57 protein-coding genes (2 of these 57 running past the window's edge) are annotated in these 57,342 nt (G+C 43.6%); 16 read left to right on the top strand and 41 right to left on the bottom strand.

The window, feature by feature from the left end; all coding sequences use genetic code 11:
- Nucleotides 1-212, top strand: partial view of a DUF4238 domain-containing protein gene (locus HUW51_RS00555; protein ID WP_185269836.1) — the end only. The gene continues 1,078 nt to the left of window position 1, outside the view; only the last 212 of its 1,290 coding nucleotides appear in the window; its start codon lies off the left edge, out of view; it ends in the stop codon at nucleotides 210-212.
- A 12-nt stretch (nucleotides 213-224) separates the two neighbouring features.
- On the opposite strand, the gene HUW51_RS00550 is transcribed toward HUW51_RS00555, so the two are convergent.
- From HUW51_RS00550 to HUW51_RS00510, 9 genes are all read right to left on the bottom strand, one after another.
- The gene (locus HUW51_RS00550; protein WP_185269835.1) at nucleotides 225-827 is read right to left on the bottom strand and encodes a helix-turn-helix domain-containing protein; all 603 of its coding nucleotides are present in this window, start codon (nucleotides 825-827) and stop codon (nucleotides 225-227) included.
- A gap of 25 nt (nucleotides 828-852) precedes the next feature.
- Nucleotides 853-1,542, bottom strand: a complete 690-nt coding sequence (locus HUW51_RS00545; protein WP_185269834.1) for a hypothetical protein — start codon at nucleotides 1,540-1,542, stop codon at nucleotides 853-855.
- A 35-nt stretch (nucleotides 1,543-1,577) separates the two neighbouring features.
- Nucleotides 1,578-2,654, bottom strand: coding sequence for a YncE family protein (locus HUW51_RS00540; RefSeq protein ID WP_185269833.1), 1,077 nt, complete (start codon nucleotides 2,652-2,654; stop codon nucleotides 1,578-1,580).
- A gap of 149 nt (nucleotides 2,655-2,803) precedes the next feature.
- On the bottom strand, nucleotides 2,804-4,024 hold the full coding sequence (locus HUW51_RS00535) for an efflux RND transporter periplasmic adaptor subunit (RefSeq protein ID WP_185269832.1): 1,221 nt from the start codon (nucleotides 4,022-4,024) through the stop codon (nucleotides 2,804-2,806).
- Nucleotides 4,021-5,373, bottom strand: a complete 1,353-nt coding sequence (locus HUW51_RS00530) for an efflux RND transporter periplasmic adaptor subunit (protein ID WP_185269831.1) — start codon at nucleotides 5,371-5,373, stop codon at nucleotides 4,021-4,023. The genes HUW51_RS00535 and HUW51_RS00530 overlap by 4 nt, the downstream gene beginning before the upstream one ends.
- Nucleotides 5,351-6,598, bottom strand: a complete 1,248-nt coding sequence (locus tag HUW51_RS00525) for a TolC family protein (protein ID WP_185269830.1) — start codon at nucleotides 6,596-6,598, stop codon at nucleotides 5,351-5,353. Before HUW51_RS00525 ends, HUW51_RS00530 begins: the two co-directional genes overlap by 23 nt.
- A complete protein-coding gene (locus tag HUW51_RS24695) occupies nucleotides 6,585-8,477 on the bottom strand; it encodes an efflux RND transporter permease subunit (RefSeq protein WP_185269829.1) in 1,893 nt (630 codons plus the stop codon). Before HUW51_RS24695 ends, HUW51_RS00525 begins: the two co-directional genes overlap by 14 nt.
- Nucleotides 8,470-9,747, bottom strand: coding sequence for an efflux RND transporter permease subunit (locus tag HUW51_RS24690; protein ID WP_185269828.1), 1,278 nt, complete (start codon nucleotides 9,745-9,747; stop codon nucleotides 8,470-8,472). Before HUW51_RS24690 ends, HUW51_RS24695 begins: the two co-directional genes overlap by 8 nt.
- Nucleotides 9,748-9,802: 55 nt before the next feature.
- Entirely contained in the window at nucleotides 9,803-10,051 is a 249-nt protein-coding gene (locus HUW51_RS00510; RefSeq protein WP_185269827.1) for a heavy metal-binding domain-containing protein, read from the bottom strand.
- A gap of 1,061 nt (nucleotides 10,052-11,112) precedes the next feature.
- Here HUW51_RS00510 and HUW51_RS00505 point away from each other — a divergent pair.
- The 7 genes from HUW51_RS00505 (at nucleotide 11,113) to HUW51_RS00475 (ending at nucleotide 21,002) form a co-directional block, all read left to right on the top strand.
- Nucleotides 11,113-11,427 carry a DUF6660 family protein gene (locus tag HUW51_RS00505; protein ID WP_185269826.1) on the top strand — a complete coding sequence of 105 codons (315 nt, stop codon included), beginning with the start codon at nucleotides 11,113-11,115 and terminating at the stop codon, nucleotides 11,425-11,427.
- 148 nt (nucleotides 11,428-11,575) lie between these two features.
- Nucleotides 11,576-15,970 carry a CusA/CzcA family heavy metal efflux RND transporter gene (locus tag HUW51_RS00500; protein ID WP_185269825.1) on the top strand — a complete coding sequence of 1,465 codons (4,395 nt, stop codon included), beginning with the start codon at nucleotides 11,576-11,578 and terminating at the stop codon, nucleotides 15,968-15,970.
- A gap of 25 nt (nucleotides 15,971-15,995) precedes the next feature.
- Complete coding sequence (locus HUW51_RS00495) at nucleotides 15,996-17,204, top strand: efflux RND transporter periplasmic adaptor subunit (protein WP_185269824.1); 1,209 nt, start codon at nucleotides 15,996-15,998, stop codon at nucleotides 17,202-17,204.
- A gap of 12 nt (nucleotides 17,205-17,216) precedes the next feature.
- Nucleotides 17,217-17,636, top strand: a complete 420-nt coding sequence (locus HUW51_RS00490; protein ID WP_185269823.1) for a Fur family transcriptional regulator — start codon at nucleotides 17,217-17,219, stop codon at nucleotides 17,634-17,636.
- Between the two features lie 78 nt (nucleotides 17,637-17,714).
- Complete coding sequence (locus HUW51_RS00485; RefSeq protein WP_317175597.1) at nucleotides 17,715-18,080, top strand: DUF3703 domain-containing protein; 366 nt, start codon at nucleotides 17,715-17,717, stop codon at nucleotides 18,078-18,080.
- Nucleotides 18,077-20,089, top strand: a complete 2,013-nt coding sequence (locus tag HUW51_RS00480) for a heavy metal translocating P-type ATPase (RefSeq protein ID WP_228466554.1) — start codon at nucleotides 18,077-18,079, stop codon at nucleotides 20,087-20,089. Before HUW51_RS00485 ends, HUW51_RS00480 begins: the two co-directional genes overlap by 4 nt.
- A 79-nt stretch (nucleotides 20,090-20,168) precedes the next feature.
- Entirely contained in the window at nucleotides 20,169-21,002 is an 834-nt protein-coding gene (locus HUW51_RS00475) for a phosphatase PAP2 family protein (protein ID WP_185269821.1), read from the top strand.
- Between the two features lie 83 nt (nucleotides 21,003-21,085).
- Here HUW51_RS00475 and HUW51_RS00470 read toward each other — a convergent pair whose 3' ends face one another.
- From HUW51_RS00470 to HUW51_RS00410, 14 genes are all read right to left on the bottom strand, one after another.
- Entirely contained in the window at nucleotides 21,086-21,415 is a 330-nt protein-coding gene (locus HUW51_RS00470; RefSeq protein ID WP_185269820.1) for a YnfA family protein, read from the bottom strand.
- Nucleotides 21,416-21,727, bottom strand: a complete 312-nt coding sequence (locus HUW51_RS00465; protein ID WP_185269819.1) for a hypothetical protein — start codon at nucleotides 21,725-21,727, stop codon at nucleotides 21,416-21,418. It abuts the gene before it with no gap.
- Nucleotides 21,728-22,018: 291 nt separating this feature from the next.
- On the bottom strand, nucleotides 22,019-23,098 hold the full coding sequence (gene arsB / locus HUW51_RS00460; protein ID WP_185269818.1) for an ACR3 family arsenite efflux transporter: 1,080 nt from the start codon (nucleotides 23,096-23,098) through the stop codon (nucleotides 22,019-22,021).
- 30 nt (nucleotides 23,099-23,128) lie between these two features.
- Nucleotides 23,129-23,908, bottom strand: coding sequence for a metallophosphoesterase family protein (locus HUW51_RS00455; protein ID WP_185269817.1), 780 nt, complete (start codon nucleotides 23,906-23,908; stop codon nucleotides 23,129-23,131).
- A gap of 30 nt (nucleotides 23,909-23,938) precedes the next feature.
- Nucleotides 23,939-24,781: an arsenite methyltransferase gene (locus HUW51_RS00450; RefSeq protein WP_185269816.1), complete on the bottom strand. Its 843-nt coding sequence runs from the start codon at nucleotides 24,779-24,781 to the stop codon at nucleotides 23,939-23,941.
- A 54-nt stretch (nucleotides 24,782-24,835) separates the two neighbouring features.
- Nucleotides 24,836-25,291, bottom strand: coding sequence for an arsenic resistance N-acetyltransferase ArsN2 (arsN2, locus tag HUW51_RS00445; RefSeq protein ID WP_185269815.1), 456 nt, complete (start codon nucleotides 25,289-25,291; stop codon nucleotides 24,836-24,838).
- On the bottom strand, nucleotides 25,291-25,620 hold the full coding sequence (locus HUW51_RS00440) for an ArsR/SmtB family transcription factor (RefSeq protein WP_185269814.1): 330 nt from the start codon (nucleotides 25,618-25,620) through the stop codon (nucleotides 25,291-25,293). Before HUW51_RS00440 ends, arsN2 begins: the two co-directional genes overlap by 1 nt.
- Before the next feature lie 136 nt (nucleotides 25,621-25,756).
- The gene (locus tag HUW51_RS00435; protein WP_185269813.1) at nucleotides 25,757-26,446 is read right to left on the bottom strand and encodes a cytochrome c biogenesis CcdA family protein; all 690 of its coding nucleotides are present in this window, start codon (nucleotides 26,444-26,446) and stop codon (nucleotides 25,757-25,759) included.
- Nucleotides 26,446-26,838 (bottom strand): heavy-metal-associated domain-containing protein, encoded by a 393-nt coding sequence (locus HUW51_RS00430; RefSeq protein ID WP_185269812.1) that lies wholly within the window; start codon nucleotides 26,836-26,838, stop codon nucleotides 26,446-26,448. The genes HUW51_RS00435 and HUW51_RS00430 overlap by 1 nt, the downstream gene beginning before the upstream one ends.
- Nucleotides 26,839-26,858: 20 nt before the next feature.
- Complete coding sequence (locus tag HUW51_RS00425) at nucleotides 26,859-29,198, bottom strand: heavy metal translocating P-type ATPase (protein ID WP_262891275.1); 2,340 nt, start codon at nucleotides 29,196-29,198, stop codon at nucleotides 26,859-26,861.
- A gap of 122 nt (nucleotides 29,199-29,320) precedes the next feature.
- The gene (locus HUW51_RS00420) at nucleotides 29,321-29,686 is read right to left on the bottom strand and encodes a metal-sensing transcriptional repressor (protein ID WP_185269810.1); all 366 of its coding nucleotides are present in this window, start codon (nucleotides 29,684-29,686) and stop codon (nucleotides 29,321-29,323) included.
- Nucleotides 29,687-29,841: 155 nt separating this feature from the next.
- Nucleotides 29,842-30,048 carry a GDCCVxC domain-containing (seleno)protein gene (locus HUW51_RS24460; RefSeq protein WP_228466552.1) on the bottom strand — a complete coding sequence of 69 codons (207 nt, stop codon included), beginning with the start codon at nucleotides 30,046-30,048 and terminating at the stop codon, nucleotides 29,842-29,844.
- Complete coding sequence (gene merTP, locus HUW51_RS00415; protein ID WP_185269809.1) at nucleotides 30,048-30,671, bottom strand: mercuric transport protein MerTP; 624 nt, start codon at nucleotides 30,669-30,671, stop codon at nucleotides 30,048-30,050. The genes HUW51_RS24460 and merTP overlap by 1 nt, the downstream gene beginning before the upstream one ends.
- On the bottom strand, nucleotides 30,668-31,051 hold the full coding sequence (locus tag HUW51_RS00410) for an ArsR/SmtB family transcription factor (RefSeq protein ID WP_185269808.1): 384 nt from the start codon (nucleotides 31,049-31,051) through the stop codon (nucleotides 30,668-30,670). Before HUW51_RS00410 ends, merTP begins: the two co-directional genes overlap by 4 nt.
- A gap of 202 nt (nucleotides 31,052-31,253) precedes the next feature.
- On the opposite strand from HUW51_RS00410, the gene HUW51_RS00405 reads away from it, so the two are divergent.
- Nucleotides 31,254-32,327 (top strand): PDDEXK nuclease domain-containing protein, encoded by a 1,074-nt coding sequence (locus tag HUW51_RS00405; protein ID WP_185269807.1) that lies wholly within the window; start codon nucleotides 31,254-31,256, stop codon nucleotides 32,325-32,327.
- Between the two features lie 27 nt (nucleotides 32,328-32,354).
- Here HUW51_RS00405 and HUW51_RS00400 read toward each other — a convergent pair whose 3' ends face one another.
- The 3 genes from HUW51_RS00400 to HUW51_RS00390 are packed head-to-tail and all read right to left on the bottom strand — an operon-like array spanning nucleotide 32,355 to nucleotide 34,213.
- Complete coding sequence (locus HUW51_RS00400; protein WP_185269806.1) at nucleotides 32,355-32,792, bottom strand: DUF6527 family protein; 438 nt, start codon at nucleotides 32,790-32,792, stop codon at nucleotides 32,355-32,357.
- A complete protein-coding gene (locus HUW51_RS00395) occupies nucleotides 32,782-33,957 on the bottom strand; it encodes a ThiF family adenylyltransferase (protein WP_185269805.1) in 1,176 nt (391 codons plus the stop codon). Before HUW51_RS00395 ends, HUW51_RS00400 begins: the two co-directional genes overlap by 11 nt.
- The gene (locus HUW51_RS00390) at nucleotides 33,932-34,213 is read right to left on the bottom strand and encodes a multiubiquitin domain-containing protein (protein ID WP_185269804.1); all 282 of its coding nucleotides are present in this window, start codon (nucleotides 34,211-34,213) and stop codon (nucleotides 33,932-33,934) included. The genes HUW51_RS00395 and HUW51_RS00390 overlap by 26 nt, the downstream gene beginning before the upstream one ends.
- A 98-nt stretch (nucleotides 34,214-34,311) precedes the next feature.
- On the opposite strand from HUW51_RS00390, the gene HUW51_RS00385 reads away from it, so the two are divergent.
- Entirely contained in the window at nucleotides 34,312-35,331 is a 1,020-nt protein-coding gene (locus tag HUW51_RS00385; RefSeq protein ID WP_185269803.1) for a helix-turn-helix transcriptional regulator, read from the top strand.
- Nucleotides 35,332-35,591: 260 nt separating this feature from the next.
- Here the strand turns inward: HUW51_RS00385 and HUW51_RS00380 are convergent, their stop codons facing one another.
- Nucleotides 35,592-36,368, bottom strand: a complete 777-nt coding sequence (locus HUW51_RS00380) for a hypothetical protein (RefSeq protein WP_185269802.1) — start codon at nucleotides 36,366-36,368, stop codon at nucleotides 35,592-35,594.
- A gap of 236 nt (nucleotides 36,369-36,604) precedes the next feature.
- On the opposite strand from HUW51_RS00380, the gene HUW51_RS00375 reads away from it, so the two are divergent.
- Complete coding sequence (locus HUW51_RS00375) at nucleotides 36,605-37,210, top strand: UPF0158 family protein (protein WP_185269801.1); 606 nt, start codon at nucleotides 36,605-36,607, stop codon at nucleotides 37,208-37,210.
- Between the two features lie 181 nt (nucleotides 37,211-37,391).
- Nucleotides 37,392-38,408, top strand: coding sequence for a PDDEXK nuclease domain-containing protein (locus HUW51_RS00370; protein WP_185269800.1), 1,017 nt, complete (start codon nucleotides 37,392-37,394; stop codon nucleotides 38,406-38,408).
- Nucleotides 38,409-38,796: 388 nt separating this feature from the next.
- On the opposite strand, the gene HUW51_RS00365 is transcribed toward HUW51_RS00370, so the two are convergent.
- From HUW51_RS00365 to HUW51_RS00335, 8 genes are all read right to left on the bottom strand, one after another.
- Nucleotides 38,797-39,324 (bottom strand): DUF6933 domain-containing protein, encoded by a 528-nt coding sequence (locus HUW51_RS00365; protein ID WP_185269799.1) that lies wholly within the window; start codon nucleotides 39,322-39,324, stop codon nucleotides 38,797-38,799.
- Nucleotides 39,325-39,968: 644 nt separating this feature from the next.
- Entirely contained in the window at nucleotides 39,969-40,184 is a 216-nt protein-coding gene (locus tag HUW51_RS00360; RefSeq protein WP_185269798.1) for a hypothetical protein, read from the bottom strand.
- A 272-nt stretch (nucleotides 40,185-40,456) separates the two neighbouring features.
- Nucleotides 40,457-40,522 (bottom strand): hypothetical protein, encoded by a 66-nt coding sequence (locus HUW51_RS00355; RefSeq protein WP_394353931.1) that lies wholly within the window; start codon nucleotides 40,520-40,522, stop codon nucleotides 40,457-40,459.
- A 58-nt stretch (nucleotides 40,523-40,580) separates the two neighbouring features.
- Complete coding sequence (locus HUW51_RS00350) at nucleotides 40,581-40,775, bottom strand: hypothetical protein (RefSeq protein WP_185269797.1); 195 nt, start codon at nucleotides 40,773-40,775, stop codon at nucleotides 40,581-40,583.
- A gap of 169 nt (nucleotides 40,776-40,944) precedes the next feature.
- Nucleotides 40,945-41,742, bottom strand: a complete 798-nt coding sequence (locus HUW51_RS00345; RefSeq protein ID WP_185269796.1) for an SDR family NAD(P)-dependent oxidoreductase — start codon at nucleotides 41,740-41,742, stop codon at nucleotides 40,945-40,947.
- Between the two features lie 91 nt (nucleotides 41,743-41,833).
- On the bottom strand, nucleotides 41,834-42,505 hold the full coding sequence (locus HUW51_RS24455; RefSeq protein ID WP_228466550.1) for an alpha/beta hydrolase: 672 nt from the start codon (nucleotides 42,503-42,505) through the stop codon (nucleotides 41,834-41,836).
- Nucleotides 42,502-42,969 carry an alpha/beta hydrolase family protein gene (locus HUW51_RS24450; RefSeq protein ID WP_228466548.1) on the bottom strand — a complete coding sequence of 156 codons (468 nt, stop codon included), beginning with the start codon at nucleotides 42,967-42,969 and terminating at the stop codon, nucleotides 42,502-42,504. The genes HUW51_RS24455 and HUW51_RS24450 overlap by 4 nt, the downstream gene beginning before the upstream one ends.
- A 37-nt stretch (nucleotides 42,970-43,006) precedes the next feature.
- Complete coding sequence (locus HUW51_RS00335; RefSeq protein WP_185269795.1) at nucleotides 43,007-44,164, bottom strand: zinc-dependent alcohol dehydrogenase; 1,158 nt, start codon at nucleotides 44,162-44,164, stop codon at nucleotides 43,007-43,009.
- 527 nt (nucleotides 44,165-44,691) lie between these two features.
- Here HUW51_RS00335 and HUW51_RS00330 point away from each other — a divergent pair.
- Nucleotides 44,692-45,462 (top strand): alpha/beta hydrolase, encoded by a 771-nt coding sequence (locus HUW51_RS00330; protein ID WP_185269918.1) that lies wholly within the window; start codon nucleotides 44,692-44,694, stop codon nucleotides 45,460-45,462.
- 108 nt (nucleotides 45,463-45,570) lie between these two features.
- Nucleotides 45,571-46,677, top strand: coding sequence for a catalase family protein (locus tag HUW51_RS00325; protein WP_185269917.1), 1,107 nt, complete (start codon nucleotides 45,571-45,573; stop codon nucleotides 46,675-46,677).
- A gap of 93 nt (nucleotides 46,678-46,770) precedes the next feature.
- On the opposite strand, the gene HUW51_RS00320 is transcribed toward HUW51_RS00325, so the two are convergent.
- The 3 genes from HUW51_RS00320 to HUW51_RS00310 form a co-directional block, all read right to left on the bottom strand.
- Nucleotides 46,771-47,853: an NAD(P)-dependent alcohol dehydrogenase gene (locus HUW51_RS00320; RefSeq protein WP_185269916.1), complete on the bottom strand. Its 1,083-nt coding sequence runs from the start codon at nucleotides 47,851-47,853 to the stop codon at nucleotides 46,771-46,773.
- Nucleotides 47,854-48,244: 391 nt separating this feature from the next.
- On the bottom strand, nucleotides 48,245-49,594 hold the full coding sequence (locus HUW51_RS00315; RefSeq protein ID WP_185269915.1) for a tetratricopeptide repeat protein: 1,350 nt from the start codon (nucleotides 49,592-49,594) through the stop codon (nucleotides 48,245-48,247).
- A gap of 68 nt (nucleotides 49,595-49,662) precedes the next feature.
- Nucleotides 49,663-52,077 (bottom strand): DUF4331 family protein, encoded by a 2,415-nt coding sequence (locus tag HUW51_RS00310; RefSeq protein WP_394353930.1) that lies wholly within the window; start codon nucleotides 52,075-52,077, stop codon nucleotides 49,663-49,665.
- 577 nt (nucleotides 52,078-52,654) lie between these two features.
- On the opposite strand from HUW51_RS00310, the gene HUW51_RS24825 reads away from it, so the two are divergent.
- Nucleotides 52,655-53,533 carry a TonB-dependent receptor gene (locus HUW51_RS24825; RefSeq protein WP_317175599.1) on the top strand — a complete coding sequence of 293 codons (879 nt, stop codon included), beginning with the start codon at nucleotides 52,655-52,657 and terminating at the stop codon, nucleotides 53,531-53,533.
- Nucleotides 53,530-54,918 carry a TonB-dependent receptor gene (locus tag HUW51_RS24820; RefSeq protein WP_317175598.1) on the top strand — a complete coding sequence of 463 codons (1,389 nt, stop codon included), beginning with the start codon at nucleotides 53,530-53,532 and terminating at the stop codon, nucleotides 54,916-54,918. The genes HUW51_RS24825 and HUW51_RS24820 overlap by 4 nt, the downstream gene beginning before the upstream one ends.
- Before the next feature lie 430 nt (nucleotides 54,919-55,348).
- On the opposite strand, the gene HUW51_RS00300 is transcribed toward HUW51_RS24820, so the two are convergent.
- From HUW51_RS00300 to HUW51_RS00290, 3 genes are all read right to left on the bottom strand, one after another.
- Nucleotides 55,349-55,615 (bottom strand): hypothetical protein, encoded by a 267-nt coding sequence (locus tag HUW51_RS00300; RefSeq protein WP_185269913.1) that lies wholly within the window; start codon nucleotides 55,613-55,615, stop codon nucleotides 55,349-55,351.
- A gap of 24 nt (nucleotides 55,616-55,639) precedes the next feature.
- Nucleotides 55,640-55,891, bottom strand: coding sequence for a hypothetical protein (locus HUW51_RS00295; RefSeq protein ID WP_185269912.1), 252 nt, complete (start codon nucleotides 55,889-55,891; stop codon nucleotides 55,640-55,642).
- A 720-nt stretch (nucleotides 55,892-56,611) separates the two neighbouring features.
- On the bottom strand, nucleotides 56,612-57,342 hold the 3' portion of the coding sequence (locus HUW51_RS00290; RefSeq protein ID WP_185269911.1) for an alpha/beta fold hydrolase. It continues 187 nt past the right edge of the window; 731 of the gene's 918 nt are visible here — the last part of the coding sequence; its start codon lies off the right edge, out of view — the gene reads right to left on this strand; the stop codon is at nucleotides 56,612-56,614.

Here is a 57,342-nt window from a genome sequence, read left to right as displayed (position 1 = left end):
CATTATCAAAAAAGTACTTAGCATATTTTCACCACAAAAATTCCAGTGAACAAAATGCTCCGTTAAGAAAGTTGAAAAACAGGGGTGTATACAAAGTTGAAGAGGTATTGACAGAAGATGAGTATACAAGCTTAATTCAAGAGGAAATAATTAAGAATTCAGATAAATTAATTATTTTTCCAGGAGAAGTAAAATACCGGAAAGAAAAATAACTTTCTTAAATTTTAGGTATCCGCCTTCTTTAATCTATCTAACGGCAACCTATCCCGAATAGCTTGCTTTTTATACTCCGAAGGCGTATATCCAGTTATGGTTTTGAATTGCTTAGAAAGATGACTTAAACTACTGTAATGCAAGCGAGACGCAATTTCTCCTAAAGACAGCTCTTCATAATCTAACTGCGCTTTTATATATTCTATTTTTTGCAGAATGATAAACCGTTCAATGGTCATGTTTTCAACCGAAGAAAAAACATGACTAAGAGTACTATAATCTTTTCCGATAGCCTGGCTTAAGTAAGTAGAATAAGTGGTAGTTATTTTCTCGCTTTTATGATGGATTAAGTCAATGATACAAGTTTTAATTTGTTCTACTAACTTTAGTTTTTTATCAACTAACAGCTCAAAGCCATAGTCCTCTAATACTATTAATACCTTCTCTTTTTCAGTTGCTTGCAATGGCCTTGTTAATTCTACTAAGCCTAATTGTACATCCAGAACAGGTATTTCCAAGCGGGCAAACTGCTCTCGTATTATCCGGATACAGCGTGGGCAAACCATATTCTTAATATGTAGCGTAACCTTGTTATCGGGGGCCAATGGTTCCATTAATTTTAGAAAGTTAGATTCTGAATTAATGATAGTGTTGTTCCAGGTATTTACCTTGAGGACCTACCCCTTCAATATGCACGAGCTGCGCACCGTAATGGCCAGCCATGCTGACAACATATCCAGCACCAATAAGGATGACTGCTGCTACGGCTATGCTCCAGCGCTTGCCCGGAAAAACCAGTACGCTTAATAATTGAGCTAGTAAACCCAAACCAGCCAAATAAATAGTATAATCCGCGTATTTATCATGCTGCTCCAAGACTAGCTTGGCATGAGCTGATAAGCCGGAAGTATGCGGGTGAGACCAATGGGAGGAAGCATAAGCGGTGATAAAGCCTACCAGTACCATGATGGTTACTGCCCAATTCAATTCTTTTTTCTGAAATAGAATATTGACGAATTGCATGGCTGCCGCAATCATCAGTAGCATTATGGGGAAATGAACAATTAAAGGATGAATGTGCGGAAAGTCCGAGAATGAAGCATGTACTTTTTCCGGATTAGCGACATGTTCTGCATGCTCTGCCGGAGTATTGTCTTTTAAAGCTATGGTATCATTCGTTTCTTTAGGTTCTTGCTTGGTATTTTCGGTCGAAGTAACCTTGGCTTTTTTCTGGTGTTTTTCTCCCCCATGCGCCATAACCTTTAAAGGACTTAAAGCCAGGATTAGTAATAAAAAGCTTAGGAGACAAACGATAATAATTGGTTTCATTTTGTTAGTTGAGCTTGGTGTTGGGGAGAATTATATTATTGCCGGATAGTCAATCCATTCGGTTTTTTACCTACCGGAATAGTGGCCGTAACTGTATGGTCTGCTACCCGGATAACGGAAACGGTGTTTGCTCCTTGATTGGTGACGTAAGCGGTCGCGCCATCCTGGGAAAAAGCAATGGCGTGGGCATCAGCTCCCGTAGGAATGCGGCCTTGCAAGATCCACTGGTTATTATTTTCTGTAAAGAATACGATTTGACCATTGGTAGCATCACTCACCCATAACTCCTGCTTGGCAGGATGATACGCCACATAACCCGGCTTAAAGCCCAGGGTAATGGTTTCTGTAACAGTGCTGGAGACTACGTCTATCTCCGTCACGGTTCCGTCCGTTTCATTGTCCACGTATACATAGCCATTAGCAGCCGGCCAAGCTCCTACCGGATCTTTGCCAACCGGCACGGTAGTTAGCACCATTTTAGTGCTAGGATCAATGATGGAAACAGTAGCATCCATGGTATTCGCGGCAAACACTTTGGTGCCATCGGTGGAGAAAGTTACTTCCGATAATCCTTTCCCGACGTTAATGGTGTTTTTCAGGCTCCAATTGCCGGTATTGTAAACTAGTACCTGGCTTTGTAGCTCATCTTCTTGCGCAATCCATAATTCTGAGCCGTTCGTATTAAAAACTCCGTTATGGGGCATTTTGGGCAGCATTATTTCCTGCTCTATCTTTCCCGTATAACTATTCAGGACCATAACTTTAAATCCTTCCATGTCCCCCATCCCACCCGGGTCATGGCCACCACTTAAATCAGTACTGGTAATCGCTACGGCTAGCTTTGTTTTATCCGGGCTTAGGTTGATATGGTGCGGGAAAGTGGCTCCATTCAAGGAAATTTGCTCCTTGTGGGAGATATCATTTAAATTAAGTACCTCTATCGTATTTGATTCTCCATTCACCACATAGGCCGCCGGATAATTGATATCTAATACTTCTCCATTATCCATATCATCCATGTCGTCCATGTCTGCTTCGGTATGAAAATTACAGGAAGTAAAGGCCAGTAATAGAAAGGCTATCGAGAGAGTTTTAGATTTTGTAAGGAACATGATTTTTAAAGGTTATAGAGTACTATTGACTTAATTGCTGAAATATTACAAACCCAATGAGGCTGGCTAACAAAGCGTACCAGGCTAATCGCAGGTAGGGCTTTTTCCTTTTGGGCGGTTCGGTTTGGCAACAGGATTTCATCTGATTATTAATGGTCATGACCGGTCATTTGATCCGAGCCGTTCTTTAAAACGGACTCGCTGTAGAGTAAATATGTCCCCGTTACTACCACCGTATCGTTAGCGTGAAGCCCTTTTGCAATAGCTACCTGATTCGCACTTTCGGCTCCCAGGGTAACCATTTTGGAATTAAAGGTATTTTCGCCCGTTTTCACCCAAACGTGTGCCCCCCGGGCATCCCGGATAACGGCATCGAGCGGTAAGGTTAGTGCTTGATTTACCCGAGCTGGTAAATTAATGGTAGCTTGGGTACCTGGGATCAGGAGGCCTTTCGGGTTAGGTAGTTTGGCCCGGGCAACTACGACTTGGCTGTTCTGACGGAATTCCGGATTGATAAAAGTTACTTTGGTTTTGATAGGATCCGGTATGCCGGGTACGGTAACTTCAATGGGAGTGCCTACTTGTAGCTGTGCAGCCTCCTGCGCGTATAGCTCAGCTTCTACCCAAATGGTATTAAATCGACTTAAGCGGTAGAGCAAGCTTCCTTCGGCTACATACACACCTTCGGCCGTAGCTATCTCGGTTATGATTCCGGAAGTTGGAGCTAGAAAGGTAATGCGGGCGTCTAACTGACGGGTTTGCGCAATCCGGTTTACCTGGGCATTCGATAAGCCCATTAACAAGAGTTTTCTTTTGGCCGCAGCCAGGATAGAGGCAAATTGTTTTTCCTCCGGGAAGGCTTTCACCTGGTCCAGGGCTAATAAATATTCTTGTTCCAGGGTAAGTAATGATTCGCTGTAAAGGTCGTAGAGTGGTTGTCCTTTTTGGATGGATCTTCCCGTCTCCTTTACATATAATCTTTCAATCCGGCCGGCGGCGCGGCTGCTGATTAAATCCGCCTGGGTCTGGTCCACGGCTAAGCGCCCGGTCAAGATAGTATTACTACCTACCTGCTCCATTTGAATCGGTCGGGTAGATATATTGCCCAGCTTCATCTGGGTTTCGCTAAGCATGATGCTACCAGCATTCTTTTCAGTTGAAGCTTGATTTTTCACTGGTACCAGGTTCATGCCGCAAATAGGGCAAGAACCGGGGGCACTTTCCACAATTTGCGGGTGCATCGGGCAGGTAAAAGTAGTACCTGCTTCGGTTTTTCCAACCTCATGGTGCTCGTGCTTATCTTTGTTGGTGCATGCGCCTATGGTAAAAGCCATTAGCCACAGGAATAATATTTTAAGGATCTTTTTCATTTGTTATTTTCCGCTACCCGAATAAAACTTTCGCTATCTACCAGAAACTGGGCATTGGCCGCTATCACATTTTTGGCACTCAGCCCGGATAATACTTCCACCATACCATTGGCCCGTTCGCCAACTTGAACACTTTGAGGTTTAAAAACTCCGTTGACTTTTAGAAAAGCCACGGATTGTGTGCCAAGATCCAGCACGGATTCTTTTGGTACCCATAAGGCAGTACCGGTATTGTAGCTAGCTTTACCCGTGATTAGCTGACCAATTAAAGTAGATTTGTCCTGAGTTGGAAGGGAGGCCCGAACGCGAGCAAAGTTCTCTTGGGCTTCGTAAACCGGTTCCACTAAACTTACTTTAGCGGACACTGTTTGACCGGGTAATTGGTTAAAGGAAATGGTAATGGGAGTTCCCTTGGTTAGTTGCTTAGCCTGGCTGCTGGCCACGTTAAATTGGGCCCATACCTGAGAAGCATCAATCACTTTTAATAAGGCCTGTCCGGTAGTCACGTACATGCCTTCCCGAACGGCAAAACCGTTGCTTGGCGTTGTTGGGCCAGAATTGCCGCTAACTCCCATTGACCCGCTCGTACTTGGAGTACCACTTCCCATGCTATTCATGCCATCTCCGCCGGATGCCGAGGAAGTAGCGGGAGCTGTAGGAGCAGGCGCTGCCGTAATAGCAGGGTCAAGCACATATCCGGTATAAGGACTATACACCGAAAAAGTATAGTTCTCTTGTCCACTCTGAATCAACTGATTTATTTGCCCCGAAGTGGCTCCTAATAATTGCAGTTTTTGTTTCGCTCCATTAATTAGAGAAGTATTCGAAGGGTCGTTTTTAAGCAGATATACCAATTCTTTCTGCGCGGTCACCAGTTCCGGACTGTAGATGTCGTACAGTTTTTGTCCTTTGCGCACCAGTTGGTAATTAAACTGTACATATAACTTTTCAATGCGGCCTCCGAAACGGGCCGGAATAATGGACTGTTGCCGGGTATCATAAGTCACCACCCCGCTCAGGAGAATCTCATTTTGCACCTGCTTTTGGATTGGCTGCGTGGTTTTTACATTGGAGACTACCGTTTGATTAGCGGGTTGCAATAAATAATTTAAGTCCGAGGATATGGCTGTCGCCGGAGTGCTTGCAGTTTGTTTAGCCACTAAGGTCATACCGCATACCGGACAATCACCCGGTTTATCTCGCACAATTTGCGGGTGCATCGGGCACGTGTATTCTATTCCGGCTGCCGTCTCCGCTTCATGATTATGATTCTCTTTACAGGCCGTGAAAGTAAAAGGCACCAGCAAAATCAATAACCCAATTATCTTATTTTTCCAGTTCTTTCTCATAATTTACACCCGTCAGATATAGTTGCTCCAGGTTATTAAGGTATTCCATCTGAGCCATGTTTAATGCTTCCCAAGCATCAATTACCAGCGGCAGTTGGCTGGTATTCTGTTCATAGCTAAGCATGGTAGTTTCGTAATTGCGGCGAAGGGCGGGTATGATTTTAGTTTCATAATTTTGCACTTGGGTCCGTTTGGTTTGTAACTCCAGTGCCATACTCTTCAGCATGCTTTGCGCTTCATTTAAGATGTTCTCCCGGCCTTTCTGCATACCCGCAATTTCCAGATTCATAGCCTTTATATTGGATTTGTACATGCGGGATGACCACGGAGCAATAGGAATAGAAACCATTCCCATAGCCGTAAAAACTTGCGGCATCATCCGGTCCCGAGGCATCATGTTCTCGAATCGGAGACTAAAATCCGGCCTGCTTTGCATGCTTTCCACGCGTAGGTTAAGCCGCATCGATTCTATGGTGCGGTCAATTTGGCGCACGTCACTCCGAAAAGTACTCAAAGTAGCCGTATCGGTTAGGGCAGTCAGGTGGGGTAGCTGTACTAAGGTATCTACCGCAAAGAGATTGTCCTGCGGCAGATTCATTAACATGTTAAGTTGGATGTTTTTCATGCTTATCTCACTCTGGTTCATGAGCAGCATGTTTTCTACTTCTCCTAATCGTCCCTCAGCTTTGTATATACTGCCTAGCGAGCTTTGATTGTAGGGATAGCGCACCCGGGATAGCTTTAGCATAAACTGCATGATGCGTTGGCTTTCCATTAGCACGGCTTTTTTCCTTTCCAGCACTACCCACTGGTAATAAGCTGTTTTAGCTTGGGACCGTAATTGGTTATAGGTGTTATCTCTGCCGGCCTCTTCTATGGCCGCTTTGGAAAGTTGATACTTCTCCTTAGCTCGCAATTTGGCTGGGTTTGTAATATCTTGTTCCACTGCGGTCATGATCATTCCTTTATCCCGGTCTTCCATAATCATCTGACCTAGGTAGGGGTACATAAATACACCCGCGCCTATCATTGGGGCCATTTGGCTTTTAGCACCTTCTGCCATGGCATTCTGTGCTTGCGCCCGATAAGCAAATTCCTTCAGCATGGGATTATTGCGGGAAATATATTGCAAGACGGTATCCAAGGGTAAAACCCGAGTTTGGGCTTGGGTTGCCAAGCCTAACAGCAACAGGAAACCTGTTATATATACTTTAATGCTTAACATCGTAAATTTCAATTTTGCCGTGTTTCTTCAATTCATACTCTTTTGTCATTTCAAACACTACTGGAGTCACGAGCAGGATGTGAATGGAAGAGGTAAAGACCCCGCCAATCAGGGGAAGAACAATGGGCAGCATCACATCCGTACCTACACCGGTCGCCCACATCACCGGAATCAAACCAAACAGCGAAACGGAAACGGTCATAATTTTAGGACGTAGGCGTTTGGCGGCACCCATGAACACATAATCCCGAATGTCCTGTTTGGTGATAGTTTGGCTAGAATTGCCTTTGTCCGCTACTAGTTGGTCCATCGCTTCGTTCAGGTAAACGACCATAACCATGGCTGTTTCTACTGCCAAACCAAACAAGGCAATAAAGCCCACCGCTACCGCTACTGATAAGTTAATGCCGTAGAAGTACACGATAAAAACCCCGCCAATCATCGCGAATGGGATAGTTACCAGGTTTAACAAAGCTTCTTTGAAAGATCCGAAGGAGAAGTATAAAATCAGAAAAATGATAATGAGCACCAGGGGAATAATGAATTTTAAGGTTTGGTTAGCCCTGATTTGATTCTCCCATTGCCCACTCCATTCCAGTCGGTAGCCATTCGGTAAATTAGTTAATTCACTGTTTAGCTTTTGAATCGCTTCCTGCACCGTACTACCTAAATCCCGGTCCCGTACATTAAACAATACCGCCCCCCGCAGTTGGGCATTTTCGGAGGCAATCATGGGCGGACCATCCACAAAACGCACATCAGCAACCGCCGAGAGAGGCACGGTACCCCCAGCTCCTAGTTTTATGGGGATGCGCCGGATGCGGTCAAGGCTATTGCGATACTCCTGAGCCAAGCGCAGGTTTATGGAGAAGCGCTGCCGCCCTTCAATGGTATTACCTATTGACATTCCGCCCAAGGCAGACTCCACAATGGCATTCACATCATTTACTGCTAAGCCGTAGCGACCTAGTTCCTCGCGCCGCGTTTGGATTTCGAGGTATTTCCCACCCGTTACGGGCTCAATGTATAAATCTTTCACTCCCGGAATAGCTTGCAAAGCATTGCGTACTCTTTGGGAAACCTGGGCAATAGAATCCAGGCTTTGGCCATAAACTTTTACTCCTACATCCGTTCGGATTCCGGTAGCCAGCATGTTAATGCGGTTAATAATGGGCTGGGTCCAGCCGTTTATTACTCCTGGAATCTGAAGTTTTTGGTCCAGTTCGGCTATAATTTTAGCTTTCGTCATACCATCCCGCCATTCCGACTCCGGTTTTAGCTGAATGATGGTTTCGATCATGCTGATGGGCGAATTATCAGTGGCCGTGTTGGCCCGTCCAGCTTTGCCCAATACCTGAGCTACTTCCGGTACAGATTTAATAATCTTATCTTGTACCTGCAGGATCCTTTTAGCTTCAGCGTTAGAAATATCCGGCAAGGTTACCGGCATAAAGAGAATAGAACTTTCATCGAGCGGTGGCATAAACTCCGAGCCTAACCGGAAAAGCATGGGAATAGCCACTAGAAGAGCCAGAATGTTTATGCCGATGGTGGTCTTCCGCCATTTTAAACACCAGCGTAAAATAGGCCCATAAACCCGCTCCAAGCCCCGGTTAATGGGATTACTACTCTCGGGCTTGAATTTGCCCTTCAGAAAAAGAGATAGCAGCACCGGGGTAACCGATATGGCCACGAAAGCATCTACAATCAGAATAAATGTTTTGGTCCAGGCTAAAGGACTGAATAACCTACCTTCCTGTCCGGTTAGTAAAAATACCGGCAGGAACGAAGTGATAATAATAATGGTACTCCAAAACACGCTGGGACCAACCTGCTTCGAAGCTTTTTCTATAATAACTAATCGGGTTTCCTTATCCATGATTTTCTTTTATTTGAGCTTCGGCCAAGTGCCTATAAGCATTTTCCACCATCACAATGGCATCATCCACAATCACCCCAATGGATAAGGCAATACCCGTTAACGACATAATATTAGAGGAAATACCGAAGGCATTGAGCAGGATAAAACCGATAGCTATCGAGAGGGGTAATTGAATAATAATTATGAGCGCACTGCGCCAATGAAAAAGGAAAAGGAATACAATAACCGAGGCTACTACCATTTCCTCAATAAGGGTGGTTTTCACCGAATTCACCGAATCGTTGATCAATCCGCTGCGGTCATAAACGATGTTGAACTTTACTCCTTTCGGTAAGCCAGCAGAAGCTTCCTTCATTTTAGCTTTCACATTGGCAATCACCTGGGCGGCATTCTCACCGTAACGCATCACGACAATGCCCCCAACCGCTTCGCCCTCGCCGTTTAGATCAAAGATGCCTAAACGACTTTCGCCGGTCATTTGCACGGTGGCAATATCGCTTACCCGGATTGGTATAGTATTTTGGGTGGTTATAGGAATATTTTCAATTTCTTCAGTAGATTTCAGGTACCCAGTCGTTTTAATGATGTAACCAATGTCGCTCATCTCAAATTTGCGGCCGCCACTCTCATTATTGTTGGCTCGTACAGCTGCCATTACTTCCGGCACTGATAAGTTAAAATAGGTTAATTTGTTGGGATCCAGGGTAACCTGGTACTGCTTCTGGAAGCCGCCGAAAGAGGCAATTTCACTTACCCCGGCTACATTCTGGAGCGCGAATTTCACGTACCAATCCTGAATAGCTCGCTGTTCCCCTAAGTCCATACCGGGAGCATCCAGCGTGTACCATAAAATATGCCCTACTCCAGTGCCATCAGGTCCTAAAGTGGGGACGGCTCCTTCGGGCAGTAATCGGTTCGCATAATTTAGCCGTTCCAGTACTCGTTCCCGGGCCCAATATATATCGGTTTTGTCCTCAAAAATAATGTAGATGAAGCTCATGCCGAACATGGATACGCCTCGTACATAGTTCACCTGGGGCAAACCTTGCAGGTTTGTTACCAACGGGTAGGTTATCTGGTCTTCGATAATTTGCGGACTGCGGCCCATCCACTCCGTGAAAACGATTACCTGGTTTTCCGATAAATCCGGAATAGCATCTACTTTGTTCGTGCTGACCGAGTAAATACCCCAACCGAACAGTCCCGCCGCTATTAAGAGCACAATCATGCGATTGCGTAGTGAAAAAGAAATTAGTTTACCTATCATAACTCGTAGGAATTGCCCTCCCGGATCCAATCACCGGGAGGAAGAAATTGTTAATTTAGTGCTGTTCGCCTTCTTGGTGCTCGTGTTCTGCGGAGGCCACTTTTTCCAGGTTCATACCACATTTCGGGCATTTACCAGGTTCATTGCTGGTAACTTCTGGGTGCATGGAACAGGTGTAGGTGACCCCTGCAACTTCTTGTTTTGTTTCGGTCTGCTCAGTGGTACTTTGCTTGGTTTCACCACTATTACACGCAGTGAACAAGGTCAATCCCAATAGGGAAAGGTTTAATACAAGGGTTTTCATAAAGAGTATTTTTTAAATAAGTGATTTCTTTCTGGACAAGGAACATTCCTTCAGCCATAAGGCTTTTAGATGCTCCTGTTTTGCCAAGAGTATGTTTAAAGACCAGGTTAGCAAAACCTGAAAAAATAAAAAAGGGTGATTGTAAAATCCAGTTTGATTCTAGAAGGACAAGTAACTAGCTGAACAGAAAGTAGAACTAGCCAAACATTTTAATTAAATGCTAGCTATTATAGCCAAAGATGGCAAGCCTTTCTGATAAGTAATCTTGAATGGATTTCACAGTATAGAAGTCAATACCAGCGCAGAAAAATAGCTGATGCTCCTAAAAAAGAAGGGGTACTAAATAATAAATGTTTGATGTAGAATGCCGATAAACCTACCAGAGACTGGAGGAGGCAAGGTAAAATGAGGAGTTCTTTCCAGGATAGCCGGCCGAATACTTTCCGAAAAGTCTGGGAAGGATCCCGGTTCTTTCGCAAACTTGGCTATTTGCTGGGTAGTAGAATTAAAAGTTGTCGAAGAGGCCACACCTTGCTGTATGATGCAAGGCATATCACCACAAGGTTTACGCGTAGTTTTGGCATCTTTGGCACAGCAACAGTCTGAATCGGACACGAAACTAATAGCTATACTTTTCTCCCCAGCACAATGCGCTACACGCACCCGGAATCCTGTAGAAGCCAGTAAGATGGCAACTACCAAACACAGGTGTACGAATTTTTGCATTGCTTTCATTTGGGGAATTTACAATATAACTGTAAAACGGGATTTGCTTGTTAGGGTTTGAGTCTAATATATTTCTTCTTTTACAAAAGTAAAGACTATGTAATAAAGACTGTTATATAATTATAGAAAAAAGTTATATAACTCGGTTAAATCATAAAACCAAAATATTTACAAAGCAGGAAAATATGAGATTAAATTTGTTCTGCTTAACACGAAGTAACTTATAAAAATAATTAGCTCATTTGATAGTTGATAAAAGGATTCAAAGTTTAATCAATTAAGCATTTGTATTTTGCAATTCCATTGCATCTATTTTATTATTACCTTTGCACTTCATGAAATGGGTTGCCATTATATTCAGTTTTTACTTATTGGTGCTATCCTGCATACCTTGCGCGGATGCAGCACCACAGGATAATACTGCCCAGAAGACTATTTCGGCTGATAACACCTGTGCAGGATCTCCCTCTTCCGATGTGGATCTATGTTCTCCTTTGTGTCTTTGTACGTGCTGTACCGGAGTCACTTTGGTTCATCCTGTTTTTAAATTAGAGTCTATTCCCGTTCTGGTAAACATTCCGGTGCCCGTTTACCAGACGGTTTCTATTCCCAATCCTACTTTTTCTATCTGGCAACCGCCCCAACTTTAAATCATTTTTAGTCTTTGTCTGCCTGGTAAAGCTCCTTTAAGGAAGCTTTAGGCCATTCCTTGGATATTCTATTCCGCTTAGCCGCGGATTAAAGGGAGAGGTTTACCCGCGCAGCATCATTCTATTTTTGATTTAAAAAGTTTCGATTATGCTGGATCGCATCATTCATTTTTCTATTCATAACAAATTAATCATTGGCCTGTTTACCCTGGCCTTGATCGTCTGGGGTAGCTACTCGGTAACGCAGCTGACGGTAGATGCCGTACCGGACATTACCAATAACCAGGTGCAAGTCATTACGGTAAGTCCTTCCCTAGCCGCGCAGGAAGTAGAAAGGCTTATTTCTTTTCCCGTGGAAGTCACCATGTCCACGATTCCGGATATGGAAGAAATCCGTTCTTTTTCCCGTTTTGGTTTATCCGTCGTAACCATTGTTTTTAAAGACCAAGTCGATATTTACTGGGCCCGGCAGCAGGTTTCCGAACGCTTGAAGGAGGCCGAAAACCAAATTCCAGCGGGGGTTGGCTCACCCGAATTAGCGCCCGTTTCTACCGGTTTAGGGGAGATCTATCAGTATGTGCTCCACACCAAAGAAGGTTACGCGGATAAGTTTTCGGATATGGATCTCCGCACTATTCAGGATTGGATTGTGCGCCGGCAGCTGTTAGGCACTCCGGGCGTAGCAGAGGTAAGCAGCTTTGGGGGGCACGTGAAGCAATACGAAATAGCCATTGATCCGGAAAGGCTTCGCAGTACCAATATCAGCATCAGCGATATTTTCACTGCCCTGGAGAAGAACAACCAGAATACGGGTGGGGCTTACATTGATCGCAAGCCAAATGCCTATTTCATTCGCAGTGAAGGCTTGGCCGGTAGTATAGAAGATATTCAGAAGATAGTAGTTCAATCTAACGAAAACGGAGTACCGGTGCTTATCCGGGATGTGGCTACGGTACAATTTGGTAGTGCCGTTCGTTATGGGGCCATGACGCGGAATACCGAAGGAGAAGTCGTAGGAGGCTTGGTCCTGATGCTGAAAGGAGCAAATGCCTCCCAGGTGATTAAAGCTGTGAAACAGAAGGTAGCTACCATTGAAAAAACCTTACCGGAGGGCGTGGTCATTGAGCCGTTTCTGGACCGGTCCAAACTAGTTAATAATGCCATTAGCACGGTAACCCGTAACCTGGCTGAAGGTGCCCTGATTGTAATATTTGTCCTAGTATTACTCCTCGGTAACTGGCGAGCTGGTTTGATTGTAGCTTCCGTTATTCCCCTGGCTATGCTGTTTGCCATTTCCTTGATGAATTTGTTTGGCGTATCGGGTAATCTCATGAGCCTGGGCGCGATTGACTTTGGTTTAATTGTCGATGGCGCGGTAATTATCGTGGAAGCTACCCTGCATCATTTAGGAATCCGAAAAGTTTTGCGGCCTTTAACGCAGGAGGAGATGGACCAGGAAGTATACGAATCAGCTTCTAAAATCCGAAGTTCGGCCGCCTTCGGGGAAATCATCATTTTAATCGTTTACCTCCCTATTTTAGCCCTAGTAGGTATTGAAGGTAAAATGTTCCGCCCCATGGCGCAAACGGTAGCTTTTGCCATTCTGGGTGCTTTTCTTCTTTCCCTGACTTATGTACCGATGGTTTCGGCTTTCTTTTTAAGCAAGAAGATTGACTACCGTAAAACTATTGCGGACCGGATCATGGGTTTCTTTCACTGGTTATACGAGCCCTTGATAGCATTTGCTTTACGGCGCAAAGCCGTGGTTCTAATTACCTCGTTTTTACTCTTTATAGGCAGTCTCCTTATTTTTCTGCGGATGGGTGGGGAGTTTATTCCTTCTTTAGATGAGGGAGATTATGCCGTAGAAACGCGGGTGATGAGCGGCAGCTCTATTTCCCAAACCATTGAAGCTGCTACGCAAGCTGCCGAAATAATCCTGAAAAATTTTCCGGACGAAGTAAAAGAAGTTGTAGCCAAAGTTGGCTCAGCCGAGATTCCAACAGATCCTATGCCGGTAGAAGCGTGTGATTTGATGATTATACTAAAGGATAAAGATGACTGGAAGAAAGCGGATGATTCCCAAGAATTAGCCGGAAGAATGGCAGAGGCCTTGGAAGCCATCCCTGGGGTTACTTTCGGGTTCCAGCAACCTATTCAGATGCGGTTTAATGAGTTGATGAGCGGGGCGCGGCAGGATGTAGTAATGAAGATTTACGGAGAAAATTTAGACGTGCTAAGTGAGCAAGCAGGTAAAATGGGGAAGATTGTTTCGACGGTCGAAGGAGCCGAAGATCTGTACGTGGAGCAAATTACTGGCTTACCTCAAATTGTTATTACGTTCGACCGGGATAAAATTTCTCAATTTGGGCTCAACATCGAAGACGTAAACCGGACCATCCAAACGGGATTTGCCGGGCAATCCGCGGGGGTTATTTACGAAGGAGAAAAACGCTTTGACGTAGTTGTGCGGTTAGCTTCCGCTAATCGCCAAAGCCTGGAAGATGTGCGCGGTCTATATGTTACCACTCCGCACGGGGACCAGGTACCCCTAGAGCAAGTGGCCCAAATCAACTTTCAAACCGGACCTAGTCAGATTCAGCGGGATGATGCCAAGCGCCGGATTACCATTGGCTTTAACGTTCGCGGCCGGGATGTAGAAAGCATTGTGGCGGAGTTGCAAGAGAAAGTGAGTAGTCAATTGAAGCTACCAACCGGTTACTATGTTACCTACGGCGGGCAATTTGAAAATCTACAAAAAGCCAAAGAACGCCTTTCGGTAGCCGTACCCATAGCTTTGTTTTTGATCTTTTTGTTATTGTTTTTCACTTTCCGCTCCGTGGCGCAAAGTCTGCTCATCTTTACGGCTATTCCCCTATCGGCTATTGGGGGGGTACTGGCTTTATGGCTGCGCGGCATGCCTTTTAGTATTTCGGCCGGCGTGGGTTTTATCGCCTTATTTGGCGTAGCGGTATTAAATGGCATCGTGCTAATTAGCTATTTCAATCAACTTAAGTCCGAAGGTATAACTAATATAACCGAACGGGTTTTAAAAGGCTTGGAGGTGCGCTTGCGGCCGGTGATAATGACAGCCCTGGTAGCTTCCTTAGGTTTCTTACCCATGGCCTTATCCAATACCGCAGGAGCCGAAGTACAAAAGCCTTTGGCTACGGTGGTTATTGGGGGGCTAGTGTCGGCTACCTTACTAACCTTAGTGGTTTTGCCTATTCTGTATATCTTATTAGAACGATTTCGGGAAAGCAGAATATCCAGCAGTCAACTTACTACTTCCCGTTTGGGCACGGCATCTATCATTCTTTTAGTGATAGGAGCCGGAATCTTCTTGCCTGACCTAGTTAAAGCTCAAGTAACGGAACCAGGTTTAACCTTACCACAAGCGATCAATCAGGCATTAACCCAAAACAAGAGTATCCAGGCGGCTAATTATCAAATTTCCGCTATCAAAAGTTTGCGCGGGGCGGCCGTAGATATTGGTAAAACTAACATCGAAGCGGTATACGGTCAGATTAATTCGGTCAATAAGGATAATAATTTTACGATTACCCAATCCTTTGCTTTTCCTTCGGTTTATGCTAACCAGGCCCGCTTAGCCAAAACTAACATCCGGGGCAGTGAGTTAAGTTTATCCGTTCGGCAGCGGGAGCTAGTCCGGGAAGTTAAAAGTGCTTACTATGGCCTAGTATACCAACAAGCGAAATTACGGCTCTTACATTACCAAGATAGCTTATACACCAACTTCTTACGGGCTAGTACGATTCGTTTACGTACCGGAGAGACCAATTTACTGGAGCAAGCTACAGCCCAAGCGGAGCAGGTAGAAGTAAAAAATACCATCGAGCAGACCCAAGCCGAGCAGGAATTATATCGCACCCAGTTACAGAATTTACTGCACAGTCAGGTACCCGTAATTATGGCTACTACGGCGTTTATGCGATTACCCGTAATGGTGCCGGATACCAGCATACTGCTGGGACAACCCCAAGTAGCGGTTTTTCAGCAGCAACAAGAAGTAGCTCGCCTTCAAACCAAGTTGGAACGAGCCCGTTTACTGCCGGAGTTTAATCTGGGCTACTTTAATCAATCGCTTATCGGACCGCAAAATGTAAATGGAGTGGAACAAAAATTTACCAGTGGCGACCGGTTTACAGGGATCCAGGTAGGTATCTCCCTTCCTTTATGGTACCGGGCTGGTTCGGCCCGCATCCAAGCGGCCCAGTACCAGGAAAAACTAGCGGAAGCTACTTATCAGTTTCAGCAGGCCCAGCTTACCACGCAGCTAAAATTAGCGACCCAGCGCCTCCGCAAACAGGAAACGAACCTGGACTATTACGAGAAAACGGGTTTGCCGCTGGCGAATTTACTGATCCAACACGCGGAAAAAGGTTTTCAAAATGGCGTCATCGACTATCAGGAATATGTGCAAAGCATCCGTCGCGCGTTGGCGATCAAAGCCAATCATTTAGAAGCCTTGCAAAAGTATAATGAAGTGGTCGTGGAGCTGGAGTTTATCTCGGGCCAGTAATTTTAATTAGTCATACCTCAAGAAAATGAAATTCAAGATTTATATAGTTGTTATTAGCCTTTTTCTAATAAGCTCCTGCACGTCCGAAAAGGCGGGAGCAGAAAAAGAAGAACCTGTGGCAGTCGAGTCGGCCCAGGAAGAAGAACCGCACGAAGAAAGCGAAACCGCGGTGGAACTTACCCCGGAGCAGTTTGTCATTGGCAAAGTGGAGCTAGGAAAGATAGCGCCCAAAAACTTAAGCAATGTGATCGCGGTAAATGGCCTTTTGGATGTGCCACCCCAAAACTTAGTATCGGTGAGTGTTCCTCTAGGCGGTTTTGTCCAAAGTACAGACTTGCTGCAAGGCATGCGCATTAAAAAAGGACAGTTAGTGGCCGTCATTGAAAATCCGGAATTTGTCACGATTCAGCAGGACTACTTGGAGAGTACCAGCCAGTTGGAGTATTTAACGCTGGAGTACGAACGGCAAAAAGAATTAGCCGCGGAAAAAGTAGGTCCGGCCAAAAACTTCCAACAGGTAACTGCTCAGTATAAGGCCATGCAAAGCCGGGTAAATGGTTTAAAGCAACAATTAGCCCACCTGGGCATTTCGGCCAGTAAACTACAACCAGGCAATATTACGCGCACTTTACCCATTCATTCCCCCATTAATGGTTACGTAACCGAGGTAAATACAAATCGGGGCAGCTACGTGACGCCCACGGATGTTCTCTTTAAAATTGTTGATACCGAGCACTTACACGTGGAGCTAACGGTGTTTGAAAAAGATATTACGAAGTTGAAAGTGGGCCAGAAAATTCGCTTTACCCTACCGAATGAATCCGGCAGGGAACGAATGGCCACACTGCACCTGATCGGCCGGGAAATAAGTCCGGAGCGCACGGTTCGCGTGCACGCGCACTTAGATAAAGAAGAAACCCAGTTGATACCCGGTATGTACGTGAAGGCTTTTGTGGAGCTCAACAACAATACCGTACCGGCCTTGCCCCAGGAGGCCGTAGTTCAATCCGAAGGAAAGGATTACATCTTTGTTTTCAAAGGGGAACGGCAGGAAAAAGGCACCAAGATGCGTGATTTCCAGATGGTAGAAATCCGGAAAGGTGTAACCGAAAGCGGGTATACCGAAATTGTGGAACCAGCCGCCATCAAGGATTTGATCGCGGTCAAAGGAGCCTATTCTTTGCTGGCTAAAATAAAAAATACCGAAGAAGAAGGCGAAGGACACGGCCACTAATCTCTTAATGTTATGTTACCAGAATTAGATAAAATGTTACAGCAAAAAGGGATTCGGCCGACGGCGATGCGCCTATTGGTGCTGGATTACCTGCTTCAGCAAACTGCGGCCGTTTCTTTAAATAATTTAGAATCGTATTTTCTGCGCTCCGACCGGATTACGCTGTACCGGACCTTAAAAACCTTTGAAGAAAAAGGCTTGGTGCATCACATTGAGGACGGTAGCGGCTCGGTGAAGTATGCCTTGTGTCCGGACGATTGTACTACGCAGGAACATCACGACTTACACGTGCATTTCTTTTGTAACCAGTGTCGCGAAACGTTCTGTTTACCCAAGTCCCACATTCCAGAAATTGCGCTGCCTAGCCAGTTTAAAACGGAAGAAGTTAATCTGGTAGTGAAAGGTACTTGTGGTAGTTGTAGCAGTAAATAATGCAATGCAGTTGCAGGGCAGCTGATACTACCTTTGTGCTGATAAAATTAATACAATACGATGTGGTTCCATTGGAAAATGCCCCGTACGCTACGGCCTTATTACGAGCAGGAATTAAAAGATTACCAAGCGTATGCGCAAAAGCGGCAGCTGGAAAAGGCTTGGCACCATTTGGAGCGGGCTCATATTTTAGGACAGCCTTACCCGGTAGAACATACCGCCGTACACGGCAAGATGCTGGCCTTTGGTATTAAAACCCGAAATGCGAAAGAGATCATAGGGCAATTGCCCCGGCTCTTGGTAGGCGGCATAAAATCCTGGGCGGGTACGATCCCGGTTGGAAATACGGGGGGAGCGAATGTAGTGGCCTGGAAACCGATGCCTATCCCCCGTGACTTGCAGGTAATCATCCTGCAAGCTAATTCTAAAATTAAATTAAGATGATGAAAACAAACCAAGATACTAATCCGAGTGCTCCCTTAAAGCCCATGGAGATTACTTCTCCCCGGACCGCGGAGCAACCAGGTCCAACGAAAACGGACGAGAAAGGCTGCTGCGAAGTAGCACCAGGAGCGGCTACCGCGGAGGAGAAGGAGGACGAAGAAACTTCTTACCTACCCACCATCATAAGCCTGGTTCTGTTACTTGCCGGTATTGCTTTAGACTATTTTAAAGTGGACTGGTTTATAGGCTATACCCGGTTAGCCGTCTACACCTTTGCCTATATACTGGTGGGGGGTAAAGTGTTACTGCATGCGGCTAAAAATATAGTTAAAGGCAGCATTTTTAATGAATTCCTGTTGATGGGTATTGCCACCTTGGGAGCTTTCTACATTGGTGAATACGCGGAAGGGGTAGCGGTGATGCTGTTTTACGTTATTGGTGAGCACTTCCAGGAAGCAGCCGTGGCACGATCCCGCAAATCGATCAAAGCCTTAATTGATAACCGGCCGGAAATTGTGGATCTGGTACAACAAGGCCAAATTAAATCTATTAACCCGCAGCAGGTTAAAGTGGGGGATATTATTCAGGTTAAACCAGGAGAGAAGGTAGCTTTAGACGGAAATCTGCTTACCGAACGGTCCTCTTTTAATACCGCTGCCTTGACCGGGGAATCTAAACCAGATACCAAAAGCAAGGGGGAGAAAGTACTGGCGGGTATGATTAACCTGGACCAGGTAATTCAGTTGCAAATCACTTCGACTTACGAGAATAGTGCTCTTTCTAAAATATTGCAATTAGTAGAACAGGCTAGTAGCCGGAAAGCCAAAACGCAGCAATTTATTACCCGTTTTGCTAAAGTGTACACACCGGTAGTAGTATTCCTGGCCATTGCATTGACGCTGTTGCCTTACTTTTTTGTGACGGATTACGTGTTTAATGATTGGCTTTACCGGGCCTTAATATTCTTAGTGATTTCCTGTCCGTGCGCCCTGGTAGTTTCTATTCCTTTGGGGTATTTTGGTGGCATTGGAGCTGCTTCTAAAAACGGAATTCTTTTTAAAGGATCCAATTACCTGGACTTAATGACCAAGGTCGATACGGTGGTTATGGATAAAACGGGCACCTTAACCGAAGGGGTTTTTCAGGTCCAGGAAGTGCAGGTCAATGGTCTGGACCAAGCAGAGTTTTTGTCCTTGGCAGCTGCTTTGGAAAGTAAATCTACGCATCCTATTGCCTTGGCTGTGGTCGCGCATGCGGGTGAAAGTTACCGGCAGAAGCAAGTAACCAACGTCGAGGAAATATCCGGACACGGTTTAAAAGGCACCGTAGAGGATAAAACGCTCTTGGTTGGCAATGGCAAACTGCTAAAGAAATTCCAGGTAGCTTATCCGGCTGAAATTGATTCTATAGTAGAAAGCATTGTCCTGGTGGCCATCAATAATCAATACGTGGGTTACATTACTATTGCCGATAAAATTAAAGAAGATGCCCCGGCAGCAGTAGCGAGATTACACCAGCTGGGCATTAAAACGATTGTGATGCTTTCGGGAGATAAAGATAGCATTGTACAAAAAGTGGCGGCTTCCTTACAGATAGATCAGGCTTTTGGCGGTTTGCTGCCGGAAGATAAAGTAAGCCACGTGGAAGCGTTAAAGAAGCAAGGAAAAACCGTAGCGTTTGTGGGTGATGGTATTAACGATGCTCCGGTTATTGCTCTAGCGGATGTAGGTTTGGCAATGGGTGGCCTGGGTTCCGATGCGGCCATTGAAACGGCCGATGTAGTGATTCAAAACGATCAACCCTTTAAAATTGCGACGGCCATCAATCTGGGTAAGAAAACAAATCAGATTGTTTGGCAAAATATCGGTTTAGCCTTTGGCGTAAAAGCACTGGTACTGGTCTTTGGCGCTTTTGGCGTGGCCTCCATGTGGGAAGCTGTTTTTGCCGACGTGGGCGTAGCTTTCTTAGCTATCCTAAATGCTATCCGAATTCAACGGATGAAATTTTAAAAATAAAAGGCTACCAAGTAATGGTATCCTTTTCATTTTTAAAATTCCTAATCCTCTTTGTTACGAGAAATTACTTTTTATGACAAATCCCCACAACACCTCTCTTTTTCATCAATTATATCAGCTAGCGTTACTCACTAGTCTTTGGTTGGTGCTCTTACCTGCTCCAGCCTTAGCTCAGGTAGTCAGTGATTCACTTAAAACCAATACCTTACTAGCTGACACCGCGCTGGTAAAAAAGCCAGCAGATTCCCGTGATTCCTACCTCCGTAAAGGTAATTTACGACGAGGTATAATTATGCCAACTATTTTGATTGGAGCAGGTCTGCTCGTCATTGACAACAACCTCTATGACCGGCAAGACGCACGTTATGACCTGCGCATAAAATCATTTCCCAGATTCAACACCAATATAGATGATTATCTGTTTTTTGCTCCAGCAGTAGGATTAGTAGCCTTTGATATTTTCTCATCCCAGAATAGACACGATTTCAGGCGGCAAATCGGACTGTTGGCTGCTTCTGGCGCGCTATCCTCCGCAATTATGTGGCCTATGAAAAAAGTTACTGATGTAGACCGTCCTAACGGCAAACGGTATGCATTTCCGTCTGGTCACACTACTTATGCCTTCGTAGTAGCTACTATGGTAAGCAGAGAGTTCCGAGGTAAAAGCAAATGGATTGGAATAGGAAGTTATACCATCGCTTCAGCTACCGGGGTTATGCGAATTCTGAACGATGCTCACTGGTTATCGGATGTATTGGCCGGGGCCGGAGTAGGCATTCTGTCTACTAATTTAGTATATCTGGCGCATGACCGGTGGTTTAAGAACAAAGGCCTGAATTCTCAATTAATGCCTACTATATTGCCTAACGGAGCCTTAGGGTTAGGGATGGTCTTCCATCTAAATTGATATTAATTCTATCCACCGGGTGCAGGATAGCTAATGGCTTCAATAGTCAGAGAGAGCAAAGCATTATAAAAATCTATACGCCTTTAGTTTCGCGGCATATACATAATTATACAAACTCCTATTAACGCAATTAAGGCGCCTAAGATATCGTAGTTATCCGGCTTGAAATCATCCACCTGCCAAGCCCATACCAGTGCCATTATGATAAAAATTCCACCATAAGCGGCGTATACTCGGCCAAAACTAGCCGTTTGCCAGGTAGCTACTATGCCGTATAACGCCAGTATAATACCTCCTAATAGGCCATACCACCCGGGTTTATCTTCTTTCAGCCATAACCAGACTAAGTAACCGCCGCCTATTTCACAAAGGCCAGCCAAGAAAAATACGGTTAATGATTTTAGTATATCCACTTACAATTCTAACTCTTTAGCAATAAAATTTTTTACCCTCTCCGGACCCGTGATGGTTAGCCAAAGGATATTATCGTTCGAAATCGCCATATTAAAATGAAAGAAGTCGCAGCACAACCTTTCGATTTTAACAAAGTCGGTTACTAAATCAATCATTGGATCACTACCAGCAAAGCGGTAGCTGTACCCATTTGCTAATTCTTGCTTTTCGAGCAAAAGCTGGTTTAGGTTAGAGATTGCCTTTTTTTTCCGTTGTTGTAATTCCGGGTTGGTTAACTTACAAGATAAAGAAAGAGTTTGATTCAGGTTCATCAGTTTAGTTTATGAATAAGTATTTCTAATTTCTCCGGATTTGTTGGTTTTACTTGTACTGGTTTTAATGCAGCTAGATACTGTCCAACAGCCTAATTTTACATAACGGCACTTACGGTATTTATAAGATTTGCTCGGATATTTATCTAAAAATAGGAGGGAAGGCCAATGCAAATCCGAGTATAAAAGCAAAAAAGCCTGCCAGTACTGACAGGCTCCCACTTGCAGGTAGAGACTAAACCTTCCGGTGTATTTGTCCCTAGTCTCTCACCACTAGGGGCAAAGTTTCTTTTAAACAATTGGCTGTACTTCGGCCGCTTGTTTATAATATTTCCTCCGGAACCAGTAGGCTAAATTAACCAGTCCGATTAAAGCGGGTACTTCAATGAGTGGGCCTACTACTCCCGCAAAAGCTTGCCCGGAATTCAACCCAAAAACCCCAATGGCCACCGCAATCGCTAATTCAAAATTATTGCCGGTAGCGGTAAAAGCCACCGAAGCATTCTGCGCATAATTAGCTCCCAAAGCTTTGCCCAGGTAAATACTTACCACAAACATGATAGCAAAGTAAATAACTAAAGGAACCGCAATCCGGATTACATCCAATGGAATACGCACAATCAAGTTACCTTTTAAGCTAAACATGACTACAATGGTAAAGAGCAAAGCAATTAAGGTAATAGGACTAATCGCGGGAATAAATACTTGCTGGTACCACACATCTCCTTTTAACCGGCGTAAAATAAAGCTGGAGAGAAAACCCAGCAAAAAAGGGATGCCTAAGTAAATCGCTACGCTTTCGGCAATAGCACCCATGCCGATGTCAACTATCTTCCCTTCCAGGCCAAACCAGGTCGGCAGCACCGTAATAAAAACGTAAGCAAAAATGCTGTAAAACAACACCTGGAAAATACTGTTAAAGGCTACTAAACCAGCCGCGTATTCCCGATCTCCTTCGGCTAGTTCGTTCCAGACTAAAACCATGGCAATACAGCGGGCTAAACCAATCAGGATTATACCCACCATGTATTCGGGATAATCCCGCAAGAAAATAATGGCCAGCAAAAACATTAAAATTGGCCCAACGATCCAGTTTAAGACCAGCGAAAGCGTAATTACTTTTACGTTTTGGAAGACGCGCCCTAACTGATTGTATTTTACTTTCGCTAAAGGAGGATACATCATTAAGATTAATCCAATGGCAATCGGCACGTTTACGGTGCCCACCTGGAAGGCATTAATAATGCTTTCACTTTGCGGATATACGTAGCCAATCAATACCCCAATGGCCATCGCCAGGAAAATCCACAGTGTTAAAAACTGATCTAAGCAGGAAAGCTTCTTTCTTTTATCTACGGTACATTGACTCATTCTTTTTCTTTTTAAATTTCATTATTGGTTTTAAGCCGTGCGCAGCATCTCAGCAAATTCATTCGGTAAAGGACTGGCTTCTACGGCCTGAGCCGCTTTTTCTACGTCGTAGGCTACCCGCACAAATTCTACCCGGATACTATCGGGCGCAGTTAAATTACTCTCCGGCGTTAGCTCTAGAATCACGTAGCAGCTGCGCGGATCGCCATCTTTGGGCTTACCCACGGAGCCAATGTTAATCGCGTGCCGATAACGCGTGTGGCCTTCGTGCTCGTAAGGCATGGCCCGGTGGTAAGGTTTATGGGTATGGCCAAAAAACAAGATGTCCGCCCGAGCTTCTTCCATCATCCGTAAAAAGCTTTTCTCGGGTCGGTCTTCAAACAGGTATTCATTGATTTTCCGGGGACTGCCGTGTACCAAGAGCATTTCGATCTTATTAGCTTGGTCAGAGTTGTCCTGGAAGATTACTCGTAAGTGCCGGGGGAGCATCCGCAGATAGTTCCGGTTTTCATCGGTTATCACGAAATTGGTATAATCAATAGATTGTTGCCCTAAATCTTTTTCGCAGTCCGTTTTGTAGGCGCACCCGCAGTTAGGGCTACCTAATCCTACGCCTTCATCGTAATTGCCCGCAATCGTTGGGATTTTTCTTTTCCGAATCTCGGCTACTACTTCGTTGGGCCAGGTAGCGTAACCGACCAGGTCCCCGAGACAATAAACGGCATCCAGATTTTGCTGGTCCATATCAGCTAGTACCGCTTCTAAAGCGGGTAGATTGGCGTGAATATCACTGAAAAGAGCGATTCTCATGAGTTATTTGTTTCAGGTTCTTTCGAAAGATTAGCAGCAACCAGAGCCGGGAGCACAGCAAGAAGCATCGGGTTTTTCCGCGTACACCGTGATGCTGTAAATGCCGGTACCGCTCGCTTTATAGGCGGCTAGTTCTTCCGCTGATAAGTAATTAGCTAATAAATCGTCGGGCAGCGTAATCAGCCGTTTTTTCTGTACTTGCACGTTCGTAAACCCAGTTCGCGCGATGATGCCGAGGTATTCTTCCTGCTGAATGGCCCCGGATACGCAACCGGCGTACATTTCGGCAGCTTTTTGTAAACCAGCGGGTAATTCGCCTTCCAGGACTACATCGGATATACTGAAATGGCCTTTGGGCTTTAAAACCCGGTAAGTTTCTTTAAAAGCCTGTTCTTTATTGGGTACCAGATTTAATACGCAGTTACTTACCACAACATCCACCCGGTTAGCCGCTAAGGGTAGATCTTCAATTTCTCCCAGGCGAAACTCCACGTTGGTGAAGCCTAATTTTTGCGTGTTAGCTTTTGCTTTCTGAATCATGGCTTCGGTCATATCTACTCCGATCACTCTACCAGTTTCCCCTACAACAGACCGAGCCACAAAGCAATCATTCCCCGCACCGGATCCTAAATCCAGGACAGTATCGCCTTCTTTCAGGTGCGCGTATTCCGTCGGTAAGCCGCACCCTAAGCCTAAGTCAGCCGTTGATTGGTACCCGGGAAGCTGGGAGTAATCTTCCGCCATGATAGTGATGTCGGTCGAACAGCAACTAGTAGCCCCACAACAGGAACTTTCGTTTTGCTCTTTACTTTGGAGCGCTATTTCGCCGTACTTTTCTTTTACAATTTGTTTTAGTTCTTCAGCGGTTTTCATAATTTTAAAATTTATCGGTTTATTGTTTTATTACGATGATTAAAAGCAAATTTTTTAAGTTAATTCCTTGTGCATAATGGTAGCCGAAGAAGGGCACACTGAAGTAAATTGGGCAGTTTGTTGTATCGCCGTTGGCACCTGCGCCCGTTCTACTTTCCTAAAGCCTTGTTTTAAGAAGAAATCGGCCGCCGTAGAAGTAATCAGATATATTTCTGCAACACCTTTTTCTTGTGCCAGATCCAGAGAAGCCCGATAAAGTAAATTACCTAAACCTTGTCCTTGTAAGTGGGTAGCAACCCCTAAAGACCGTAGTAACGCTATGGAACCGTATAACTCCAAACCGCAGCTTCCTAATATCGTCTCTTTATCGGGAACAATAATAAAATTATCCAGCGATAAAGGTAAATCTACGGTCGGTAGATGAAGCGATTCTAAGAAGTCTATGATAGCAGCTCGGTGGGATGCCTTAGCTATTTGAATTGTGTTGATGGTGTTCTTGGTTTCCATCATTAACAGCATTTAGGAGTTTTCGTAGACGAAGTAAACAAGTTGAGCAGCATATCTCGGGCTTGCTCCCATACTGGTTCATTAATGCAATAACAAACGCTAGTGCCTTCGATTTCGCCTATAATTAGACCTACGGCTTTTAATTCTTTCAAGTGTTGCGAAACAGTAGCTTGAGCCAGGGGTAACTCATCCACCAAGTTACTGCAAATGCAAGTTTGTTGTTTGAGTAAATACTGCAAAATGGCAATCCGGGCAGGATGCCCCAGTACTTTGGCGAAGGTGGCTAACTGATTTTGTGCTTCAGTAAAATTTTGTGTTTTCGTAACGCCCATCTTCCAATATCTAATAATTACATCGTAATATTACGATTAAGATTTTAAACTTACAACTTTTGTATAATATTTTTAAAGCAAAGTCTAGGTAATTACAGTTAAATAAAGAGATTGGGGTAGGGTAAGTAAAAAAGGATTATAATAGATTTACGAAAACAGTAGCATAGTAAACGCTTACAAATAGCAAAGCAAAGCCACTGACAGCTTGTATCGTACGACGTAACCAAGTTAAGCGAGCCAGGCGGGAAACAGATCCGGCAAAAACACCTACTATTAAGAAAGGCAAACCACGTCCTAATCCAAATGCTAGAGCTAATAAAAAGCCATACACAGGACTTGCTTGTGTTGCCGCTACCGATAATAACAGTAACAAAGGTGCTGCCGAAGTTCCTAAGCTAAAAATAAAACCGTAGGAGAAGGCACCACCAAGCCCGGGTTTACGCAAAGAAGCAAGTTGGTTTTCTTTCAAACGGGGACCGTAAAAAGCTAAAATAGCCGCCAATAAAGAAACAAGAGCCATGCCTAATGCCCAGTAAATGCCAAAAGATTCGGTAAGAATAGCACCTAATCTTCCCGCTAAAGCTCCTAATAAACTTAGATTCACCACAATCCCAGCAAAAAAGGCCACCGCGATCCATAATCCGTTACGCCCAGATTTACTTTCTGAATGGCTGCTCACCAGACCGGCCATTCCCAACCCAACCGGCAGGGTACAGGGGCAGACAGCACTAGCTACCATCCCAGCCAACACCGCTATTCCCAAAGCCCACAGGGAGCCTTGGGAGAGACTGGAGCCAAAACTCTGGAAAAAATCTTCGAGGGTCATTATTGTTTCTTTTCTTCTCTAGCTTGACCCGTTTTATAGCCCTTGTCATTGATAGCTTTGCTAATCTGCTCCGGAGAAATTTGCTCCTGGGCATAGGTAATAGTAGCCTGCCTTTTTTCCAGACTAACGGCTACATTCTGTACACCAGTTAAGGCAGTAACCGTTTTCTTCACGTTGGAAACGCAGGCGCTACAGGACATGCCTTCCACGGGCATCGTTACGGTTTTAACGGACAAGCCCGCCGTTACTTGTTCCTTCGCGTTTGCTTCTACTGGCTGGCTTTGGTTTGTCTGCTGTCCGCAGGAAGGCAGAACAAAGCCCATGAAAATGAAAGAAAACAGGCCGAAAGATTTGGTTAGAGCACTCATTTTGAAAAGGGATATGGATTTCATACAGTATAATTATATTATTTTTAAACCTCAATAGCAGTAAACCCGGAGTTTTTAAGGGCCTCCTTCAGTTGTTCTTGCCCGACTTTACCTGGCTCATAACTTACGTATACGTGCTTCTGGGATATCTTAGGTTTTACTTCCTGTACTCCGGATAATCCTTTTAACGTAGTAGAAATAGCCCCAGCACAGCCTTCACAAACCATATTTGGTACACTAAACTCTACCTGAGCTAATGCTTCGGGTTTAGCTTCTGTAGCTCTTTCCAACTTAATGTTTCGGATTCGTAGGGTGTTAAGCAGAATAGCAAAGATGCTCAATATCATCACGCTTATAGCTAGTAAAGGGGTTATCAAGCCCAAAGCAGCTAACACCATACCTACAAAATTGAAAAGAACGGCTATCATTACATTACTGGTTAAGGTACGGTAACTGGCTTTTCCTAATATCAGGGCATTCACCACATCCTCCAAGCGGTCACCAATCAAGATAACTCCCGCTGATTCAATGGCCACATCTGTTCCAGCACCAATAGCAATGCCTACATCAGACTGAGCCAAAGCCGGGGCATCGTTGATCCCATCACCCACCATCGCCACTTTTCTATTTTGTTTCTGGAGGGATTCAATAGCAGCTACCTTATCCGCCGGTAATAACTCTGCCCGTACTTCGTCAAAACCTAGTTTTCTGCCAATGGCCTCAGCTACTGGTTGAGTATCACCGGTCAGCATCACCGTTCTAACACCCCGTTTGCGTAAGACAGCAATAACGTTCTCTGCTCCTCTACGGGGAGTATCCTGGAGAGAAAGTAGGCCTACTACTTTCCCATCATACGCTAAAGTGGTAACTGTTTTTCCTTGGCTGCTTAAAACCTGTATTCTGGCAGTAACTTCCGGGTTTAAAGCAATACCCCGTTCTGCTATAAAGGAAGGTTTACCAGCCAGTACCTCTTTCCCATCCACCGTAGCTTGTACCCCTTTGCCAGGTGTAGCCCGGAACCCGTTCACGGTAAGATTTATTACCCCTTCCCGTTGCGCGTAGAAATGAATAGCTTGCCCTAAAGGATGCTCGGATTGCTTTTCCACCGCAGCGGCTAAGGCTAGCACCTGTTGCTGGTCCAAACCAAATGTTTCTACGTCGGTCACTGTAGGTCGTCCGTAAGTCAGCGTACCGGTTTTATCAAATACCAAAGTATCAATAGTAGAAAGACCATGAAACACTTCACTAGCTTTTACGAGCAAGCCAATGGAAATACCTTTTCCTCCCGCAATTGCGGCTAACATAGGCGTAGTGATACCTAACGCACACGGATAACCCATAATAATAGTGGTAATCAGGGCTAATGTTGCCTGGTTGTAATTACCGGTTACTAAAGCCCAGGCCGTAAAAGCTATTCCAGCCACGATAAAAACTACCGGACCATAATAATTCATTAACCGGTCCGCCAGCAACTCAATAGGCGGTTTACGCTCCGCAATCTGACTCATTAAGCGTACAATCTGGCTCAAGAATGAATCGGCACCTTTTTTAGTTACTTGTACTTGCAATGCCCCATCTAAATTAAGCGTACCACCAATAACGCTAGAACCTTTTTCTTTCGTTACGGGAACGGATTCACCGGTAAAGCTGGATTCATCTACACTGGCAACTCCTTCTACTACCATTCCATCCAGGGGGAGCCGCTCACCCGGTCTAACCTCTACTACTTCGCCAATAGTCACTTCATTGGTTAAAACCTCTAGTAGCTGGTTGCCCCGCATAACCCTGGCTTTAGGAGGTTGCAGAGAGAGCAACTTCCGAACGGCTTCGGATGCTTTTTTGCGGGTATCTAATTTGAAATAAGCAAAGAATAAGTGCAGCGACATTAACCAGGCTGCTACGGGTAAGAAGTTAGGCCAGCTAGGATCAAATAGAGCCAACGTACCAATGATGAAGGAACCCCAAGCTCCAGCAGAAAGCAACACATTCGCATTTATCACCCGCTGACTAATCGCCATTAAGGTTTTACGTAGCACTGGATAACCTACCCAGAGCAGTACAAAGGCAGCTACGGCAAAACTAAACCAAGCGCGATATTGGGCAGGGAGAGCGAAAATATTAATGGGATCAACGAGTAAATCAATTACCGAGAGCACCATTCCAATGGTACCCCGTTGTTTAATTAATTCAAATAGATCTTCGTCGGTTTTGTATTGCTGTACTTCGGTGGCAGAGACGTTATAGCCCAGCTTCTCGACTGCCTCCGCTAACTTTTCCCGGCTCATGCGGGCCATGTCGGCTTCTACCAGGACAATGCCGTGTACCAAGTTTACCATCACGCTGTTAACCCCGGGATATTTTTTAAGCGCTGTTTCTACACTCATGGTGCAAAAAGAGCACATTAACCCGGAGACTTTCATCTGAACTGTTTCAGTTGCCATAACTTTATTTTAATAAGATATGACACAAAGAAAGAGCCGCCAGGGGGGAGGTCTCCAAATTTTATTTACTTATTCTCTTGATTTTTTTTAACCTGGTCAGAAACGTACTGAATTTCTTTCATCTTATCAGTCAGCTCATCATCACCTAAGTCAGGAAACTGCCTTCTCAACCTTTCAATTATTTCTTCCTGCCCACAATCTCCCGGGCAACTTTTTATGGTCTCAAATATTTTTGCTGCTAAAGATTTTCTAAAAGTTTCGTCTAAAAGTAACAACTCCGCATTTTCCAAAGCTTTGCTGGTAGCTTTGAATTGCAAACGTATTTGTTCCGGGTCTTTGTCATTATCCAGCATTTTAATAATGCCTTCTACCTGGCCTTTTATGGTGTTTAAGCGGGTTTTAACATCCTTTATTAAGTCCTTCTGTAACATTCAAATTGTTTTAAAGAGTAAGTAGGCAAGCAAAAATATTAGCGTTTATACGTATGTTATAACCGTAATAAAATCTTCTATACGGGACCTTTTACACGCGCATAAGGCTGGACCAAGGTCTGAAATAGCTAAGAAGGAAGTATCTTGACTTGTACCTAACAACACGAACTATGCTGCTGAATAGGAGGACATTTAACCGAGCCATAGCTGCAAAACACACAACAATCACCTGGTTGAGGTTTTAATACCGTATGGCAGTTTTCACATTCATAGAAGTACTTACACGCATTAGTAGGCATTTCTTCTTCTTTACTGTATCCGCATTCCGGACAGGTAATTGTGGAAGCGGTTAGAATTTCCATTATTGCTTAATTTTTGTTTCTGTCAGCTTATAACCCGTTAATTTAATAGCCTTTTGTACCTCCTGAAGGGTGGTTTTCGATTTATCAAATTTCACTAGGGCATTCGCATTCACGTAAGAAACTTGTAAATCTAAAATTCCAGCAACTTTGTTTACCTCCTTAGCAACGTGCAAAGTACACGCCTCACAGGTCATGCCCGTTATTTTAAATTCGGCTGTTTGGGTCTTCGTGTTGTCTTGTAAAATACTTGGGACAAGTAGCTTTTTAGGAGTTGCATTAAATATTTTGGCGTAATTCGGAAAGGTGAGCATCAAGAGAGTAAATGCCGTTATAAGGCCAAGGAAAATTTTAGTTTGCATGAAATTAGGTTTAGAGTTTGTTTCACAATCACAGTCTATCGGTGCTCGTTGCTTTAATTTCTGATACCATACATAAGCTAATAAAGCTATTGTTAAACTAATAAAATAAGGTCGGAAAGGCTCCATCCATGAGAAGGTAGCTGCTACACCGCTAATACCACCCAATAAGGCCAGTACCGGAGTAATACAGCAAAGTGAGGCTGCAAAGGCAGTCAGAACACCGGCACCTACTAATTGTTTGTTCCTAAATTGTTTAGTCTTCATGCTACGGTATTATTAATTTCATCTTTCTCGATTAAAGCAAAATAAGTCTGAAATAAAGGAGCATTCTCTGGATTTAGGAAGTAGAATATGGTTTGTCCTGTTTTCTTGGATTTAATAAGGTTACCATCTTTTAATTTCCGCAGGTGCTGGGAGATAGCCGAAACATTCATACCCAATACATCGCTTAAATCGCAGACGCACAAGTTTTGTTCTTCGTAGAGTAGAAACAGAATTTTCAAGCGTACTTCATTACCTGCCAAGCTCAGGGCACTGGCTAAAGTTTGAATTGTTTCGCTTACTTTTTCCATGCGGGTCTTACAGGTTTTTATATGGTCGGTATCGGCAAATACCCGGATACAGCTATTATTAGCTTCTTTCATGAGAAATGTTTTCCTAATATTTGTGCAAAGGTATTCGTATTTTAATATTTAAGCAAATACTAAAATACATAAAAAAGTGTTTTCTGATTGTTTTACAAATTAGGAACGAACGTTATTGCTACTGAGTAAGACTTACTAACTTCAGAAGAAGCTACTCCTAAAGTGATACCTTTGTTATAATTTACTGATAGTATATAATTCAATGCAACAGGAAAGGTTTTCTGAAATTATTGCTCTTATTCAACAAGCCCGTAATAATGCTATTCAAACAGTTAACTCTGAATTAATCAATCTATATTGGTTAGTTGGGCAACATATAAATCAGCGCTTAGCCAATGCTAGCTGGGGAGAAAAAACTATTGATGAGCTGGCAAAGCACCTTAAAACCTACCATTCGGAACTGAAAGGTTTTAATCGGCGGGGATTATACCGGATGAAACAATTTTATGAAACGTATTCCACTAGCAAAGTTGTGTCATCACCGCTAGCTCCACTAAAAAATTTTCAACAACCAACTAATGCAATTGTGTCATCAGTGATGACACAATTAGAAAATAGAGGTATTAGGAATACTCTCCTTACCCAAATCAGCTGGACCCATCACCTCATTTTATTGGCGAGAACGAAGACAGATGAAGAACGGGAATACTATTTACGGCTTTGCATACAGGAAAAATACAGTGTACGAGAGTTAGAAAGACAAATAAACAGTGGGGTTTTTGAGCGAGCTATGCTGGGAAACCAAAACCCGCCTCCAGCTATAAAGGAGTTAAAGCAGGATATTAGCAATGTTTTTAAAGATAGCTATGTTTTTGAATTCTTGAATATTCCGGAACCACATAATGAAGGCACCTTACAAAAAGCATTAGTAACTCAGATGAAAAGCTTTATCCTGGAATTAGGAAGGGATTTCCTTTTTGTAGGGCAAGAATACCGCTTACAAGTAGGAAATAGTGATTTCTTTATTGATTTACTTTTCTACCATCGGGGTTTACAATGCTTAGTTGCCTTTGAGTTAAAAGCCGATAAATTTAAGCCGGCGCATTTAGGGCAGCTTAATTTTTATCTGGAAGCCTTAGACCGGGATGTAAAGAAAGAAAAAGAGAATCCTAGCATTGGCATTTTGCTTTGTAAGGATAAAGATAGTGAAGTAGTGGAATATGCTTTGAGTCGAAACCTTTCTCCAGCATTAGTAGCGGAGTATCGAACGCAATTACCCGATAAAGAACTGCTCCAACAAAAATTACACCTGCTGTTTAAATATGGGGGAGAATAGTAAAGTCAAGAAAATATACTTTAAAGCTCAAGCATTATTAAACAGCTTTTTCAGCTTAGACCAGAAACTTGTTTCAGAAGGAGTACTTTCATATTTTTCTTCAACTTCCTTCAGCTCAATTTTTGACTCTTTACTTTTGCTACTGTAGTATTCTACTTTATCAACTCGGTCTTGAAACCTGCCGGCATCGATTTGCTTCTTAGTCCACGACTTGGACCACTCTACTACATTATTTTTTATCCAATAATGTGATTTGCAGGCAAAACTCCAATTTCCAATAGAAGGATAGAGAGAAACCGACTCACCGTCGAACGTTAATTTCCAATCTGTTGGAGAAAGAGGGGTAAATACCTCATTCTTACAACCGCAGGCACATAAGTGTGCCACAGTGCTATACGTTATGGAAATGTAAACTATTTCTTTCTCCAGTTTTTCCGGAATATTCTCTACAAACTTATGCCTCATGGTCTTCACTGAGTAGCATATTTACATTTATCGTATAAGTAGTGTTATTTTCATTTTCGAAGTCCTGATAAAAACCAAATAGCTTCTTCCATTTTATAACTGCCAATGTAGCATTAAGCGCGTTTAAATCAGCAATTTGAATATTACTCCCGTATTCATTCTCGACACCTTCCGTAAAAGTTACTCGCTTCTTGAGATGATTTCTTTTCTTTTCCGTGCTGGAAGTAATTCGGAGAACACCTAAAAGTTCGTCTTCCACCCGATGCACTCCCATACCTACATCAATAAAAGGAATATTCTTTTCTTCCAAAAAATCAACAATCAACTTTTTACTACTACCTCTATCAAGACTTATAAATACAAAATTCATATCGGACAGCTCTTCCAGATTTGTATCATCGATATAAGAACCATGGGGAATAATATACCGATGCATGTTAGAGTAAATTTTCTGAAAATATTCTGTCTTCTTTATTCGATCCCGCAGATTCTCCACCGTTGGTGCGCCTGGTGCTCTAAAGGCATTATGCTGGGCAAAAACATCTCCGTCATATAGGTGAATTTCCTGTACGGGTGTTTTGGCAACTAAATCCAAAATATAAGAACCAGTACCCCCTAAACCAATAATGGCAACTTTTAAAGTACTTAGTTTAAAGGAAATAGCGTCAATTTTTCCCCGAACGGAGTTGGTATCAAAATAATTAAAAACTGATTCTGAAGTATCTGGTTCAATAACGCGAAAGGTCTTTTCAGTCACTGAGCTATCAATCGATTTAGCGGGGGTAGAAATGATATTTGCATAAGTAGTCATTTTTTCAAAGTAATCTTTATATCCCGTTGCTGGCTTACTTGAAAGAAGATGATTAGCTTCTATAGTATCGGTCAGCTTATAGGTACTACTAGAGTTGATAATGGAAGTCATCTCTTGGCCATCTTTGCGACAAGGAGCCGTACCAATAAAATAAGCAATGTGGTTATCTGGAGTACAGGTTCTATCTCCTGCCAAAGTTAGCGTAGATACCAGTACTCCATATTTGATTTCTGAAGATGAATTTAAATAGGGGATATGGTGCATTAATAAATAAGCTCCTCTAACTTCAATTTCTAATCCTTCTTCCCATAACCGTTGTAGATCGGGACTATGATTTATCAGTTGCTGTGACATTGAATATCATCCCATCTTTAACTTTTACAACATCATCCGTATCCATGGTACCTTCAGGCTTATTTCCTTCACCTCTTTTGTAAGTAACACTATAAACAATGTTGGGATTGGTAGATATGGAATCAAAGGCTAGAGCAACAATTTGGCTATAAATTATCTCTTTCCCTTCGAAGGTTCTTGGCCTTCCATTTACAATAATACTTTGTTCCTTTGTTTGACCAGGAACGTCTTTTTTGTTCTGTTCTGAATTGCTCATTATATAATTAATTAAAATTTACCTAAAGGTAAGCTAGATGAACGCAATGTATTTGCGTTCATCTAGCTATTTTGCACTTTGTTATTTATTATAAAATTATGCCCCAGAACAAACACGCGCTTGTGCGCATGAAAGTAATTGATGAATGTCTGAGAAGTAGAAGTAAAAAGTACTGGTCCAAACAGAAACTTATAGAACAAATTCAAATAAGGAGGGATATAAAGGTAAGTGAAAGGACGTTAGACAACGATATCTATTTAATGCGTTACTGCACCCAACTAAATTATAATGCACCCTTAGAGTACTTGAAGAAAGAAGATGGATACTATTATACCGATCCAGACTATTCTATAGAAAAACTGCCATTAAATGAAGTAGAGATTAATGCCTTGGCCATGGCCGCTGCTACATTAGGTCAATACAGACATGTAGCCGTCCTGTGTGAATTTGCCTCTACTGTTGATAAGGTAATCACCTTAGTAAACAATTTAAAGCAGAGCAGTTTTACAAACGGATTTAAGTTTATTGACTTTGAAAAGGCTCCTTACTCTAAAGGTAACGAGCATCTGGATTCTTTAATTGAGTCCATTAGAAATAAAAAAACAATTAGACTTTCTTATCTAAAGTTCGACGATAAAATGCCAAAGCCTCGCATCGTAAGCCCTTACTTATTAAAAGAGTATCGTAATAGATGGTACTTGTTAGGATTACAGCATGAAATGAACCAATTAAAAAAATTTGCACTGGATCGTATTAGCCACCTTGATTTAGTTGATGATATCTTTATAAACCCTAATGGTTTTGATCCGGAACTATACTTCAAGAATACTATAGGTATATCTTATGAAAATGAGAAAGTAGAAGAGGTAATTCTTTCCTTTTCACCACACGATGGTAAGTATGTTAAAACACAGCACCTTCATGGTAGCCAAGAAACTTTGGTGGATAATGATCAGGAATTTAAAGTAAAGCTTCATGTAGTTATTAACTACGAGCTAATTTCGACAATATTGAGCTTTGGAAAAGGCGTTAGAGTAATTAGTCCGATAATCTTAAAGCAACAGGTAGCTAATATTTTATGGGAATGTTACCAGTACTATATCAATGACCTTATATAATATTAATTAAATTATATTTAACATAAGATAAATTATAGGACAAATGGTAAACGCCTGAAATAGCTTTATACTAAGGTTATAAAGCTAGAAATAAACTTGTAAAAGAAAGCCGTAGAACGCATCACCAAGCTCCGAAACAACAGACAGCAGAAACGCTCCACTAGGCATGATGAGCTGATGTTGAGTAAAAGAGTTTTAGTTTGATAAGATCTAAAAAGATCAATGAAGCTGGGCTGGGCTAATTCGATCAGGTTTTTGTTTTAGAACATCTGGTTTGCTTCGATAATATATTCGTCAATTTTTTTTCGTATTTCCCGCCCGCCAAAGCCTTTACGGCGCATGGCTGCAATAAATCCGCGCGCCCAATCATCGGCCGTCCAATTAACATGCATCTGAGATTCACCCGGCTTCGAATAGTTTTCGATGTCCTGCCGTAACCCAATGAGAATTTCTTGGCCGTTGGCTCTTACCGAATAGTTCCTGTTTTGCGCTGCATTTACCAGAGATACCAAAGACCGCACATAATTCACTTTATTACTTTCATTGACAACTACTACGCCAGCGTAATGGGTTAAACCCTTTACGATAATACTCCTAATAGAATCCTTCATAGTGGCAAACTCCACTATTAATCCGTCTTTCTTCTTTCTAACCGAGTATTCCCCGGATTTGCTGCAATACGTTCGGACAAAGCCTAATAAGCCGGCATCGATCTCTTTAAATTCGAGGGTTTCCCCTGGTTTTAGTTCATCAATGGATTTCCGAACGGCGGCGCGGCTGATCCGGTTAGCAAAACTCATGGGCAACAATATCGGTTCATTTTTCTCAATCACGTAAAATCCGGGCCTTTCACCACTGAGGAGCAAAATCGGCTGGATGAGGTGCCCGTCTTGTTTCTTGGCTCCAAACTGCTCCATATGTCTGGCAGAATAATCCGAAATGATGGATTGCATGATGTCGGGTTTGTACCGACTGGCATCTATTTCGGTTTGGCCCATACCTAAACATTTAAGTAATTCGAAATACTCCTTTTTCATAGCATTGAATGTGAATTAGTCTATAAATATACTAATTACTTACGTATTATATTGATAGAGTATACCAGAATAATGTACAAATATTAGTAATATACTTATCCCCTAATTCCATAAATACTTATAATATTTGTATGATTAAAGTTGACTAATCCCTCGTTAAAATATCATATCAATAGTATACTTATCATCTATTTACGGTAGATAATAGAATATTATAAGAGTTAATATTCAGCACCTTGGATCCAAGCGACAAAGGCAGCTCTTTTTCGTCTTTTACTACTTTCTATCCGGTCTCACGCCTGAATTTTGGTACTATCCTCCTAGATGACTATCTTCCAGAAGTTATACAACTAGTAAGCATTAAAGAGCAGGCATACAAATTAGGCTACCTGATGATTTTGACCAAACAGCAGATAAAAGAAATTGCCGAACAACTAGACAGTGGTTTCCGATGTTTTTGGAATATGAAAAATAGCGACTTGCTATTTGTTCCGGATACTGTAAAGTATCCGGAAATAGATACGGAACCTTGGGCAAAGGAAATAGAACTGCTGGATAAGCATAAGGGTGATTATACCGAAATTGAACCACAAGAATCAAGTGATTCCTTTAAAATCATGGCTGATTTTGTTAATACCTTGCCGGAGTCGAATTACCTGAAAAACCGACTCACAAAAGCCTTAAATAAGAAAAGACCATTTCGAGAATTTAAATCGGAAATGGATAATTCAGGAGAATATAGACAAATGTGGTTTGACTTTAAAAATCAAGAAATACAAAAATGGGTTCAAGAAAAAATTCACAGGGCTTATGAGCTGTTAACCAAAGAAAGCGGAGCCTAACTTTACCGTGGATGCCAGGCTATATTTTAGTTACTAATTAGGAGTCGTTCATATAGGTCTTCTCCCGCCATAGAAGACTCTGTTTTTATCTCCCAACTACCATGCGGAGCCATTGGAGCACCGGTTTAAACCTGTATGCATATTTAAGGAAAATAGCTCCTTTTTGAAGCGTAAACCTATAATGACAGAAAAGAAAAACATACTTCCAGAATCCTTTTTATTCCACGAAATTAGTAACCTTATTGAACAAAGCCATTTACAGGTCATTTCCCAGGTAAATAGCACCATGACCTTGCTTTTCTGGCAGGTAGGCAAACGGATCAATGAATTTATCCTGGAACATAAACGGGCAGAATATGGTCAGCAAATTGTCGTGACGTTGTCCCGACAATTGAAGGAGCGCTATGGCCGGAGCTTTGAAGAAAAGAATTTGCGGAGAATGCTACAATTCGCGACCGTGTTTTCAGAACATGAGCAGGTGCTTACCTTGTCCCGCCAATTAAGCTGGTCGCACTTTCTGGTCTTGTTGCCATTGAAAACAAAAGAACAACGACTCTTTTACGCCCAGCGAACCATCAAAGAGCAAATCAGTGTCCGGGAGCTTAGGAAACAAATTGAGCAAAAAGCCTATGAACGCACGGTCATTGCGGATGCGCAATTACCCAACCAAGAACATCATCTCGCTGGTAGTTTCAAGGATCCTTATCTGTTGGACTTCCTGAACCTGCCGGTTGGCTATCTGGAGAATGATCTGGAAACCGCGATCTTGCAAGAACTGGAAACCTTTATTTTAGAGGTGGGAAAAGGTTTTTCCTTTATTGAACGGCAAAAACGCATGATCATTGACGGAGAAGATTATTACTTAGATCTGCTGTTCTACCACCGTAAATTGAAACGACTAGTAGCCATTGAATTGAAAATTGGTAAGTTCCAGGCAAAACACAAAGGTCAGATGGAATTATACTTGAAATGGCTGAATAAACACGAAAGAGAGGAAGGGGAAGAAACTCCGGTAGGACTCATCCTTTGCGCCGAAACGAGCCGGGAACAGGTAGAACTGCTGGAAATGCATAAAGATGGTATTATGGTAGCCGAATACTTAACGGAATTGCCACCGCGAAAAGAATTAGAAAAGCGCTTACAGCAAGCTTATTTGGAAGCAAAGGAAGTAATAGAAAATAGAAAGCTACTGGAATAGTACATAAACACTAAAAAGCGAGGAAGAAAACGAATGCCCAATTCCCCTCCCTCCTATTTTTCCAATAACTTGGATTCAATACCCTATGTGTAGTGATAATAAGACATACCTTTGTTTTAGGTTCAAAAATTGTAAGGCGGTACCCAAATGTTCTTTTCCCTTTTGTGGAATGGATAAAAATTTTTATAAATGGGCAAGAACAAGTATTGTAAGGCTAAATAACAGAAAGTATGCAAGGAAATAAGGTTATTGTTTAACAAGGATTTCCGAACCCTATACCTTATATCTATCCCCTTCAACCTGTTTACCAGAAACTATTCCGTAGGCTTTAGAAGCCTCTATCAAGATGCCAGAGTTAAGAGAGGCTACATTATGTCGAAAGATAACATTATAGCTGAATAATTAAATCTTTCATGTCCTGTATGGGGTTTCCATAATGGCGCTGGCTGGTTCGCCCGGCACCAGTCGGCGAAGTGTTTATATAATGGTTAATAGTCGAACAATCTAGGTTATCGAGTGCTTGGCCCTCGCAATGGGCTTTAAACAGGAAAATAAATTCATTGATGGTTCCCAGCGCTTTCCGGTCATTATTGGTTCGCCTCAGCTGCAATTGACCCAACTGCGCTGTTATGACTCGATATTGTCCTTCTGTTATAACTTTATCATAGGTCAGCTGTCGCAGCAGCTGATCTAGAAATAACTCCGGAAAATGGCATAAATCTTTTTTCAGAATATCCACCAGAAACACGGCATAGTAAGAGATATTATTAACCAATATGATGCATTTTCTGCGGTGAACCGTAAATACATGTCCGTTCCAATCTCCTAACACAGAGGGCTGAGTAAAGCTGGCAGTATCCTCGTTAAGGCTTGGAAACAAAGCTTGGAGTTTAGCCGAAAGATAGATCTGGGTCATAGGCTTTCGTTTTTACCGGGGGTAAACTGCCCTGCTCGGTCCCAGAGGGTGGATGTAAATTAAGGATAATTTCATTATTGTTTGTTGAGATTAAGAACAAGTATGAGTAGTAAATTTATTACATTACATGTTAAGTGTGAAAGAAATAGTTTAGTCCAGAAAGAAATGGGAACAATAATCTCCTGTTTTACATAAAAGTGGTTATAGGAAAATTATTAAACATCCATCGGCAGTATATGAAACCGGTAATGATGTCTTTATTTTTTTAGCCGAATCAAGTTTACTTACCAAGATAAGTTAATCCTTTTTATAAAATATACATTTATTCTCCACCTAATATTTAGTCTTAAACAATCAAATCCAGCTGAATTATATCTAAGTAGGGACTTAGCCATAAAGTACTCAGAAACGTTACCATGTAGTCACATTGGTGGTCCCTCTTAAAATAAAAGGATTCTACGTAATAGTTGTGGAGATAATAAAGAGCGATATTATAATTATGAGTGGATCGTTTAGCTAAAAAGGTAGCATTCGCGTGCAAATATTCTACCTTCTGGGAATGAGATAGAATATCAAAGATATGCCGGTTATGCATGGTTTTATTTTAATAAATGGGATTTTATATAAGTTATCGAGCCAAAAATTTATAAACCAAGTAAGTTCTCCAAACAAGCTTTAATCTTCTCCGGATCATTAATGCAGGTGGATTCCTGATCTTTGTATTTTAGAATAATACGTGACGTATTAACCTGATCCTGTTTCACCAGTACCCCATAGGTTCTTAAGGGTTCGTAGTTGTTGAAAGTACAGGCATGTACCACTAAGTTTCTTAAAGCAACTTTCGATGATTCTTCACTCATAAATGATAGGGTAAATAGGGCGTAAACAATATCATAAGTTGCCTTGGAATTAAGCTAAAACTTAAATTTATAATACCGCTGATGCAATTGGCTCATACTAAATTAAACATTACTGCTACATTCTGCTATTGGTTCACTTACTTTCTAAATTTTTGTAGTACGAGCTAAACTAATACAGAACTCTTCACGCGTTCTCAATACGAATTTTTAAAACGATGACCGGTTCACCTGATAGATTTTGATAAATTTATAACAAAGATATGCTCTATTAACTACAGTAATGCCTTTAACACTAGGAGGACTTTCCTGGTCCGCGTTTTTACCGTGCCTAAAGGGATATGAAGTCGCTTCGCAATTTCCGATTGGGGTTAGCTTGCAAATTGAGCCCTATAGAATTTAATCAATTACCCAACGCAAGGTTGTAATTTCGGCTCGATTGTTTTTAATGTTATTTTGTGTCTCCAACAGTCTGCTCATTTCTTCCTGATTAATTTCATTTTGATTTTCAATTAAACTAATAACAGCTAGAGAACGGTTATTTTCTTCTTCTAAAGCTAGGATTTTAGCTAAGACTTCTTGTTCTGTTTTCATGAAAAAATAGATTGTTTTTAAATGCAGTATTATTTACAGAAATTTTTTAATGACTAGCTTACGTAGTGGATTAATGACTGGAAAAAATTTGAAAAAGAAACCCCTAACTAGTCCGCCTAGTTAAGGGTTTGCTTTACAATTAAATCTATTTACTGTACTACACTTTTACTTACTCCTTTGTACTCGGCTTCATCTGTTGGTGCATGTTCTCGGCTACTACACTGTCGGGTAGCAGCTTACTCGCCGCGACGGTAAGTTTGTTTTTCAGACCCGAAATTATTTCTAACTTACCGGCCATTAACGCTTCATAGCCATCCTTGGCTACTTCGGCCGGATCAGCCTTGCTGCCTTCTTGGACCATCTTGGCTTGCTGCATCTCAGCCTTATTAAAGAAGTCCGTATCGGTGGCCCCGGGCAATAGCTTGGTAATGGTTACGCCCGTATCTTTTGTTTCATTCTGGATAGCTTCGGTAAAAGAAGAAACAAAGGCTTTCGTGCCATGATAAACGGCTTGTAAGGGGCCGGGTACTTCCCCCGCAATGGAAGAAACCAGCAGGATTTTACCTTCTTTACGGGCTACCATCTCTTTTAAGAAGCATTTGGTTAAGATGAGATAAGCGCCAATGTTCAAGTCCACAATCTCCAGTTCCCGGTTAATATCCGTATCCACAAACTCCCCGTATTGCCCCTGTCCGGCATCATTGACCAGGACATCCACCTGAATACCTTGCGCTTTTACCGTTTCGTATACCTGAAAAGGTCCTTGTCGCTGGGCTAAGTCCTGCGCAATAGTAATCACGTCGATACCGTATTGTTGTTTAAACTCGGCCGATTTAGCGTCTAGCTCCTCTCGATGGCGAGCTACCAGCACCAGATTATATTGATCTTGGGCAAATAACTTAGCCAGCTCATAGCCGATACCTTGCGTAGCCCCGGTGATAAGCGCATATTTTTGATTAGTTGACATAATAAATTCGAGTTTTAAAACTTTTCTAGTTGATTAATAATTCGGCTATTTACTTAAGCCAGTACAAATTCCCAGTAGTAGGCACGATTCCTTACTGCAAAGCTTTTTTAAGTTCGTCGGTAGCTAGTTTCTGGGCTTCTTTGGCCTGCGGCACCACCGTGGCCATGCCGAAGAATTCGTGGGTTACCCCTTCGTACACCTTTGCAGTTACCGCGATTCCGGCTGCTTTTAACTTGGCCGCGTAAGCTTGTCCTTCACTGAGCAGCGGATCAATCTCGGCGTTAATCACCGTGGCGGCGGGTAAACCGGTTACGGTCGCTACATCCACCAGGGAGATGTAAGGACTATCCCCATCGGCTGGCGTATTGAAATAATGGGTAAAGAACCATTGCATTAAAGGTTTGCTCAACGGCTTAGCATTAGCGTACTGGTTGTAAGAAGTCGTATTGGTATTATTATCGGCGATGGGGTAAACTAACAACTGGTGCACAGGCAGCTGGACGTTATTGTCCCGGGCCATCAGGCAAACAGTCGATGCTAAATTACCGCCGGCACTTTCGCCCGCTACGGCAATCTTGGTCGGATTAATGCCGAGCGTAGCGGCATTTTGGATCGTCCACAAATAAGCGGCGTAAGAATCTTGATGAGCCGTGGGAAACTTGAACTCTGGTCCTTTGCGGTACTCCACTGAAACAACCACGGCATTGGTTTGTTCGGCTAAAGCCCGGGCGGAGGCATCGTAGGTGTTAATGGTAGCAATCACCCAACCCCCCCGTGGTAGTACACAATACCCGGTAAAGCACTAGTAGCGTTCTTGGGTTTGTAACTCCGTACGTGAATGCTGCCGCCGGTAACGGGTACGGAGTAACCCATGGTATCCACCAGGGAAGGCGGCATGGCAATGTTATTGTTTTTCATGACGGCCATTACCGCGTCGGTGGCGGTCGGAGCTAAACGGGCTTGTTGCGGCGTAAGGGTATTCAGGGGTACGCCTTTAGATAAACTATCCAGGGCTTCGATCACGGCCTGCATTTCGGGTTTAATGGTCGGTCCCCACTCGGGTTTGGGTTTAGAAGGATCAATGCCGGTATTAGATTCATCATCGTCCTGGCAAGCTGATAGAGATAATACCAGGCCAAAAATGGTGAAAATAGAAAGTAGTCGTAATCCTTTATCTATAAAAGGGATATTGGTCTTCTTGGGTTGGGTGTTGGGGTTAGTGTTCATTTATGGGTTGTAAGAATAAAAAATATTAGGTAAATGGTTAAGGTTTAAGCACTACTTTGACGCAGTTGTCTTCTTTTTTCTTAAAGATATCGTAGCCATGCGGTGCTTCGGATAGAGGCAAAGTATGCGTGATAATGTCGTTGAGGGTTACTTGGCCGGTTTGCACCAGGTTCATCAAATGGTCAATGTATATTTGCACCGGGGCTTGGGTGCCCATTAACGTTATGCCTTTATCGAACCAACGACCCAGCGGGAAGTTATCGTACGGAGCGCCGTAAACACCTACTACGCTCACTACTCCGGCCCGGCGAACAGCCCGCATGCATGTTTCCAGTACTTTAGTAGTTCCTTTTTCAAAATTAATCACGGCTTTGGCTTTTTCCAGCAAACTGCGGTCGGCTTCCATGCCCACGGCATCAATACACACATCAGCGCCTCTACCTTCGGTCATGCCGCGGATAATTTCTACCACCTGGTCTTCACTTTCCCACAGAATAGTTTCAGAGTTAGCCGCTTTTTTGGCCATCTCTAAGCGGTACTGCTGCACATCGATGTTCACCACGCGACCTGCTCCCATAATCCAGGCCGATTTAGCCGCCATAATCCCGACTGGTCCGGCCCCGAAGATAGCTACCGTTTCCCCGCCTTTTATGCGACCCCAATCCGCGGCGGCCCAGCCCGTCGGGAAAATATCCGTTAGAAATAAGACTTGTTCGTCCGTGAGTTCGTCCGGTACAATCCGGGGACCAAAATCAGCGTAGGGTACTCGCACGTATTCGGCTTGCCCGCCTTGAATGCCGCCGTATAAATCGGTGTAGCCAAACAAAGCGGCACCTTTCTCGGTCATTAAGCCACCATCCGGGCCGTAATTTTTATTTGAGTTCTCGCACTGCGTGGGCCATTTGTGAGTACAAAAAAAGCAACTGCCGCAGGCAATCGGAAAAGGAACAACTACCCGGTCCCCCTTTTTTAAATTTCCTACTCCCGATCCTACTTCTTCGACAATTCCCATAAACTCATGGCCCAGCACCATGTTATTCATTTGGGGAACAAAGCCGTCCAGGATATGCAAATCGGAACCGCAAATAGCCGTAGAGGTCACCCGGATAATGGCATCGCGGCTATCTTCAATACTAGGATCGTCTACGGTGTCGACCCGAACATCGTTAATTTTGTGAAATACAAGCGCTTTCATTGTTTTTGTTGAGAGTTGAAGGTTGGAAAAAGGACAATAAGCTCTTTTACCAGTTTCCAAATGACGAGGTTACTAGACGGAAAAATAAATGCTATTTATACGGAATATTAGATGTATAAGTGACTAATATGTAAGTATAAATACTGAATTTTGTTTTTTAGTTTCTTAGAATCATTTTGGGCTAAATCCTAGTTTTTATTTTATGCGTACGGTTGTTAACCCTTCCCCTTGAAAGTTTGTTGGTATCCCGAGGTAAAGATTTCTTTATCCTGCAAGTCGCAAATACCTCCAATTTTCGAATGAAAGAGGGGAGCGGATAATTTTACTGTTTAATAAATCTAACGTATGAAAATTTGGCTTAAATCTCTTCTCTTACTTACTGGTTTTACCGCCTTAATGCTTAGTTGTAGCGACGATGATAGTTTCTGGGAGGCGATGATTCCCGAGACGGATGATACGCCTACCTTATCTCGCTTTTAGCAAGGTTCCTTACAAGAACCCTTATAGACTACACCTATTATAAAACTATGAAAACGATCATTTTTGTGCACGGCATGTTTCAGAACCCTAAAAGCTGGGGTAATTGGATGAACTACTTTACTCAGCGAGGCTATAACTGCCTGGCGCCGGCCTGGCCCTTACACGCAGGTGAACCCGCGGAGTTGCGGCAGAATCCACCGGCCGGATTGGGTGATTTAGAATTAAATGAGGTGGTGGAAGCCGTAGAATGCGTAGTGTTGGAACAAGAAGCCAAGCCCATTGTTATTGGCCATTCCGTAGGCGGTTTAATCGTGCAATTACTGGCCAACCGGGAGCTGATTGCAGCCGGGGTGCCCATCGACTCCGTAGCCCCGAACGCGATGGTAGATCTGGACTGGAGCTTTGTCAAAAACAGCGCTACCATCGCCAATCCCTTAAAAGGCAATGCGCCTATTTACATGGACGCCGAGACCTTTCACGCTTCATTTGCCAATACCTTGAATGAAGCCGCGGCAACTGCGGCGTTCGAGCAGTACGCGACGCACGATAGCCGCAACGTGTTCCGGGATTGTATGGGCGAGGCGGGCCGGGTAGATCTGGACTTGCCGCACGTGCCCTTGCTGTTTATCGCTGGCGAGAAAGATCAGATCGTCCCCCCGCACTTAAACGAGAAAAACGTCCGAGGCTATACCGATCCGAATAGTGTAACGGCATTGCAGGAATTTGCCAACCGGAGTCATTTTATCTGCGGTGAGCCGGGCTGGGAAGAAGTAGCCGAGTACGTCTATAACTGGTTAGAGGCCCAGGACCTTTCTTAAATCAGTTCTCCTGACAGTATAAGTGGGATTTAAATCTTACCGGATTGTACAACCTTATTAATTAAGCAAGAGAGCGTTTATCTTTTTCCTACTAAAGCAATCGTCCCTATGTCTATCACTCAACCTGCTTCTTACGTCCGCTTCGACAGCGGGGTGGAAGAAACCCAACCCGATGAACAGCAATTAACGGAAGAAACAGTGGCTTCGATGAACCGGTTGAACCGCTATATGTTCGACAAGCACCGCCACGCCATCCGGGATGCACATGCTAAAAGCCACGGCGTACTCCGGGGGGAGCTTCACATCTACCCTAATTTACCCAGCCATCTGGCACAAGGATTATTCCAGCAAGCCCGCACGTACCCCGTGATAATTCGTTTGTCTTCCGCCCCGGGCGCGCTGGGTTCGGATAAACAATCAACTTTCAAGGGATTTGCCATAAAGGTAATCGGCGTGGAAGGGCGCAAGTTTCTGCCGGATAAAGCAGACGAGGTCACCCAAGATTTCTTGTTGGTGAGTGATCCCGTGATCCCTACGGGCGACATCAAAAGCTACCATGACATGCAGCTCAAACTAGAGAAACTCGCCCATACGCCGGAAGCTTTCCAGGAGGCATTATCGGCTGTGTCGCGGGTTGCCAATAAAGCATTGCAAGCCGTGGGCGTGGATCCGCAAATCAACCCGATTGGACCAGGGCATCCGCATTATCACATACTGGGGGAAACCTTCCACTCTATGGGAGCCTTCCGGTACGGGGACTACGTGGCTAAGATTAGTGCGGCGCCCCTATCGGGCAATGTGCAAGCTTTAGCTAAGCAAGAATTGAAAGTAGAAGATGCGGAAACCTGGCGAGACGTGGTCGTGGATTTTTTCCGCCAGCAAGGGGCCGAGTACGAGTTACGGGCCCAGCTTTGTACCGATCTGCATACCATGCCCGTGGAAGATGCCTCCGTAGAATGGCCCAAAGCACTAAGCCCGTATCAACCCATCGGGAGGATCGTGATTCCGGCGCAAGAGGCCTATAGTCCGGCGCGGCGAGTGTTTGCCGACGATGTGCTTTCGTTTAATCCGTTTCATTGTTTACCGGAACACCAGCCTTTAGGTTCCATCAACCGGGCCAGACGTTTGGCCTACGAAACTTCTAGCCGGTACCGGCACGAGATGAATGCCCAAATCCGCTTAGAACCCCGCGACATCAATCAACTACCGGATTAGTTCAAAAGAAACTTACCGCTACTCCCAGTAGTAGCGGTAAGTTTCTTTGAATCTTGGTAGCTATGGCGGCACTATGGAAATAACTCCGGCAAGCTAATTACTTTCCTCTTTTAAAGATTGCATATCAATAACAAACCGGTAATGCACGTCTTTCTGCTGCATGCGTTTGAACGCTTGATTTATTTCCTGGATAGGAATAATTTCTACTTCGGGTAAAATCTGGTGTTCGGCACAAAAGTCTAATACTTCCTGGGTTTCTTGAATACTCCCAATTAATGAACCGGCTACCGTCCGGCGGTGCATGGCTACTTCCATATTGTTCGTGGGTTTTTTATAAGGCGCTAGTACCCCCACGGCTACAATGGCGCCGTCTCTTTTCAAAAGACTTATATAATCGTTGATGTCATAGGCATCCGGAATGGTATTCAAAATAAAATCAAAAGCGCTTTCATGCTCCTTCATCGCTTCGGTATCTTCTGAAAATAACACCTGGTGCGCGCCTAATTTTTCGGCATCCGCTTGTTTTTCCTTGGAGGTGGTAATTACGGTTACTTCTGTGCCCATGGCTTTGGCTAGCTGCACGCCCATGTGGCCTAAACCACCTAAACCAACTACAGCTACTTTATCCCCGGCTTTTACCTGCCAGTGTCTTAGCGGGGAGTACGTTGTCACTCCGGCGCAAAGAATGGGGGCAGCCGCCTTAATGTCCAAGGCTGCCGGTATCCTTAATACAAAGGATTCTTTGACCACAATTTTGTCGGAGTAACCGCCAAAGGTGTTAAAACCGCTGCCATCGGGTTTCATGTACCCATTGTAAGTGGCCGTCCAACTTACCGGACCTTCGCAGTACTGCTGCTCTCCTTCGGCGCAGGAAGGGCAAACCCCGCAGGAATCAATCATGCAACCCACCCCAACGGTATCGCCGACTTTAAACTTGGTGACCGCCGCACCAACTTGGGCTACTTTGCCGATGATCTCGTGGCCGGGTACGCAAGGATAGATGGTATTGCCCCAGTCATTTTTCACCTGGTGTAAATCCGAATGACAAACCCCGGTATATAAAATATCTATTAAAACCTCATCGGCTTGGGGTGCTTTTCGCTCGAAGTTTAGGGGTTTTAGTTCACTAAAAAAGGAGCCCGTAGCTCCGTATCCTTTGGCTGGTAATGGGTTCATAGCTTGTTTTTTACTTGACAGACTTGCTTTTCTACTCGTCAGATTAAGTCTAGGTTGTGGTTGAATGAAAAATAAATCAAGTCCGTAATGGTAGCATGAATAGTCTGTCTTGTTCCAAAATACATGGACCAAACGTCTGGAAAACAGCCATTGTTAGGAGATTATATTGAGCTATTTTACATATTCGTACTTATAAGACTTACTTGGCAGAATAGAAAAGGAGGTCTAACGCAGTTAAACAAATGAACTATGCCGCTTTTCTAGACCAACTCCAGAAACAATATATAAAGATAAAGTGATGGCGTAGCTAACGCAACGGTGTGGTTCGTTGCCGACTTCCATCACTTCATACTTGGTTGTTTTTAATGGAATTTGCCAAAGCCGTATATCGTTAATGGAATAAAATTTTAGAGATCGCTTTACTCACTAAATTGCGGCCTTCGGTACTAAGCGTGGTATTTTGGTAGGGGTTAAGAGCCAGGGATTTTTGAATAAGGTGAGTGCCATTTATCTGGTCACCCAAATGAAATTTAACTAAACCATCCAAGCAAACCAATCCGGCATCCTGACTACTGGTGCGGGTGGCCTTCTTTAAGTAAGTAGCAGCCGTTTTATAATCCTGTTTTTGATAATAAATCTCAGCCAAAGCTTTACATACATCTATATTATCAGGACGTCGTTTGTATTCTTTCATGGCGTAAACAAGGGCTTTATCAGGGTCTTTGCCTAATTGCAGGTGGATGTTGGCTAATTCTAAGTCTACCACGTGACCAGCAGCCTGATCTTCTTCCAGCCCTTCTAGTAATTCTTCCATGGTAGCTTTAGCTTTAATAATTTTATTTTGTTGTTGGTAAAGCCGGACCAGTTCTTCTTGAAAAGAAAATTCCGGAATAATGCCTGCAGCCTGCGTAAATATTTGTTCGGCGGTCTGATAGTCTTTTTGTTTAACAGCTAAACGACCTAAGCCGCCCAAGGCAAAAGCGTAATTGGACGATTGCGCCAAGGCTTTGTTATACTGCGCTTCGGCATTTTTTAGGTCGCCGGTCTTTTCGTACAAACTGCCCAAGGTTACCGTAACCCAGGCGGTTTGTTCTAAACCGGGAAAGCCGGCATCTATGGCTAGTTGCATAGCTTCGATAGCGCCAGGCATATCGCCATGGATTTCGCGCAAGTACGATACCCGCGAGTACGATTTCAGGTCTGGCCGTAAGGAAGCCATTTTATCCGCCATAACAATAGCTTCTTCGTAATGGCCTAATTCTACGTTAGCATCGCATAATACCCCATAAACAGCCGCGCCTTGGTTATTAATCTGTAAGGCGGCTTTCCCAGTTTTCAGGGCCGCTTCAAATTGGTGAAGCGATAATTGGATGGTAGCTTTGGCCACGGTAGCCTCGTATACCAATACCTGATCATCCGGTTCTCGGTCCAAAATTTCTTCCACTAACTGGAGAGCCGCCGGATAGTAGTAAGGGTGCTCGCCGGTAATGCGGGCTTCCTGCATGTAGGCTAAAGCCAATAACAATTTACTTTTTAAATCGCCGGGCTTCTCGCGTAGTTTGCGCTGCAAACCCTGGATCGCGGCTTTTGTGTTTAGCCACTCACTTGTGGTTGAAATAGGCCCTTGGCGTTCGCGGAGCGGCGGAATAGGCTCCGAAACATTCTGGTATTTTTGAAAGAGTACAATGCCTGTTACCACCAATAATACTAGGCTAGCCGTATAGAAGTAGTTTTTTTTCATAATAACGAGTCATATTTTTTATTGAATAAAGGTCAGGCACTTTGCCTGACCTTTATTCAATAATTATTTTACTTAGAAACTACAAATTTTAAGGTTTGGTCAGATTGTGCGCCGTTTACCACGCGGGCGTAGTAAATTCCCCCTTTGTACTTGCTTACATCTACCGATACCTCGTATGTACCGGCAGCTCTTGGTTCCTTATTCACCGGAGTGGCTACTAAGTTGCCGTTCGCATTGTAAATATGTAAGCTTACATCCGAAGGTTGCCCGATGTGGTACCGGAAGGTAGTTTTATCCCGACTCGGATTAGGGAAGCCTTCTAGTTGTTTCAGCATAACATCCGGCGTGCCTAAATTCATGCTGGCTGGTGCTTGGTAGGGAGCTACGCTGGCGCTTGGACTAGGGTCAATGTTGCCACTGCCATTCTCGTTGCCGTGGCCGCCGTAGGAAAACCCTTCCCAAGGTTGGGCTTCAAACGGAAATCTGCCAGGAAGGGGAGCATCGTTTTTCTCGACACCGGTAGTAAAGGTTAAAACGTTTACTAAATTCTGGGTAGCCAAACTAGCTGGGGTGCGATAATCGGCTAAAACCAGTAAGCTTTTCTCCGAACCCGGACACGGATTACCTAAAACATTACGGTTTACCGGTATCTGATAGTTGGGTTCAAAGTCGGTTAACCGGGCTGCGTAATAAGTGCGCACGATTTCGGTCACATCTGTCTGGCAACTAGCATCAAATTTAAAATTATCGTAACTGCTGCCTTTACCCGTACCAAAAGTTGCGGAGCGGATGTCGGTGATAATGGTTCCGGCCGGTGGGGTAATGAGGATAGGATCGCTGTTGTGTTGTTGTTCCACGTCGCCAATTACTCCTGCTCCGGCTTTTATATCATAATCGTCGTAGCCTAAACCAATTGCCGCTAATACAACGCCGCTTACGGCTTGCAATTCAATGCGTACCACGTCATCTTCTAAACGACGTCCGTTCGGGAAGCCATCCATATTCGGAATGAACTGGACAAACTTGGTTTTATTCCACCGCGGGTCCGTTAAGCCTAGTACGGCGGCTTGTATTAAACCTAAACTGCTAAAGTCCGGCGATTCACGGGTAGTGACCGGGGTGGACATATTAACCCGGAGCATATCGCCGAAGGTAGGTAAAAAGTTATTGATAAATGGTTTACCAGCAGCCAACGGATTACCATCCTTTTTACCGGTAGCTAGTTGGTAAGGTGGAAGGTTGGGTACACCCGTCATGAAAATGGGCAGTAAATCTACGGAGCGGGGTTCGTTATCACGGAGTAAATAATTACCGAACAATTTAGTATCTAGGGCGGTACCTTTAGTAGCGGGATTGCCTAACAAAGAATATAAACCATCGGCTCCGTTCCGGAAGTCATACTTACCCAGTGATTTGGTTTGAATACGCAACGGCGCTAAACCCGGCACCGCTTTCCCGAATTTTGAATCATCCATGTACAGCGCCAGCTCCGGATTAGTAAAGTATTGCTCAAATTCTTTAGAATCTTTATTAGAAGAAACTCTATTCCATTCGTCTTTTCTACCAATCGGAATGATAACTTCGTTCGTGAGCGGCATACCTAAACGGGAAACCTGCACGTATTCGCCTTCGTGTTTGTCTTCACCATTGCTATTACGTACGGTAATTTTCCGTCGGCTGGACGAAGCCCAAACCCCGATAATAAAATCAGGATCCAGAATGCTCCAGGCCTGACTAACTTTCTGGCCTTCTTTATTCAACATTTCGATGGGAATGTCCATGGCAATGGTGTGCACATTTAATCTTTTTAAGCCGTCCACCGGTTTGTTCGACCGGACGTTACCTAAATCTTCAATGCCGCCAATATCCACAAAAAACGGATCGTCTACCGGGCCGCAAAAAACTTTTTCGCCGGTGCTAGCCGTCATAATAGCACCTTGCATCAGTTTATCGTAGTTGCTGTTTAAACCAACGGCACTTTGAATACTGCGTGGGCCTACATTGTAAGGGGGTACTACACCATTGCTGATGATGGTGGTAAAACTTTTACCACCATCCGTACTTTTTTTACAAGTATAGGTGTTTTTCTGGTTTTGCTTCCCTAACCGGATGTAAAAGTGAGTAGTTGGGTCTTCGTTGGTTAATTTAAACTCAAACCGGTACAAGATATCATCTTCTTTCTTACTAGCATCGTTTTTAATGTGGATGTCGTAAGCAATGTGCTCCCCAAAGCTGTAAAAGTTAGGAGCACCGTGCGGATGTTGAAAAGGAATATAATTGGCAATTAATACCATGTTGTTTTTGTTCCGAGGGTTGCGGAACGCATACACGTCGGTATTATCGGCCAGCGGATCATTGGCAATGATGGGCGCTTCCCGGTGACTGGAAGATTCCAGGTAATTGTAACGCGTCGCAAATACGGATAGGGAGGCCACAGCCGCCACTACCAGCCCGGATTTCAGCAGGCCAGACTTGGTAAACATTTTCATAAGCTTGTTTTAAAGTTTACTAGTTGTAAAGAAATGCAGGAGATTAAATAATCGATTGATTATTAACGGAATGTAAAGAGCTTATACGAAGTAGCTTTGTTGCTGGATTGCTTCGTTTAGGAAAATAGTTATATAAATTATTTAAAAATTAGAAAATAGGGATTTCTGACTCAAGAATGCAGATTTTGGGAAGTGAGCTGCTTCTAAAAATTAGAAAATATTCTCTCTTGGTGTTGCTTTTTTTAAGTCTGGTTCGGAAATAGGTTGACCAATTAGTCTCCGTAAACGCCTGTTTTCCTGGGACAATAACCAACTATCTTATATAAAAGTACTTATAGCCTTATGTGAAATGATCTAACTAGATAACGCTTCAAAGTTGATTATTCCCAGATATAGATATTCTAAGCTCCTTCTCCTGGAAAACCAAGGACCTCCTAGACTTCGTAGATCATACCATTATTTTTACTTCCGTTCTGTTTGAATTGTTGATCCGGACTCCCTACGAAACTAAGAGCCCAAGGGACCACATACTCGCTTTTACATAGTTGTATTTTATTTAAGAATCATGTTTATGAAACAAACGCTACTCCTAATTTTTGGCTTGTTACTCTCTCGTTTCGTTGCTTATGCGCATTTGGGCGGTAGCATTACGGGAACAATCGTGAACAACACAAATGATCAGCCCTTGTCAAACGTGGCCGTTACTCTTAAAGGCCTCCAAAAAATTGTTTATACCAATACCTTAGGGAAATACCGGTTTGATAACTTAGCGGCCGACATCTACCAGATAGAAATTTCGCACCTAGGATATGTGCGGCAAACCCTTAGCGTAGCCGTCCAGGAAGATCAAGCCTCGCTAATAGTTACCAAACTATTACCTACGGCCATTGAGTTGAGCCAAGTAACTATTTCCTTGCCGCAAACCGAAGACCAGCAATTAATTAGTAGCCTCGATATTAAACTTCGGCCCATTACTAATTCCCAAGAAATCCTCCGGCTGGTACCGGGATTATTTATCGGCCAGCACGCTGGTGGAGGCAAAGCTGAGCAACTCTTTCTCCGCGGCTTTGACCTGGATCACGGCACCGATATTCGCTTAAGTGTGGACGGCATGCCGGTTAACATGGTATCCCACGCCCACGGCCAAGGGTACGCCGATTTACATTTTGTGATTCCGGAACTCATTCAGAACGTCGAATTCGGTAAAGGCCCTTATCAAGCTAGTCAGGGTAATCTAGCTACGGCTGGTTACGTTAACTTCAAAACTCGGAGCACCATCGATAGCAATATGGTCAAGCTGGAAGCCGGCCAATATGATTCTTACCGGAGCGTCGGTTTGTTTGATTTACTGGGACAACGGGGAAAAGAAAAACAACAATCCGCCTATATTGCTTCGGAGTATTCTTTTTCGAACGGGTACTTTGATAATCCCAAAAATTTAATCGTTTGAATTTATTCGGTAAATATCACGGGCATCTCTCGGAAGCAACCCGGCTAACGCTTACCGGATCCACTTTTTATAGTAAATGGAATCATTCCGGCCAAATTCCGGACCGAGCAGTAGCAACCGGTCTCATTGGCTATTTTGGTTCTATTGACCCCAATGAAGGGGGAGAAACTAGCCGCACGAATCTGAATGCGGAGTTAGTCACGGTAACTCCGAACAATAGTGTTATTAGGCACCAACTATTTTACGGCAAATATGATTTTGAACTCTATTCTAACTTTACCTTTTTCCGGGCAGATTCTATCAATGGGGACCAAATTCGTCAAAAAGAAAACCGGCATTTATGGGGCTACAATGGTAGCTTTACCAATAATATAACAGTTGGTAGCAAAGAATTAACTACTACGGTGGGCATCCAATACCGACAGGATCTAACCAAGGAAACGGAGCTCTCTCATACCAAGAACCGCAACAAAACCTTAGAACAATATCAATTCGGTAACATCCACGAAATCAATGCGGGCATTTACGTCAATGAAACGTTACCCTTATCTCCCCGTTTTACCGCCAATGCTGGCGTCCGCATCGATGTCTTTCGCAACCAGTACGAAGACTTACTATTCAATCCTGCCAGTAAGGCGCAGGCCTCGACGACTATTATTTCGCCTAAGCTGAACTTATATTATACGCCTTCCGCACAACTGCAAATTTATTTAAAATCGGGCAAAGGCTTTCACTCCAACGATACCCGAGTGGTAGTCCCCCAGAATGGGCGCCGGATTTTACCAGCTGCTTACGGCAGTGATTTGGGAGTTATCTGGAAGCCTTTTCCTAGGTTACTGGTAAATGCGGCTGCTTGGTACTTGTGGCTGGAGCAGGAATTTATCTACGTGGGGGATGAAGGAGTGGTAGAGCCTAGTGGTCAATCCCGGCGCCAAGGAATTGATTTCTCCTTGCGGTATCAGCTTACCAATTATTTATACCTCGATGCGGATGTAAGTACGGCTAAGCCGCGCGCATTAGGTGAAACGGAAGGCCAGGACTACTTACCCTTAGCACCTGTTTTAACTTCGGCCGGTGGACTTAGCTGGCAAGGATTAGGTCGGTTTAGTGGTTCTTTACGTTATCGCTATATGGCGGACCGGCCTGCTAATGAGGATAATTCTTTAGTTGCGAAAGGATATTTGGTGAGTGATTTACAAGCAAATTATAGCTTTAAAAAGCAGCAGATAGGATTATCGGTGCAAAATCTGTTCAACAATCGCTGGAAGGAAACGCAATTTGCCACTGAGAGCCGTTTGCTAACTGAAACCGCACCCGTTAACGAAATCCATTTTACACCCGGAACCCCCTTCTTTGCCCGTTTAAGCTGGAGTTTGTTTTGGTAAGTAGATTAGTCAATTTTTTTCAGAACAGGTCTAGAAATTGTAGGACGAATCATAAGTCGTAATTTCTCCAAAATGACCATTTTTCTGAGATTGCATTTAAGTTATTTTACATATAAGTTATTTTACATAAATGAACTTATATGTAAAATAACTTATTCTTGCTCCCTGATCTTGTAGTATTTGGCCTAGTACGCTAGATAGTAAGATGTAAAATAAAATATTGATTATCAGTGACTTTTACAACTGGACTCCGTACGCTAGCGTATGGTCTTGTTCCAGGTGGTCCCTTTATTGGCGGTGGTGTTACTGGTTTTGCTCAGTACAGTGGCCTCTTTTGTGCTCATTCAACAAGGATTAAGAAGTCATTTTGGAAAGCAAATCAAACTTCTAAGAAGACCTTCCTTGCCGCACTTGCGCAGACGAAATGCTTTTAAAAAAGTCCGTTTCCATCCCGGTCCAGGGCGCTAATATCGATTAAGTCCAGGTAAGCGGATAAGCTAAAAACATTAATAAAGCCCCGAATCAGAATTAAGTCATTGCCCGGAATTTTTTGGGTTACCTCCACAAATAATTGTTGGACATAAAATAAATGATAGCTATAAAAAGCATCCTGCCGAGAAGCTAAGTAAATGCCTTTCTGACTTACCAGCTCCGCGCGTTGTTCGATGTTTTTATGATGGAAAGTAACCAGGTTCATGGCGAGCAGTTCAAAGGGAAAGAATCAAAAAAGTGGGCAACGGATTTCTCCCGCTAAGGGCATCTGGGCTTGATCGAGTAAGTGTAACAGGTGATCCGTTAATTGATCCAGATCGTAGTGGATTCGCTGCCGGACCCGGGCATTCGGTTCTTTGTGGAGCAGGTACTTGAGAAATAAGATGTTATGAATGCACTCCTTTTGGGTCAAGGATTCCACCGGCTGGAATAAATGCCAGGTTAAGGGTTCCACCGAATACAAGAGCGTTGTCATCATCATTAACCTTCCTAAACTTGTAGGACTTATTATATGCTTACTCCCCCTTGGTTTTTGGTTGTCTATATTCCCCTAAAATCCGTATTTTATGCAAAAAAATAGTAACTTAATACCAGGTACGTATGGAAAAACGGGTGATTTTAATTCTTCTCTCCTCTACTTTAGGGAAGAGGTTTTCAGGCTGAGTGGAAGGGCTGCTCCTGTTAGCCAGGTGAGTGCTTGCTCGGGATTAAAAAAGTTTTGAATTAAATAGATGGGCGATTCACTGGTTAAAACGTGTTGTTGGACCTGTCTAATCCGGCAACAGGTTGACCAACCTATCTCCGGAAACGGCGGAATAAAAATAAAAAAAAACTTGATGGTAGCAGGTCTTTTTGGCAGAATAGCTATCTCAAAGTAGCATCTAATTAATCAAGTTCAAGTTATGGTTGATGAGATGAGATGAGTTAAATAATACTGTATTCTAGTACATAGTCAAGTTATATTCTTATGATTTATGTGTGTTTTAGCAAGCAAAAAAGCTATAGCATTCTATTGGCTTTTGCCGCGGTAGCTAGGCCTTACTTTTCTCCTCAAGGAAAAAGTAGGCAAAAGACTCAAGCCGCCACAAAACTCGCGATGAGTCCTTAGCTTTTGTGCAAACTAAGTATATTCTGATAGGGAAGACATTTAAGCTGGAAAAAGCAAGTGGCAGTTAGTTTGGCCTTTCACCAAGCTAAATCGTTATTTTTTTCGTCGGAAAAGCCCAATAACACTCGCAATCAACACCAACCCAATTGCCAGCTTAAAGAATATTTTACGAGGAGAAGTTCGTTGAGTGCTTTGAGCCGGTAATCCATCAAATAGCAATTCACCATTAATTACGGCTAGCACCAGGCGCACTGTTTGGGTAGGGGCATCCCACTGGGGAAAGTGGCCGCAATCATTAAACCAATGCAGGTGAGCGTCGGGAAAAGCAGCTAAAGCCCGAGTGGCTTGCCGGGGAAGACAAACTCGGTCCTGCCGGCCCCAGCCAATAACCAATGGTTGCTTAATGGTTCCCTGAGGAGCCCCTTGTTGCCGCTCTCCGTGAGCTAATTGGTCTAATAGTTCATCAAAAGAAGGGGAGCTGGCAAAAGTGCGCATCTCGTCGCCTACCAAGGTCGCCGGTAATTGCCAGGGATGAGCAGAAAACTGAGCCAATAGGGCCGTACGGCCAATGGGGTTTCCCAGGAGGGTTGGCATAACCGGTTGCAATAACCGCACTAGGCGCACGGAAGTAGCCACTGAATAATAAAAAAAAGGTATCTCCCAGCCCCGCCAAAATCCGCCGGGGTCCAAGGAAACAACGGCGCCTACTATTCCCCCGCGTCGAGCTAGCTCTAGTACCAGACGGGCACCCATGGAACTACCTACCGCATCAATACCCAATAAATCTTGTTTTTTCAGAAAATCTGTAACGGCATCAGCCAGAG

It is taken from the genome of Adhaeribacter swui (assembly GCF_014217805.1).
GTDB classification, from domain to species: Bacteria; Bacteroidota; Bacteroidia; order Cytophagales; family Hymenobacteraceae; genus Adhaeribacter; species Adhaeribacter swui.
This window is presented reverse-complemented; position numbering and strand designations above follow the sequence as displayed.

Bases quoted from the DNA above. Each gene is read 5' to 3' on its own strand.
- HUW51_RS00300 (WP_185269913.1), bottom strand. From the start codon at position 55,615: ATGAACCTGGTTACTTTCCATCATAAAAACATCGAACAACGCGCGGAG.
- HUW51_RS00550 (WP_185269835.1), bottom strand. From the start codon at position 827: ATGGAACCATTGGCCCCCGATAACAAGGTTACGCTACATATTAAGAAT.
- HUW51_RS00325 (WP_185269917.1), top strand. From the start codon at position 45,571: ATGTCTATCACTCAACCTGCTTCTTACGTCCGCTTCGACAGCGGGGTG.
- arsB (WP_185269818.1), bottom strand. From the start codon at position 23,098: ATGAGTCAATGTACCGTAGATAAAAGAAAGAAGCTTTCCTGCTTAGAT.
- HUW51_RS00500 (WP_185269825.1), top strand. From the start codon at position 11,576: ATGCTGGATCGCATCATTCATTTTTCTATTCATAACAAATTAATCATT.
- HUW51_RS24460 (WP_228466552.1), bottom strand. From the start codon at position 30,048: ATGGAAATTCTAACCGCTTCCACAATTACCTGTCCGGAATGCGGATAC.
- HUW51_RS00330 (WP_185269918.1), top strand. From the start codon at position 44,692: ATGAAAACGATCATTTTTGTGCACGGCATGTTTCAGAACCCTAAAAGC.
- HUW51_RS00390 (WP_185269804.1), bottom strand. From the start codon at position 34,213: ATGAGCAATTCAGAACAGAACAAAAAAGACGTTCCTGGTCAAACAAAG.
- HUW51_RS00495 (WP_185269824.1), top strand. From the start codon at position 15,996: ATGAAATTCAAGATTTATATAGTTGTTATTAGCCTTTTTCTAATAAGC.
- HUW51_RS24450 (WP_228466548.1), bottom strand. From the start codon at position 42,969: ATGAACACTAACCCCAACACCCAACCCAAGAAGACCAATATCCCTTTT.
- HUW51_RS00370 (WP_185269800.1), top strand. From the start codon at position 37,392: ATGACAGAAAAGAAAAACATACTTCCAGAATCCTTTTTATTCCACGAA.
- arsN2 (WP_185269815.1), bottom strand. From the start codon at position 25,291: ATGATGGAAACCAAGAACACCATCAACACAATTCAAATAGCTAAGGCA.
- HUW51_RS00360 (WP_185269798.1), bottom strand. From the start codon at position 40,184: ATGAGTGAAGAATCATCGAAAGTTGCTTTAAGAAACTTAGTGGTACAT.
- HUW51_RS00420 (WP_185269810.1), bottom strand. From the start codon at position 29,686: ATGTTACAGAAGGACTTAATAAAGGATGTTAAAACCCGCTTAAACACC.
- HUW51_RS00400 (WP_185269806.1), bottom strand. From the start codon at position 32,792: ATGAGGCATAAGTTTGTAGAGAATATTCCGGAAAAACTGGAGAAAGAA.
- HUW51_RS00350 (WP_185269797.1), bottom strand. From the start codon at position 40,775: ATGAAAACAGAACAAGAAGTCTTAGCTAAAATCCTAGCTTTAGAAGAA.
- HUW51_RS00475 (WP_185269821.1), top strand. From the start codon at position 20,169: ATGACAAATCCCCACAACACCTCTCTTTTTCATCAATTATATCAGCTA.
- HUW51_RS00385 (WP_185269803.1), top strand. From the start codon at position 34,312: ATGCCCCAGAACAAACACGCGCTTGTGCGCATGAAAGTAATTGATGAA.
- HUW51_RS00405 (WP_185269807.1), top strand. From the start codon at position 31,254: ATGCAACAGGAAAGGTTTTCTGAAATTATTGCTCTTATTCAACAAGCC.
- HUW51_RS24690 (WP_185269828.1), bottom strand. From the start codon at position 9,747: ATGATAGGTAAACTAATTTCTTTTTCACTACGCAATCGCATGATTGTG.
- HUW51_RS00440 (WP_185269814.1), bottom strand. From the start codon at position 25,620: ATGGGCGTTACGAAAACACAAAATTTTACTGAAGCACAAAATCAGTTA.
- HUW51_RS00395 (WP_185269805.1), bottom strand. From the start codon at position 33,957: ATGTCACAGCAACTGATAAATCATAGTCCCGATCTACAACGGTTATGG.
- HUW51_RS00435 (WP_185269813.1), bottom strand. From the start codon at position 26,446: ATGACCCTCGAAGATTTTTTCCAGAGTTTTGGCTCCAGTCTCTCCCAA.
- HUW51_RS00490 (WP_185269823.1), top strand. From the start codon at position 17,217: ATGTTACCAGAATTAGATAAAATGTTACAGCAAAAAGGGATTCGGCCG.
- HUW51_RS00545 (WP_185269834.1), bottom strand. From the start codon at position 1,542: ATGAAACCAATTATTATCGTTTGTCTCCTAAGCTTTTTATTACTAATC.
- HUW51_RS00465 (WP_185269819.1), bottom strand. From the start codon at position 21,727: ATGAACCTGAATCAAACTCTTTCTTTATCTTGTAAGTTAACCAACCCG.
- HUW51_RS00410 (WP_185269808.1), bottom strand. From the start codon at position 31,051: ATGAAAGAAGCTAATAATAGCTGTATCCGGGTATTTGCCGATACCGAC.
- HUW51_RS00510 (WP_185269827.1), bottom strand. From the start codon at position 10,051: ATGAAAACCCTTGTATTAAACCTTTCCCTATTGGGATTGACCTTGTTC.
- HUW51_RS00540 (WP_185269833.1), bottom strand. From the start codon at position 2,654: ATGTTCCTTACAAAATCTAAAACTCTCTCGATAGCCTTTCTATTACTG.
- HUW51_RS00380 (WP_185269802.1), bottom strand. From the start codon at position 36,368: ATGAAAAAGGAGTATTTCGAATTACTTAAATGTTTAGGTATGGGCCAA.
- merTP (WP_185269809.1), bottom strand. From the start codon at position 30,671: ATGAAGACTAAACAATTTAGGAACAAACAATTAGTAGGTGCCGGTGTT.
- HUW51_RS00535 (WP_185269832.1), bottom strand. From the start codon at position 4,024: ATGAAAAAGATCCTTAAAATATTATTCCTGTGGCTAATGGCTTTTACC.
- HUW51_RS00485 (WP_317175597.1), top strand. From the start codon at position 17,715: ATGCCCCGTACGCTACGGCCTTATTACGAGCAGGAATTAAAAGATTAC.
- HUW51_RS00525 (WP_185269830.1), bottom strand. From the start codon at position 6,598: ATGTTAAGCATTAAAGTATATATAACAGGTTTCCTGTTGCTGTTAGGC.
- HUW51_RS00310 (WP_394353930.1), bottom strand. From the start codon at position 52,077: ATGTTTACCAAGTCTGGCCTGCTGAAATCCGGGCTGGTAGTGGCGGCT.
- HUW51_RS00505 (WP_185269826.1), top strand. From the start codon at position 11,113: ATGAAATGGGTTGCCATTATATTCAGTTTTTACTTATTGGTGCTATCC.
- HUW51_RS00345 (WP_185269796.1), bottom strand. From the start codon at position 41,742: ATGTCAACTAATCAAAAATATGCGCTTATCACCGGGGCTACGCAAGGT.
- HUW51_RS00365 (WP_185269799.1), bottom strand. From the start codon at position 39,324: ATGACCCAGATCTATCTTTCGGCTAAACTCCAAGCTTTGTTTCCAAGC.
- HUW51_RS00530 (WP_185269831.1), bottom strand. From the start codon at position 5,373: ATGAGAAAGAACTGGAAAAATAAGATAATTGGGTTATTGATTTTGCTG.
- HUW51_RS00455 (WP_185269817.1), bottom strand. From the start codon at position 23,908: ATGAGAATCGCTCTTTTCAGTGATATTCACGCCAATCTACCCGCTTTA.
- HUW51_RS00430 (WP_185269812.1), bottom strand. From the start codon at position 26,838: ATGAAATCCATATCCCTTTTCAAAATGAGTGCTCTAACCAAATCTTTC.
- HUW51_RS00295 (WP_185269912.1), bottom strand. From the start codon at position 55,891: ATGATGATGACAACGCTCTTGTATTCGGTGGAACCCTTAACCTGGCAT.
- HUW51_RS00450 (WP_185269816.1), bottom strand. From the start codon at position 24,781: ATGAAAACCGCTGAAGAACTAAAACAAATTGTAAAAGAAAAGTACGGC.
- HUW51_RS00480 (WP_228466554.1), top strand. From the start codon at position 18,077: ATGATGAAAACAAACCAAGATACTAATCCGAGTGCTCCCTTAAAGCCC.
- HUW51_RS24695 (WP_185269829.1), bottom strand. From the start codon at position 8,477: ATGGATAAGGAAACCCGATTAGTTATTATAGAAAAAGCTTCGAAGCAG.
- HUW51_RS00315 (WP_185269915.1), bottom strand. From the start codon at position 49,594: ATGAAAAAAAACTACTTCTATACGGCTAGCCTAGTATTATTGGTGGTA.
- HUW51_RS00335 (WP_185269795.1), bottom strand. From the start codon at position 44,164: ATGAAAGCGCTTGTATTTCACAAAATTAACGATGTTCGGGTCGACACC.
- HUW51_RS00320 (WP_185269916.1), bottom strand. From the start codon at position 47,853: ATGAACCCATTACCAGCCAAAGGATACGGAGCTACGGGCTCCTTTTTT.
- HUW51_RS00425 (WP_262891275.1), bottom strand. From the start codon at position 29,198: ATGAGTGTAGAAACAGCGCTTAAAAAATATCCCGGGGTTAACAGCGTG.
- HUW51_RS24825 (WP_317175599.1), top strand. From the start codon at position 52,655: ATGAAACAAACGCTACTCCTAATTTTTGGCTTGTTACTCTCTCGTTTC.